Below are 57,278 nucleotides of genomic sequence, written 5' to 3'. Positions count from 1 at the left end.
TTGGAATCTAACAGAGGCGACAAACAGAGGCGATGTTGCCAAACTCATTTCTGCCCCAAAGTTTGCTGCGCCGTTAAACACGACATCAGATAATCGGTCCATTTAGACATACAAAAAGTAATACTTGTCAAAAGATATGGCCTGAACCCATCTACTCATATGAATCTAGGTAAATCAATTGAACGCTAATTAACCAGTTAGTGACAGCTATCTTGAAAGACACCGTAATGAATAGATGTTTTTAAGGTACTGTGTCAAACTATAAGAGTTAAGTGTTATATCAATTTTATTTTAAAGAAGACGTCTTATGGCCAGTTCAGAGCAATTAAAAGCATTGTTGCAGTCGCATCTAGAAAAGGATGACGACCGATTTATGTCTATTGCTTTGCAAGTCGCAGCACATGAAGCTCGTAGTGGTCATGGAAAACTTGCGCAGGAGCTGCGAGATCTTGTTACAGTAGCTAAGAAAAAGTCTTCTGCAGATAAAAATGCCCCAATTTCAATTGCAAAAGGAGTTCAGGATGCTAGTGGACTTCTTTTTGCGTCTCAGCCTAAAAACAGGCTTGTTGACTTGATTGCAAAAGACGATTTGAAAGTTCGGCTTGAGCGATTGGTCAGAGAGCAAAAATTCATGACGAAATTAAAAACTCATGGATTGTCTCCTCGTCGAAAAGTGCTATTGGTTGGTCCTCCAGGAACAGGTAAGACGTTTACTGCATCAATCTTGGCTGGAGAATTGGATTATCCTTTGTTTCAAGTAAGACTTGATGCATTGATAACTAAGTTTATGGGAGAATCTTCTGCTAAGTTAAGACAAGTTTTCGATGCAATTAGCAATGTTCGAGGTGTGTATTTTTTTGATGAATTCGACGCTCTAGGTTCACAGCGGAATTCTCAGAATGATGTGGGTGAAGCTCGCAGAATATTAAATAGCTTTCTTCAAATGATCGAACAGGATGAGTCTAATAGTTTAATCGTATGTGCTACTAATCATATTGAAATATTGGATAATGCGTTATTTAGACGGTTTGACGATGTTATCCGGTACGAATTGCCAGAAGATGACGAAATCATAACTTTGTTTAAAAACAGACTTAAGCCATATGTAGTAAAGAGCTTTCCATGGAAAAAATTGCCAGAGTTAGCTAAAGAGTTGAGTAGTGCAGAGATCAGTCGAGCTGCGGATGAATCAATCAAAGATATGCTGATTAATGGAACGGATCGAATCACGTTGACCACTGTTAAAGATGCTATCTTAGATCGAAAAAACATGAGAAAGGATCTGTTTTAAATTTTGTATTAATGGATAGGAATAATGGAAGGAAAAAAACATTTATTTGTAGGAAAGAACGGGAAAGCACAGAAATATACCTATCCAAGACAAGTCATAATATCGCCTACCATACCAAAGAGAAACCGAGCTTCTCATGGTGCTAATCTTTCATCTCAGTTAACATTAGCGAAAGTTGCCGAAGAAACTATCAGTGAAGAAATTGATAATATTGAACTAGATACTCCTGTGGGAGTTCAACTCTCATTTGAAAGTTTCCCTGGTATTGAAATCGCATTTGAAAAATTAGCGGATGTTCGCAGTGGAATAGAGCTACTGAGCGTAGTTCAAAAGGAAGACATCTATGTGGCAAACGTGTTGGTACCTCTGGGGAAATTTGGGGTTTTAGAGAAAAAAATTTCGGAATACTTAAATTCAAGTAAAGACAATAAATCAGGTCCTAAGCACGCGGTTCTTTTGAACGCAGTTTCCACTATTCGTAATACTGTTATAGAAAACCTTTGGACGGATAATCCAGAGCTATTTCCAACTTCCAATCAGGAAGTTGATTGGTTTGAAATATGGTTACCTGTGGGTGATGATCGGCCCGCCGTAATTAATGATTTTAAAAAGCTTTGTGGTATTCATGAAATAACCGTATCAGATAGTACACTTGAATTTCCGGAAAGGACGGTATTACTCGTTAGGACATCTTTAGACCAGCTAGCAAGTTCAGCTGCACTTCTAAGTAAAATTTCTGAAATACGTAAATCAAAAACAACAGCTGAATTTTTTGATTCTCTGGATATAGAAGATCAGCGCCAATGGGCTGAGGAACTAATTGAAAGAGTTGAATACAATTTTGATGATGACAGCGTCCCATATATTTCTATATTAGATACTGGTATAAATGTTGGTCATCCTCTTTTATCTGCCGTTTCTAATACTAATGATATGTTTGTTGTTGATCCTACTTGGAATGACGCTGATGCTAATGGTCATGGAACCTCAATGGCGGGGCTATCTATTTGGGGCGATTTGACATCTGCTCTGGAAACGTCTGACCGAATAAATATCAATCACAAATTAGAATCCATTAAGCTTTTACGTTATCCTGGTGATAACAGAGATAAACACCTTGGGCAAGTGACAGCGTCTGGTATTTCGTTATCTGAGATAGAAAATTTTGATAGAAAACGAATTTATACGCTTGCTTTATCAGCAAAAGATTCAAAAGACCGAGGTAAACCATCAGCATGGTCCTCAGAATTAGATGCACTGGCAGTTGACTATAGCGGAGAGAATTTATATCCGCGTTTTTTTGTCGTTTGTGCTGGCAATACTGAAGCAAATTTAACCCAATTAAAAGAGTATCCTCAATACAATGAGTTACAAGATATTCATGACCCTGGTCAGTCATGGAATGTTTTGACTGTTGGTGCATGCACTAATAAAACACAGATAACAGATGATGGTGGGGAAAATTATACTCTGCTTGCTCCCAAAGGTGGGTTGAGCCCATATAGTACTACCTCTGTGACCTGGATGAACTCAATGCCTATTAAACCAGAGGTCGTTTTTGAAGGTGGAAATATGGGTGTTGATGATTATTCAGCGGCTTCTATGTCAAGTCTGCAGCTTTTGACTACTCATCATGACTTCCATACACGACTGTTTTCAACATTTAATGCAACTAGTGCAGCAACTGCGTTAGCTGCAAAATTTGCCGCAGAGATAAGTGCATCATATCCCAATCTATGGCCGGAAACGGTAAGAGCTTTAATTGTTCATTCAGCGAACTGGACTGAAAGCATGCTTAGTCAATTCTCCTATCCAGGGAAAACCGCGCGGCAACGAGCACAACATTTAGCCAGATGTGTTGGTTATGGTGTTCCAAATCTCAGCAAAGCGTTGTGGAGTGCAAGTAACTCGTTGGTAATGATTGTTGAGGATGAGCTACAACCGTTTGAAAGGATAAAAGGGAAAGAGCCATCGACTAAAGATATGCATATCCATGATATCCCTTGGCCGAAAACACAGCTTTTCGAATTAGGTGATGTTCCAGTAAAAATGACTATTACTCTGTCTTACTTTATTGAACCTAATCCTTCTAGCCGTAACATATCAAGCAAATATCGTTATCCAAGTCATCAATTGCGTTTTGATGTAAAACGTCCGACAGAGTCGAAATCTGAATTTTTGAAACGGTTAAGTCGAGCCGCTAGAGCTGAAGAAGAAGGTTCGTCAACTCCTCCCCCAGATCCTAACTGGCTATTAGGTGATTTTCGTAATAAAGGGTCCATTCATAAAGACGTTTGGGAAGGTACTGCGGCTGATTTAGCTGAACGAGGTTTGTTAGCTGTTTATCCTGCAATGGGTTGGTGGAGAACCCGTAAAAAATTGGAACGATATGATAAACAAGCTCGTTATTCATTGATTGTGTCGATTGAAACACCATCAACCGATGTAGATTTATATACCCCGGTGGAAACTGAAATCAGGAATAGGGCTGTTATTGAAAATGTGGTAACTGTTGAAAATTAGTTGTCGGAAGACAATATAGTTTGATCGATTCCAATAAAGTCTGACCATTTACAATAAAGTTTGTCACTTTTCTTCTGTCAATTCACTTGGCAGAGGAAAAGTGAAGCGACTACAGCAAACACGCCTTTGCCCCAAAGCGCGTTAACGTAATTACTCAGTGGCGGGTCGTGCCACTGAAATCACCGTACTTTTACTCATGGTTACCAGTTGAGAGGCCGTGACAGAAAACACCCATTTCCTTTAACTTGTTAACATTCATTCTCCGCATAATTCTACATTCACATATTTATGCGAGTGACTACAGTACAGAACCAAGTTAAAGAAGGTATCAATCGTTTCTTTCCTTAATCTCAGACAGTTTAATTGCGTTAACGGACTTAGAAAGTACAAAGAAGTTGTTCATGCTGAGATAAACCCGCTCCATTTGCACCGACAAGGAGAGTACTCTTATCATTAGTCAAAGAAATTATAACCAGAGCTGAATGGTTCACCGTTCTTAGAGACTTTATCACTGTTCACAACATATTTAACTTTGGTCACTTCATCTCTCTCAAAACCTTCAATGATAACAATAGACCCGTTTTTTCTAATGCTTTTTGTACCGCCACAAACATCAAGCCTTTCAGATACAAACTGATAATTCTCTTTAAACCTCATAACAGAGTAGACCTCTGCACAAGCGTTACCAGCAGGATAGCCCTTTACTAACACTGAGTGTAATCCCCCTGTGTATCTGGCAACTCCTAAATCAAAAGTCTTTAGTTCAATGTACTGTTCAGTAGTACCGATGGTTTCATTACCAAAGCTGATTTGGTAATTATGGGTTAAAGACATACTTTGTCCCAGATCCTTTACTTGAAAAGTACCGAGTTCAGTGTCGATTGTTTGTGTCTCATTAGCAAATACACTTAATGAGCATGTTACAGAAAACAACAGAGCTAATTTTGATAAATTCATAACACCTCCTGACAAGAAAAATACACGATATATCATAATGATAGAAAATCAAATGAGTAAGCTCTGCATAATGCTATTTCTGCACCCAAAGAGCACTCTGCACATTCTTGTCCAGTACCGTTCTCGGTTGTCTTATCAAGCGATGCCATTCTGTGTTTTACAATACCAGAAGTTATCTGAAGGGTAGATTCCGGCCACAAAGTCTGAATTGTTTCTGTCCAGAAGTGACATACGGTATCTGCTATCAAACTAATTTTCTTTTTTCGTTAATTTGTCTAAGTATCCCATTGCAAAAGCGGAAAGAACAAAAGTAACGTGAAGTAGTAAGTACCACTTAATCTTTTCATCAGGAATATTCTCTGTGTTCATAAAGACTTTGAGTAAGTGAATGGAAGAAATAGCCACTATAGAAGCAGACACCTTGTTTTTGAGAGAGCCTGTATCTAACTTGCCCAGCCACATTAACTTATCAGCGTTGTTACCAACATCGATTTTAGACACAAAGTTTTCATAACCAGAAAACATAACCATGATAATCAAACCACCCACTAGTGAAATATCTATCAAAGAGAGTGTCACAAGTATCAAGTCAGTTTCTTTAATCGAAAATATGTTCGGTAAAATATGCCACACTTCTTGGAAAAACTTGATACCTAAAGCAAGAAGTACAAAGCTTAAACCCAAGTAAATAGGTGCCATTATCCATCGGGCTGAATACAACAATTTCTCAAACAAACGTTCCATAAAACACAACTATCCTTAACTTATTCAATGAATTGGGAGGTCAGATGATAATGACTTACCGATAGGAAAGAAACATTATTGTAACAGAAAAACCTACTTGATACTGAGGTTCAAGATTCACTTCTGGCTTAGTACTATAAGTAACTCCTTTCCTATCTATTAAAACTGTTTAAAGAACAATTGCAGAAAGTGGCGCTTAGAGCCAATTTGGTTTTCAATTCGCTTGATGACTTGTGAAATAGCTGACTTACTTTTGTTGCTTTCAATTGCAATGCTGGTCAGAGGCTCATGCTTAGCTAGTTCTTCCAAGATTGATTGAGCTTTACGGGGTCACACGACGATTCGGAAAATATTGTACGCTAAGAGCATAACCTTATATTCCTAAAGGAAAAATTTGCTTCGATTAATTCCTTCTTACAAAGTGAAGTCTTTGTCAGAGTTACCCTGCTTTTTGACCTTTGCAATAGTTGATCGGCTACAGCCCAAAAGGTGTTGAATCTGAGACCAACTTTTCCCCTCACTAAGCAAAAGTGCTACATTTTCTCTCAGCTTGAGATCTGGTTTTCTTCCTTGGTACTTACCCAAGGCTTTTGCTTTCTGTATTCCTTGTGCTTGTCTTTTACGTCGAGTCTCATAATCATCCCTGGCCATTGCCGCAGCGAGATCAATCATAAACTCAGTGAGCACTTTTGAAATCATAGAACTTTCGGCGTTACCGCTGAGGGCAGCATGAGTCATTGGCTGGTCAAGAACAACAATATGAAGTCCCGCATCAACTAATTGATGTTTGAGCAGCTTCCATTGTTCATATGGTAATCTTGATAACCTATCAACCTTTTCGATAAGCAAAATATCATTTTGGTGAGAATCACCTATTAAACGTGATAGCTCAGCTCTTTCTAGTCTAGAACCTGATTGGTTTTCAATATAGAAACTGGCAATACGTACACCTTTTTGATTAGCAAACCGCTCTAATTCAGCTTTAGCACGATTAGCATCCTGTTCATCAGTTGATGCTCTTAGGTATCCTCGTATGAACATTTTTGTTACTTCGGTCTGTTTTAAGTATGGTATTCAATATTAGTTCACATAGGGTATAAAACCAATAATAAACGAACCAGTTTTTCAAAGATGCGATATGGTTTGCTTGAGGTGTACCCAATTCAGACTGCCGAGGCATTGCTTAATCATAAAATTTGCGCTTGTTATCTGTAGGGTTGAGTGATTATTAAAGTTGACGTGATTGTATATAGATAAAAATCTATATAGAATATAGTCTATACTAAGAAAGCAAAGATAAAACATGTGGAATGTAGTAACTAGACCACTTTTTGACGAGTGGTTTCTATCACTAGATGAAAGCGATCAAATTAATGTCCGCGCATGCATCCAGGTTCTTCTTGAAAGAGGGCCTCAGCTGAGCAGACCATACGCTGACACTGTGGAAGATTCAAAGCACAGCAACATGAAAGAGTTGCGAGTGCAAATCAATGGGAAACCTATACGAGCTTTCTTTGCTTTTGACCCAGAAAGAACAGGAATTATCTTATGTGGCGGTGAAAAAACTGGCGATAAGAGATTCTACAAAAAGATGATTCCGATTGCTGATGCAGAACTTGATGAGCATTTAGAGGAACTTAAAAATGAAAAGTAACCCATTAAGCGTACTTGACGCAAAAATGTCACCAGAAGCACTTGCTGCCGCTAAAGAAAAAGCAGCGGATATGCTTCTTGATATTCGACTTGCTGAGCTTCGAGAGATCACCCATCTATCTCAAGTAGAAATCGCTAAAGCTATGGGCATTAGCCAGCCATCAGTTGCCAATTTAGAGAAATCTGGCAAAGATTTACGTCTTAGCTCTCTAAAGAAATACATCGAAGCGACCGGTGGTAAGCTTCGCATTGATGTAGAACTGCCAGACGGAAAACATTTTAGCTTCCCGGTGTAAAGCTGGAATGCTTGTCTGAGTTGTATATTAGGTTGCTTGCCCTGCTTGTAGGGACGCAAGTGCGGTAACAAACCATATTAAAATGGCAGCGAAGCATCGGGACGCTGCCATTTCTAACTTAAAAATGCCCCAAAGTAAGTTATGACGGTCAGAAGGTACATTAATAGAGACCTGATTTTGCAATACTTAACCTAATGAAAGAACGCGCAAAATCAGATCCTATTGTTGTTTGTGACATCCTCTTCAGGATGGTTAACCCATCCATATGAACATCTCGGACGCCCAGCTCTATTACATTGATATGGGCTGCTTTTACAAAGCATCTTTCGCCAATAGCTGCATGTTAAGTGAACTTGTCTTTAAGCCCGCTCTGTTGAACCGATAGCGCATGTAAGCAGAGATATCGTCCTCGTGGGATGAGACAATTAGCTGGCAGTGCTTGAGTTCGCAACGGAGTAGATCGGTCAAGGAAGCGATGTTGACTTCATCCAGAGATTGAGACGGGTCATCAATCAGGATGAGAGGCACCTGAGCATAGACCTTATTGAGGGAAAGGAAGAAGGCAAGGCTGAGGGCTGACACCTGACCAGAACTCATAGACATGACTGCGTCGTGTTCAGACTTCTCAGCAGTCAGGAACCTCAACTGCGTACCTTCGCGGCTCTCGATAAACAGGCCCAAGCCACGCTGATAGTTTTGGATTAACCGGCCACTGTAGATGTGGAATATGAGCTCAATAGCCGAAATTGTCTGGTCGGTATAACTCTGTTCTGTCTTCTTCAAAGTGTTTCGGAGCTTTTCGATTTTACCTTGAGCTTTTTGGGCCGCCAGGGTTTCTTTTTCGATAAGATTAAGACCGGAAATACAGGTTTGGAGCCTGGAGTTTTGAGCCTCATTGGCTTTAATCGATATGTACTGTTCTTTGTCTTTTAGGTCTTCAGCCGTGATTATGTAGAAGTCCTGCAGGTCTTTGAAGGCGCTGTTTGTTGTATCTCGCCAGTCCTCCGGCAGCGCTAAAGCATCAGCTTCAACCTGTTTTTTATTCCTTAGAATCGCTTTGAGCTTTTCAAGCCGCTCATTTACTACGTCATCAATTTCCGTAAATGAGTCAGTAAATTGAATATTGTCGCTTTGCAGCTTCTCCATTAGCTGGGTTATTGCCGGGAGCCGAAGCTTAATTTTGGTCAGCTCTGCATGAAGATTTGGTACAAATGTAGGCTTGATAAGTTTCAAACTGTCTTGTATATGGGTGTCAATGAGCTTCAGCTCAGCGTCCATAGCAGTGACAAGGTTAACTAAGTCCTTACCGTCTTTGCTTAGTGATTCAGAGATCCGCTTGGTTCTTGCTTCAATGGCATCCACCATTGATTTGTGATCTTCCCAGTCCGCGCCACAGAGGGGGCACAACTGGTCATTGGGATAGGACTTCTTATGTTCATCAATCAGCTGCCTTTTCAGGCGTTCCAATTCGGCTATGACGTTCGCATTGGCGCTGCTTTTTTCGCGTAGGCTGTTTCGGGATTCAATTTGTAATTCAAACCACTCAAGGCGCCCATCTGCCCAGTTTGGTAGTGCTCGAGCTTCTTCAAAGCTAATTGCCGTAGCACCGCGTTTGATGATGTTTGCTGAACGTTCTAACTCATCAATCCCCTTCTTGATAGCATCAAGCAAATCAAGCTTGCCAAGATCCTTACCAAACTGAGCCAAGCTTCTCAGGGATTCCTCGTTATGATCAATCTCGGCATCAATTGCCTCGTTGTGAACCCTGGTTTTTATCGTGGCTTTGAGTGGCAGAAGGGTGATAATCTTGCGAACAGATTCCTGGTAGGTAGTATGGTCTAACGCAGAATACGTCGAGAAGAGGTCCTCCTTGTCCCATCCTGGCTGGACATCAGTCGTCGAGAGCTTTTTGTACTCAACGATCCCAGCCTCAGCCTGCAATGTGTCTCTTAGGATGGCTATCTCTTCCGTGAGTGTCTCGACTTTTGCCTTACGCTCAGGATCGTTGATGTACTTTGTAAGTTTACTGTATATGGTGCTGCAGCTTTCGATCTCAGCTTCGATATCGCTGATGTTAAAGAGGTTTCCTAGTTTATCCTTACGTTCGTCTACTCGAGTGTGTAACAGCCGGTTTTGTCCCTGCTCCAGATAGTTAAGGAAAGAGAAGTTTTCCCTGAAGTTTTTACCGAAAATTTCGTCAAGGAAGTTGTTGTCGCGCAGATTGATCTTCGTAAAGTCAGATGATTCAAATTCCGGTAGCTCGTAAAGCTTAAAGTTTTCATACTTGTCTGCACGATTGTTCGCTGGTTTTTTGAATATCGCAGTTGGGCAATGTCTTGCTAAAACAAGTTTACGATCACCATTAATGAATTCAATTTTAATGCAGAGGTCATTTTCGCCGGAGCGGTTGTTCCAGAAGAGGTTGTCCGCGTAGTCTCTTTTGTTCTTGGTTAGTAAAGTAGAGAATAGGTTTTGTATTCTATTGATCTGGCCGGTGAGCAGTAGTTCGATGGCGTCGAATATGCTTGTTTTTCCATAACCGTTAGGACCGTCCAGAGTTAGTAAGGACGACTCGCCAAGATCTAAGTAGATATGCTTGAATGCTTTGAAGCTAGAGACTTCAATCTTGGATATTTGCCAGTTCATTGTTAATCATTTCCTTGATAATGTCGTCGGCATTTTTGCCTGTGACTGTCTGGATAGTCGAATACATATCGTTCAGACCGGCTTCTGCAACGGCCTCAGCTGCTTGTAACCTCAAGGACACGAGGTTTCCTTGATGGCTAGGTAACTCTAAGAAAGGAAGTTTGATAAAGGTCTTCGCCGCGAAGCTGTATTGTGTGGCTACAAGAGGTTTTTCTTTGTAACTAAGAAACTCTTTTTTATCAGCAATCAAAGTCTCCAGTTTTCTGTAAGTGAAATTGGTGAGAGCGCTTTCTTCCGCTATGCTGTAGTAGAGAACGTATTTTTTATAAAAATGCGGGTCTTCCTCGATTGCGAAGATTTCTTCTTCGTGATCCTTGAACTCGGCCAGAACGTCAAGGCGATAAATGCAAATCAGATCGCAATTCTTCTTGAAACTTGGGTTTCTAAGAAATTCATCAGGAGCAAGGTGATTGATTCGGTTATTTAGCTCGGCTGGGTCAGGAAGACCGTCTAAAGTATGTACGACTGCGAATCTAATAGCAGACCCAGACTCGCGAACATAAAAGCTTGTTGTGTCCAGTTCTCGCTTACTCACAAAGCCATGGGCAACAAGTGCTTCATCAATGAGTTGTTTTATCATTCAGTTGACCCTCTGCGTCCTCTTTTGTCATTACGCTAATGCATAGCGATTTGATGATGTTGCTTTCCAGCTTTTCAGTAGCTGGCTTGTTATCGAAATCATCTGAGTTTGTGAATTTTGTATTAAAGGTGAATGAGGCTTCCGCTTTGCTGGCGATTAGATGATTGTACTCAAAAAGTAGTCTCAGCAGATCCCCGTTGTTTTTCATTTCTCTGATCATGTCAGACTCACACTCCTCGCTTTCATCCACGTCAAGAGCGGTAGGCACGTAGAACCGATTTTCGCTGTCGAGGTAGTGCGGGAGATGGTTGAATATGGGCTCCACCGAAATAGCTTGGATGAGCTTGGTGTATCGCCTGATGTCGTTCGTCTGAACGTCTTGAAACCGCTCGGATGGCTTCATCATCTGGCATAGCGTTTTTAACTCGTTGATGGGCGTTTCGCGTATGTGCTCGCACAAACGCCTAGCTCTCTCATAAGTGGCGTCACTCATTGTTGGTAGCGCCTGATCTAGCCGTTCTTCTAGGTAGGTTTGAAGCCTGGCCTTCAACTCAACGGTATAGTAGTCGCGATTCTGATAGGGGTTTTCGGTCAGCAATTCCTCTAGGATATCTTTTGCCTCGATACGGCCTTCGTAAGCAGCTTTGTTTTCTGAAAAGCCGTCCTCTTGATTTAGTTTGTGATTGTGTATTGCCTTGGTACTTATTTTTTCTGAGAGTAAGCAATAGTTAAAATTTATGAGATTATCACTGACCGTGATGGACTGTTTCTCACATATATTTTTTATCAGTGCTTTGGTCAGTCCCTCAATTTCACCCAGTCCACAATGAAAGTTGTCTCCATAGCGGTAGAATTTCACTATTTCTTCGCTAGTCCCTTTGTGATCATCGGTATTATCTAGCTGTACGGATACGTGAAAGTAACGGGGCGTCCCTTTTATTTTGTCGTGTTCGATCAACGTGGATTGCTCCAGAGCCTTGGAGTAGCCACTACGATATTTACTAATCTTCGCTTTTACTTGATGGGCGGTTTGTAGCTTTCCATCTTTATAAATAGCGAAGTCGTCACTACTATCAAGCTGAAGCTCGAAGTCCAAATCACCATCATGAATAAGCTTAAGCGAATGATATAGTGCAACTTTTCCTTGATAAACGAACCCGCTCCACGAAGATATCGCGCTGGCTGGGTATTTTTCATCTTCTTGACTCACATGAACTCCTTGCTGCCAATGTGACGGAGTCATATTACTGCATTTATGGGGTTTTCTGTATTTGCTTCGTTTATTTGGCGAACATATTCTGCATTTTCCCACCTTTATCAATAATATTGTCAGAATAGACACATAATCAGTAGACACTTTCGAACTTTTTTTGCCCAAACTCAGCTTATGCGATGCTTGTAGTTTAGATCCCTAACTCTAACTGATAATTGTCCATCAACGTGTCAGCTTGCTCTTAGCTGGCACGAAAATGCCCCTTTTCTTGTTAACGCAATTACTCAGTAGCAAATCGCGCCACTGAAAACACCATACTTTTGCTCATGGTTAGCAGCAGAGAGACCGTGATAGAAAACTCCCAAAAACTCTCAGGTTTACACAATTCATTCATACTCCCTAACTTGCATGAATATTCTGCTTAGCGACAAGCAATAATTTTGCTTATGTTTTTATTGACCTATCTCAAATGAGAAGGGCTAATCAATATTATCCTTTTTCCTTTAGGATTGACTGAACTGTTTCACCAGACGTTGCAGGCTTTCTAGGCGTTCAACCAACAGGTTTGTGCGGTCTACGGAGGTGGATGATAGGGATTTAGTTAAGCGAATGGCTTCTTTCATTCGATGCACATGCTCAGTCATGCCCTGAGTCACCTGAACCTGCTCAGTAATGGCTTGTGAGGTACTGGTGCTTTGTTCGCCAATGGCTCCCAAATCATTCACAATCGCCTCAAAAGCCTCTTTACTTTTCTGGGACTTGGTGACGCTTAGCTCTGATGCGGTTATACCTTCTTCCATCAAGCTACCTGTCTTGTTTACGGTTGCCTGAAGCACTTCTATTTTCGAGCGAATATCATCGACAGAGGTGCTGGTTTTTCCTGATAGAGCGCGAACTTCATCAGCCACAACAGCAAATCCGCGACCGTGCTCTCCCGCTCTGGCGGCTTCTATTGCAGCATTGAGTGCCAGCAGGTTAGTTTGCTCGGCAATGCCTTGTATCATTTCCAGAATGGTTTCAATACCATCAACATCTGCGTAGAGCTGCTCAAGTGCCGTTTTAGAGTTATCAAGCTGCTGGCTAAGCACATGGACCGTTTCGACAGCCTCATCAATCGTCAGGCTTCCTTCCTCAGCTTTTATTTGAGCATTTTGGGCAAACTCAGAGCTTTGCTTAGCCTGATTAGCAACTTCATCAATGGAGGCCAGCATCTCTTCTGCGGAAACGGCCATAGCATCAGTAGCCGTATCTTGCTCACCCAGCTCTCTGTCGATGGCCTGACTGTTCGCTACTTCTTCAGTTGCGGCCTGAAGCAGGCTCTCCGACGTTTCATTGGCCCTTGCGGTAGCCGCCCGAAGCTCGGCCCGTTTCATCATCATTGCCAGTTCAATCCGGGAGATATCATCACAATACCCGGTGTAAGGCTGCTCCATGAGTGGGTTGTCATAGTGTGATTTAGCAAGTTTATTGACAGAAGCAAGGCGCTGCTTGAGCCTGAATGATGTGGCAGCTTGGATGGTGCAAAGTGGAATTAGTATCCACAGTGCCGCTGATAGCGGCAACACACCGAAGGCAAGTAACATAAGCGCTGTTAATTGGGTAATAAGCAGCCAAAAGTTTAGGCTTACCCACTTAATACGCCTTATGGAAACGGTGCCATTTCGAAGTTTTGCATAAAGTGAATAGGCTCTGGATATTTGTTCATCGGTTGGTTGAGTCCGGACAGACTGGTATTCATAGACTTTACCGTCTTTATCCATAATAGGGGTAACAAAGGCGGATACCCAGTAATGACCAGTGCCTTTACATTTGTTTTTTACCAGCCCCATCCAGCTTTTACCCGATTGAATATACTCCCAGAGCTGACCAAATGCGGGTTTTGGCATATCACTGTGCCTAATGACATTATGGGGCTTACCGAGTAACTCCTCTTCTTCGTATCCGGCAATGCGGCAAAAATCCTCGTTACAATATGTAATGTGACTGTCTGCGGTCGTGGTAGATATCAGACTATCACTGTCTGAAAACCGAACTCTTTCATCTGACATAATACTTCTCAACTTCTTTATTGTTTGTTAGTTATTATTGAACAGCATGGCTGTTATATTTGTCTATAAATACTTCAAAATCTTCAATCGGTATGGGCTTGCTGTAAAGGAACCCCTGATAGACTCTACATCCTTCGTTTTCCAGAAACGCTCTCTGTTTTTCAGTCTCAACGCCTTCCGCTATTGCGTATAATCCTAGGGCCTCCGACATTGATATAATCGTTTTGACGATAGACTGGTCATTGACATCTGACTCTAAATCAACCACAAACGAGCGGTCAATCTTTAGCTGGCTTAGGGGGAGTCTTTTGAGATATCGAAGTGATAAGTATCCGGTACCAAAGTCATCCAGAGCAAAGTGCACACCTTTTTTCTGAGGACGTTCATGGATGAAATCGTTTTATCCATATCATCGACCATCATCGTTTCTGTGAGCTCTAAACGTAGCTTGCCTCTTGGCAGGTGATACTTTTCGAGTAACTGACAAACCAGAGGTATGAACTGCGGATCATGAAACTGTCTGGCACTTACATTGACGGAAAGTGTCAGGTGTTGGGTTTCTGCTCTCTCCTGCCATAAACTCAACTGTTTACAGGCTGACTTGAGTACCCAGTTACCAAGGGGAACGATGAGCCCGGTTTTTTCTGCAAGAGAAATAAACCTATCAGGCCCAACCAAGCCTTTGTCAGTGTGTTGCCAGCGAACCAATGTTTCTGCCCCACGCACGTGGTTTTTCTGGTTAACCTGAGGTTGATAGTGGAGAACAAATTCCTGCCCTTGAATCGCTTTTTGCAGGTCATCCTCCAACTGGGCGTGCTCCATGACTTCATTCTGCATTTGTGGGTCAAAGAAACAAACCGCGTTTTTTCCCGATTGTTTTGCCTTATACATAGCCATATCGGCCTGTTTTAAAAGTTCTGATTCGGTTTGCTTGCTATCAGAAAAGAGCGCAATACCAATGCTTACACCACTTTTATACTGGATATTTTGTAGCTGGTAGGTTTCAGCAAGTACGTCCGACAATTTTGTCGCCACAACTTCAGCCTGAGTGGCTGCATCCATAGAGTTGGCATCCAGACCGGGAAGAATGACAACGAATTCATCACCCGACAAACGGGCTAACGTATCACCATCGCGAATACACTGTCTGATGCGTAAGGCGACGTTCTTAAGAAGCGCGTCTCCATACTCATGCCCATGCTGGTCATTTATCTTTTTAAAATTATCAATATCTAAAAATAATAACGCATTGTTCTGGTTGCGGCATTTGCAAGCCGCAATAGTCTGGTGCAGCCTGTCAAATAGTCGCCGTCGGTTTGGTAGCCCCGTTAATGAATCATAATGTGCGAACTCTGTGATTTGCTTTTCGCTGTCCTTACGCTGAGTTATATCCTGAACAAAGCCCGCTATCCTGTCGGGTGTTCCATCGTCATGATAGGTTACTCTACCACGGCACTCTATCCAGCGCTCTTTCCCATCGCTTGGCCGGATTATAGGATATTCAACATAATGCTCTTTTCCGGTCTGGAAACACTCCTGCATAGAGTTAAGGAAAGGGATATGGTAATCCTTATGCATGATGCTACAGAGCGAATCCGGGCTGGGGACAGAGCCTTCTGGCAGGCCAAACAGGTTAAATATCTCGGGAGACCAATCCGCCACTTCACTGTTGTAGCCGAGTGACCAGTAGCCAATCTGGGCATATTCCATCGCCTGTTGTAACCGAAGCTCGCTGTTTGAGAGTTTCGTCTGGGTGAGGTTCCCGTGTTTAAGTTCACGCATCAGGCGTAATGCGCTGGCACTTAAGTTTTTATACGAAGCAATAATGATGTTTATAATGGCTTTTGTTGAGTCCCGCATTTGCTCGTCAGTCCACTGGCGAGCTTCCTCAACAGACATGCCAGACTCGACGGCATTTACAAGCAAAGCCATGTGCTTATCACTTTCCAGAATATGAGCCGCCAGCAAACTGGCTAAAAAAGACAGTAGCTCTTCCAGCCACTGCTCTATTGGTATAATGTCTGACTTCAATTTGAACTCTTGTATGCGTTCAATAAAGCGACTATGGCTATCTCTATGACTGACAGTTTCATGGACATCAGGCAATATCGCTAGCCAATGGTTTTCTTCACTCTGGAAATGGTAGGCCGCGTAATCAACCAGTTCATCAATAATGCTGCGTAAAGGAGGCTCTTCCTGCTGAAAAATAATATGGTTTGCAACTTGATTAAGCAGGAAAACCAACTGTTTGTGCTGCTGGTCAATTTCGTCTATACCTGTGTTGAAACTGTCATTCCAAGGGAACATATCGATATGGTGCTGTCTGGTATGAAGATTTGTCATATCATCACGCCTCTTTTGCTAACACTTATAGGCTCATGATGGGTGATAACCTTCCCCGAAAGCCATTCTATTCCAGCTATCACTGCCTCATTCCTTTGTTTTCTCAGAGGTTGCCAACTTCTCACTACGTTTTTATTCCATTATTGTTTGTATTTCTATGATTAGTTTACCCTAATTATGAATGTAAAAAATCGCGTTAAGCCTTTATTTGAGGATAGACTGCAACAGGTTGACTTCTCTTTCGAGTAACCGATTTTTTTTACTGGTTTGTTCAGGTAATGATAATACCTGATAGTTACGGCGCTAGACCAAATAATTCTAGATTGAGAACAACGTTTGGCCTCTATTGTAAGTCCTTTTTGGCAATGGCTTTTTATTATATTCTTCTAACAGAATCGTCAGCGACAAAGCGAATTGCCTAGTTCTAGGTAAGAAAAAATGCTCCATTTTTATACAGACCGATTCTATCTTAGCTATCTGTATTATCAACTTTCATCGACCGTGAAAACTTCGAGCTATACCCAGTATTCTGGCGAAGAGGCCTTGCACAGCCCCATAACAGTTACACATTAGAAGAAAGTACGGTTTTTATAAGGGTTATTAGATTAAGGCTGTATGGGACAACCCCATTATGGGTGTTCAGGATTCTGCATACTTTGTCGAGAATCCTGAATAAAGTAAATCTGGTAACACAGTTCTCTGGTGCAAGGAATTGTCCATTTCCTGTCACGCCGACCATCGCCGACAACGGTGGTCTTTGACGTTTTAGGATGCCAGAAGTTATCCGAAGGGTAGAAATCAGCCCGTTACCGTAACTCGAAAATGTCCAAAACCTTCTTAAAAATGGTTCAGAAATCTTGTGAACACCAAGCGATTTTGTCATATGTTCGTATTTTATAGGGCTAAGAAAGAAAATATGCCGTAGCCCTCAGCCCTTATAAATAAAAGGCTGAGGGCTCACATTGGACTTTTCGCTGAAATGGGCGCAAAACCCCATGATCAAATCTATAAATAGCATGATGATGGATATGCTAGCTGCTATCGCGAGAAAAGATTACCAAGATCGCCGCCGCCGTCAGGCTGAAGGAATAAAGAAAGCCAAAGAGGAAGGGAAACACAGAGGGCGGCAAGCCGATTCAGAACTACACGAAAAAATCTATCAGCTACGAGTAGTCAACAAGCTGAGTATCAGTGATACCACCAAACTTACCAATGTTTCAGGTCGTACAGTAATACGGGTTGCTAAAAAGTTGGCAAGTGAGCGTTCAGCGGGGTAAGAAGCTTAGCGTATGTTTTCGTTCCATTGGGCTTCAGACCCCTTTGTTAAGTGGGGGGCAGAAGTCCCATTACCACCGAGAACCATTAGCGATGGTCGTGCTGAATTTAACCCTCCTTATATTTTCTTAAGAGATTATCTTGGTATTGATCCAACACAAACGGTCTATACTTTTGCTGAACATATCATCAACCCAGTAATGGTTACTCATATCATTTTTTCTCTGACTTTTGCCATCGGCTACTGTGTGATCGATGAAATTTTTCCAAAAGTAAAAATGTGGCAAGGTGTAATGGCGGGTTTGATCGTCACTGTTTGTACGCATGGTACGGTTTTTGTGTGGCTAGGGCTGACTCCGACTTGGTCTCACCTTCCTGCAAGCGAGTACATTTCAGAGATCTTTGGTCATATTGTATGGTTCTGGTCTATTGAAATGATTCGTGGTTATCTGCGTGAAAAATGACCAAAGAGCCGGATCCAGAAGTCGCGTTAAGCTAAGAATACCGACATAAGGTGAGCTTACGAGAAGATAGTGTATACCGAATCAACTTGAAGATGCAGGCTTGAGAACCTGAAAATTATCATTAATTCGAGATGCCAAAGAGCCTGCGATCTCTGGAAGAGTCACAGTAAAAAATTGGTCTATTGCTGCCTTGAAGTCCCGTTTACTTTTGAAGTAAACGTTGTTCCTCGACTTCTCATTCATTACTTTCCAAAGCCGCTCTATTGGATTGAGGTTTGGGCTGTAAGGTGGAAGATAATGCAGCTCGATATTAAGGACAAATGCCGCATCTCTGACCAAGTCACTACGGTGATATCCCGCACCATCTAAAATGATATGAAGCTTATGAGCTAACGGATAACTCTCTCTTAACTTACAGAAAAAGCGAACTATCGTTTCACTGTTAATGCTCTCATAATCATCAATAATAGTAGCTCCGATATCTGACAGGTTCAGTGCGCCAAGAATGTTCAATCGACTGCGATTTCCCGTTGTTTCAATCACTTTATCTTGACCAGTTCGTATCCAGCCATGAGATATTTTTGTTGATAGGGTTGGGTGAACAGCATCGATAAAGACTATCGATTCATCCTCGTCACAACTTGCCTTTAGCGCTTCGTAAGCATCTATGAAAGCTTGTTGTTTTGCTTCATCAAACTTATGTGGAACGCCTTTCGGTTGCTTGTAGCTAAAACCGTTATGGTGAAGCCATTTGTTCATACCAGAGACAGTGTAATCAAGTCCAAAAGTCTCTTTAACGTAGGCGACAATTTGATGAGTATGAGGATAGGTTCTCTCAGTCAAATGCTCGATTAGGTGCATGGTTTGAGTTGCAGAAAGCTTGCTTTGACTTCCGCCATTTTCAGGCTTAAGTTTTTCAGAAAGAACGTAGTCGCTAAGGTGACGTGCAACGGTGGATTCATGAATCCGAAGAGCTTGTGAAATCATGGTCTGACTCCAGCCTTCAGAAGCCAGCAAAACAGCCTTAATACGGTCGCAAACTCGACTATCACGTTCAATATCGTGCATTTGTTCGAGTTGCAGTTTCTGTTGAGGAGTCAGTGTAATTTTCATGGTTCGTAGCATGATCCTGATTCTAAAAAAAATGGGTATACGGATTTAATGGTTGATGGGTCACCTTCACCCCATCAATCTGATACCACCCTCAGATGGTTGATAGATCGACTCCGTAGTTGAGTTCCTCTGCGAAGTCCGGCAGTCCGTAACCGATGGTTTTCTTGTAGAAAGGAGAGACCTTCGCAGTCGGTGCCTTCTTCTTGTGCTTCGTGGTGTAGAGCATTCGTGCCCGCATCACCTCGAAGGAGTAACCGCGCCCTTCACGGTTCTTGTCCTTGGCCAGTCGGTTGATGGACTCCGTGTAAGCGTTGGTGACGGGCATGTCCGTCTCGAAGTAGGTCATGGTCTCTTCGCGCCAGTTTCCCACTGCCCTGACCAGATCGCTCCAGACTTCCTTTTGGCCCTTCGGGATGGTGGCTATCCACTCGTCCAGGGCGGCTTCTGCCTGGAGCCGTGTGGTGGCGTCCCAGATGCCGTAGAAGCGCTCCTTGTGCTCGTAGGCGGCCAGCAGTTGCGGGAACGCGCCTGTCCAGGTCTCCATGATGAGGCGCTCCCGGTCTGAGACTTCGTGAGCGCGTTTCAGCAGGATTTTCCGGTCTCCCTTGAGAGTCCGGCTCTGGGACGGTTTCAGCTCCTTTCTGAGGCCCTTGCGCACTCTCTCTAGGGCATCGTTGGCCATGCGCACCACATGGAACTTATCGACCACGATACGGGCCTGGGGCAGCACAGCCTTGACCGCTGCCCGGTAGGGGTTCCACATGTCCATGCTGACGATCTCGACCTTCTGCCGGTCTTTCAGCTTCATCAGGTAGTTGGTCACCACGTCCTGGCGGCGGGTGGCCAGCAGGTCGAGCAGGGTTCGCTCCTCAATGTTGGTCAGAATGCAGCGGTAGCGCTTGTTCAGGTATAGCTCGTCAATGCCCAGGATGCGGGGCGTCTCGAAGCGGTGCCAGCGCCCCAGGAACTCGGCGCGGGCGTTGAAGATGTCGCGCACCGTCTTCTCGTCCAGGCCGGTCTGTGCCGCCACAAAGGTGTAGGGGTGGTTGAAGGATTCCTTCTCCACGTACTCATGCAGCCGCAGTGTCATACGGAATCCGTCCACCATCTCCGGTAGCTGGGGCCTGAATGTTGTCTTGCAGGCCCGGCAGGTGTATCGGCGGCGGACCACCCAGAGAGTGACCCGTTTGCCGTGGATGGGCAGATCACGATAGGGAACGTCACGCTTGCCGAACCGTACGAACTCACCCTGCACGCCGCATTCCTCGCAGGCGATGGGATCGGGCACGTCCACCTGGAAGTGCATTTCGTCGTCGGTTGATTTGCAGCCCAGTACTTGGTATTGCGGCAGGTGAAGGATGTTGTCGGGAAGTTCGGTCATGGTGTTGTATAGGCGTAGGTGTCAGTCAGATCCATCCGACTCGGCATTGGTGTTTGCTTTTTTACCCAACAAGCTGCTGGAAACGAAAAGTAAGGCACCGAGGACAATTGCAATATCAGCCAGGTTGAAGGCCGGCCAATGCCAGTCTCGCCAATAGAAATCAAAGGAATCCACAACATAGCCGCGAAAGACCCGGTCAATCAGGTTACCCATGGCGCCACCGAGGATAAGACTGTAAGCGATGGCTTCTCCTTTATGACGATTTTCAAGGATCAGCTTGATCAGAAAAATCGAGACCACTACCGTGATTCCGATAAAAAAGTAGCGCTGCCAGCCTCCACCATTCGCAAAAAGACTGAATGCGGCACCGGTGTTCCATAGGTGCACCCAGTTAAAGAACGGGGTCACCGAAACATACTCGCCATAGGCCATTGATTGCTGCACCAGCCACTTTACAGCCTGATCAGACGCTGCCAGCAGGCCCGATATGGACAATAGGGCATACGGCGAGAGCTTTTTGCCAATAATGAGCATTATTTAACCCTTCAACGCCAAAATGCGTCTGGCACCGTTAAGTACAATGCCCCCCGCGATGGTGCCGATAATCAGATCCGGATAATTGGAACCGGTCCACGCGACCAGGGCGCCGGCGGTGATGACCCCCAGGTTGATCACCACGTCGTTGGCCGAGAATATCCAGCTTGCCTTCATGTGCGCCCCACCTTCCCGATGTTTGGATATGAGCAGCAGACAACTGGTATTGGCAATCAATGCGACGAATGCGATAGCCATCATCACCAGCGATTCAGGCTCACTACCGAATACAAAGCGTCTCACCACCTCTACGAGCACGCCCACAGCCAAGATCAGTTGCAGTACACCAGCAAGATGCGCGGCACGTACCTGCATTTTCACGCTATGTCCAACCGCATAAAGGGCAAGCCCGTACACCGCCGCATCGGCAAAATTGTCCAGGGATTCTCCAATCAGGCCGGTGGACCGGGCGATCAGACCGGCAGTCATTTCCACCACGAACAGAAGTGCATTGATGCCGAGCAACCAGCGCAGGGTCCCGGATTCTTGCTTAGCAGAAGCTGCCGAAAACTCGGCGGCTTTGATGGTCTCCGGATTTGCAGCGACGGTTTCCTGAAGCGAGGCGCCTAGCCCCAAGGTCTTCAGTTTCGAGGTGACGGGCTCGACCTCGCCGTCATGCACGACCTTCAGCCGGCGGTTCGACAAGTCGAAGGACAGCGCCCGAATCTCCTCAAAGCCGTTCAGGGCTAGGCGAATCATTCGTTCTTCTGATGGACAGTCCATCTTCGGCACGGCATAAACACTGACCCATCTCCCTGGCGCCTCGGAGGAGGCCTGTATATCGGTATCCGCTGCGGACGTTGCATCACCGCCACAGGCGCCACCACAGGATTTGCTCATGATACGACTCCACTTGAACAATGTTGTGGTACCATTTTAAACTATAAAGCTACTATAAGGTCAATAGAGTAAAGAATCCGTTGGGGAGGAGGCTGATGCGCATTGGTCAGTTGGCGCAGTTGGTAGGGGTCGAAACACAGACGATCCGCTTCTATGAACAGCAGGGCTTGTTGCCGCCGCCTGATCGGCAGGACAACGGTTACCGTGTCTATACCGAGAAGCATGGTGAGGGGCTGGCCTTCATCCGTCGCTGCAGAATCCTGGGCCTGTCACTGGCTGAGATTCACGAACTACAGAGCTATCAGGACGACCCTCATCAGCCTTGTACCGCCGTCAACACCTTGCTCGATGATCACATCTCTCATGTGCGGTCGCAGATAACCGCTCTGCAAGCGCTTGAGAAACAACTCGTTTCACTGAGAGCGAGTTGCAACGATGACCGGGAAGTTGAGGCGTGTGGGGTTCTTGCTGGAATTAGCGAAGGAAACATGCACCAGCAGTAGGTGAAGCATCAACCAGATAATCCGATGAGATGCCGGTCTGTCTCACTCTCATGCAAAGGTAAGATCAACCATTTAATCCGCTTACCCAAAAAAATCAAGCATCTTCAATGATCACGGGTATAGCTAATAATGGGGCAGAAATGAGTTTGGCAACATCGCCTCTGTTTGTCGCCTCTGTTAGATTCCAATCAGCACAGAAAGCACTACCTCTATAAGAACTATGCTTTAGTTCAGTTCACCCTTACAACCGTAGATATTAACCATTAAGACAGACGTTACACTTTCAAGGATGCATAACAAACTTTATTGTGCGAGCACATTGGCTTGTGGCGACAAAAAAGTCCTCCCTCAGGTTGCATATTTCACCACCAGCCAATCCGGTTGGTTTTCGGCTAAAGTCTTGCGAATTATTCCACTCGGAATAATTGACCTTTGGGTGTATAATCCTACGGGGTTCTTATGGGTGAAACAGCATGTTCTTGTTAAACAATACAAATTTTGACATTAGCACTGCCGAGGAGATCCCTGAACGCATTCAGTTATTGATTGACTCATCATCTCCGCTAGAGGCAAATCTAATGACAATCGTAACTCAACGGGAAATGTATCTTGCCAACTTTTCCCGGATGAATGATCAAGAGAAATCCAATTTTGTCGCTTCGTTGACGCGCATGTTCATGCGTAACTCGTGGACTAGATAATTTTCAAGGTGTTTTGTGAATTTCTATCAGAAAGGAGGAAGTGAATATTTATTTGTCTGTGACCTGTTTAAGGAGCTTCGGAAAAAAAGCAACTTATCTCAGGCTGACGCGGCCAACCATATCGGTGTTAACCAATCTTTCATTTCCAAGTTCGAAAATGGTCATACTGGGATTGACCTATTTGATGCATTAGCTCTCCTTGACTTGTATGGTATCGATCATGTTGATTTTTTCTATATGCTTGATCAGTTTAAAAAAAAGGAGATTAGAAAAGGTGCTCTACTCGACTACTTTTTATCAAGAAGCTAAACCTAATTACTCCAAATCCCTTTCATTAGATTAAACATCGAGTAGTTTAAATTCTTGCGTTCATCGCCTTGCGGGTAAGGATGCTTGTCATGATGTTCTTTAGGCACATCTGAAAGTAAAGTGTCCATAACAAGCCAATCACAACTTATTCCTTTGCTTATAAGTGAGTCCTGGACAAAAGCTTCAAAAGCCCTGGCTAACATCTCGCTTCTTTCTATCCAGTATTTTCGCGCTCCCTTCTGGCCTGCCAGTTTCTGTGATTGATTGAAATACTTAGTACCAGAGCAAAGTTGCTTAGTAATGATATTCCTCATAAGGAGAATGTTTTTCCTGAACTTATCAGGTGCGTTTTCCATGTCTACGCCAGTAATAAACTCACTGATCAATTTACCCTCATATCCTCTAGACCTTGCCAGAAGAGCATCAACTCCGTGGAACCACTCGTGAGAAATTGCACCAGGTCCACTCCGCCGAGTCAAATTGATGATATTTAGGTCTGGCTCATAATGGGCGCTTGCTTTCCCCTGCCCCCTTGCGCCGAAAGCTATGCCAAGTTGTCCTCCAAGCCCTATCCATCCGTCTGGTATCTCTAATATATGAGCTAATACCTTGAATGCATAAAAGCTATTGTTTACAAACAGTTGACGTTCTTTGTCTGGCATAGAGCTCCCAAACTGAACTCCTCTAAAATTGAACGTGTTTATGAATTGTTCTGGTGTAACATCATAGCTGAGCTGTATGTTTCTTATCGTTTCGATTTTCTTTCTGGGGATATAGGGCGATACATCTAAATTCATGTGACAACGTAATGCATTTATAGCATCCGTTTCACTTTTGAATTTGTTAGGGAACTCTTCTGTTTCTTTATATACAAACCGTTTTCCTTGTATCGAGCACAGTCGGTAGAATCCCCCCTCGAAGGCCACCGGAAATAGGTCAACATTGTATGGCTTGATTGTATAAGGCCACCCTAATTTTGGCAGCAAATGAATTAAAGATGATTGTCGTAGCGTCAAGGCAAACGGAGTTTTGTAGGTTCTATTTTCACCTCTACCAACAGCGTACAATGGGTAAACATCTCTAATATGTTGCCTACCAGTTTTCTTAGGGATACCCATCCGACTCCGAAATCGTTCCGGTAGCAACTTTACATCATCATTGTCAGCTACGTTTTCAAACAACTCTTGCAAAACAAGTAGTGATTTTTCGTATGCGTTTGTCCATTGCTCTTGACTGACAGATGGCTGAGCTGGACGGGGGTTATTCCTCCAACCAGAATAGTAAACCGATAAATATGCGCATACTTCAACTGACAGACCATCATCACACAATTCTTGCCAGTTAAATGACCTCCGGCAGAGCCGGAGGCTTATTGGATGACGCCCTCTAAGGGCTTAAGTAAGCGCCCAAGGCGCTAGATCCCAAACTTCAATTGATCACGGTGCTCATCTTCCTGTTCTTGATTTCTTATATATTCAAGCACTGTCTCTTCATCCAAACCGACTGTAGATACAAAATACCCCCTAGCCCAGAAGTGCTCACCATTAAAGTTTCGCTGCCTACCTCAAAACTTCTTAGCTATCGATATAGCGCTCTTGCCTTTGAGATAACCAACAACATTAGATACAGAATACTTTGGCGGAACACTGATGCACATATGAACATGATCTTTCATCAAGTGCCCCTCTTCTATCGTTACGCCTTTACGTTTGGCTAACTCATGAAATGTTGCACCTAAGTGTTTCCTGATGGCACCGTAAATCATCTTTTGTCTTTTCTTCGGGATAAACACCACGTGGTATTTACAATCCCATCGAGTATGAGACAGACTCTTATAGTCTCGCATAGGTTGTTTCCTCTTTACTTTTGGTCGAGCAAAGAAGTTACACATACCGTTGTCACGGTCAAACCTATGCGAGTCACCCCAGCAGAGCTGGGGGTTTATCAATGTTTAATTAGGTTCCGGCCAAATTGATTTAAGGCTAATGTTTGTGTCGCCGTTATCTTTCCCTAATACCAAATGCTTCTTTGCAAAAGGTAAATACTCTCCGGTGTCGTCTAACTTGCCCATATAATAAGACTCTTGGTTCTACTATAGAATTACACTTATACACCAGAGAACACTTAGTTAACTAACGCGGAAATGCCCAATCTCGGCAGATTTATAATGCATGAACAAAGCCTTAAAAATCCAGCCTTCTTACCGATGCTTGTTCGCGTACTTGAGTTGGGTTCAATTGAAGTGCTTGGTTCATATGGTGTACTCCTTTCAAATGGGTACACCAACCCCAAGAGGGTGATGTACCCTCGTGGGTTATAAAAAGTGAATTAATGCTGTTTATTTATGGCGACCAGCTATCGCACATCAGCGCTCAAGGCACTTTCCTAAGAAACCTGTTTAGGATGCTTAGGAAAGCGAGGGGTTTCCCCCTGCGCTTTTGAACTATCCCAGGTTAACGACAGGGATACTTGCAACATTGACATTGAATACCCTGTCTATAACACTTTTTGCGAACTCAGCTACGGCGTATCCAATTGCCGAGTCCTTCTTATTTACACATATTTCAATTCGGGAAAAAGGAGTCAGGGGCAATGTTTCGCCTTCATGCTCAGAGCTATATTCAACAAGACATTCCCCATTTTCATCAGTACAAACATAAAGTTTATTGTTTTTAATCAAAAACCAGTCTGTAGCAAAACTATCGTGGTAAGTAAGACTACTAGTTTTTGTTACAACGACAGCCTGATAAAACCTTTGAACCTCTCCACCAGAAGCAATGTGTTCAACAACATTAATATAGTGGTATTGATATCCATCAATATTGCTATCGGTATCAATAATCACTTCCTGCCTTAATGAAGTGTTAAAAATATGGTTCATCCGGTAAATCGATACCTGAATGGCTTTTCTGATATCATATCGCTAAAAATAGCTAGTTAATGTCAACTTCACTTCTTTACCATCGCTTTGGAATACGCGGCCCTTTCCATTATTGCTCTACAGAGTTTGATGGTAACGTAACCATCTTTCACATAGCACACAATACTCATATTAAATGTCCATCGTGCCGTAGTCGTGATGTCATAAAAAAAAGGAGGTAAGGTTCGCCGTTTCATTGCTACCCCAATTGGCACTAACCCCTGTTACATCCAGATAGCAAACCAGCGGATTAAATGCCGAGCTTGTAATACATTCGGGTATTTGCCGCTTAATTTTGTCCCTCGTCCCAAGGTCCGTTACACAAAGGGCTTTGAACAGTATGTTCTCTCCCTGTCGGCATTGAACGTAACCATCAGTGCCATTGCCAAGCTATGCGGTGTCTGTTGGGATACAGTGAAAGACATTCAGAAGCATTACCTGCAAAAACGATACTCTCAACCTTGTCTTAAAAACGTCACTCACATTGGAATTGATGAGATTTACTGTGGCCCAAAAAGTGGCTTCATGACGGTTGTGATTGATATGAAAACAAGTGCCGTCATTTATACAGAGAAAGGAAAGAAGTCCGAAAGCCTTGACGGTTTTTGGAAACGGAAGCTGCGCTGTAAAAAACCGATTGAAGCTATCGCCACCGATATGGGTCAGGCATACATTTCTTCGGTAAAACAGCACGCTCCGAAGGCTAAGTTAGTCATTGACCGCTTCCATGTGGTGAAGCGATTTAATGAAAAACTGACAGCGTTCAGGCGTGAATTACAAAATTCGATGAGTAGCAAAAATGACGCTCAATATCTTAAGAATACTCGTTGGTTATTGGTGAGTAATCCGGATAGGTTAGATGAGCAGGGCCAAGCGAGGTTGGAGCGAGCACTCGAAGCCAATCAGCCCTTAGCGGTGGTTTATTATTTAAAAGAGAAGTTAAGAATGCTGTGGTCGCAGCCATCAAAGATCGAAGGAGAGAGATGGCTAGAAAGTTGGATAGATGAAGCGAACCACTCAGGCATTGTGATGCTAGAGAAGTTTACTAATACCCTGAAAAAGCATAAGGATGGGATATTGGCATTTTATGATGAAAGGATGAGTAGTGGTCGAGTAGAGGGTGTGAACAACCGAATAAAGACGTTGAACAAAGTCGCCTATGGGTATCGTGATTGGGAATTTTTTGAGTTAAAAATCAAAGCAAGTCATGAGGCGAAGTATCGATTTACCGGATGAACCAAAAATATACTTAATCATTGTTATCTCCTTAGTTTTTAAGGAGAGAGCCCCTAGAGGGCACATCTCCCTCCAGGGTTAAACTGAAAAATTAATATTTATTCATTCAAAGTTAAAAACCATCGCTTCATTGGAACAGTAACTTCAATCATTCCATTACCACAATAAGCTCCCCAAAAGTTATAAGTAGTCTCAAACATATCGAACTCGAATAGTGTTTGAATATGCTTATCAGTAATGGGGTTAAATGGTCCACCGCAGCCAACATGCATCGCTATGCCATAATCTCGCATATCGAAATCATCTAGGTTTTTTCCACCCACAGAAGCTATCAAATTCTCACCTCTGATTTCACCTTCACGTAAAAGCAAGACTGCTTCTTCGTAACTCGCATATTGTGTCGTTAAATTCACAATATGGCCATGCTTAGGTTTGTGTTGTTCCGATAGTGATTTCAGTAGTTGCTTCACACTCTGAAATCTTGCGTAAAGCCCTGGCGTGAATTGTCCTGCGAAAGTTAAGTTCGGACAGATCAACTCAAGCATGTCGTCAGGTATAGAACTAAGCCCCATTTGCTTTGCAAGCGGCTCAGCTTTTTTCATTGCATCTTCAACTACCATTGGGTTTCGAAGATGTTGCGGCATATCCATAGTTATTCTCCTTTGGTGAGACGAACAGACCCATCAGGTTTGGTTCCCCTCAGTAATTAGATGGTCCGGTAGCTAAAATGCTACCGGAGTTTATTAACAATCTGAGCTGCCTGTTCTGCAAACGGCCCAGAGTAATGTATGTCCATTTTTTTTGAACACCAGACAGTTCCAATTATTAATTGGTTGAAGTTTCTGTCTTTGTAACGTTGACGCATCAATTCTAGATAGGCGCTCTCATCACCTTCCCACCCCAAAGGAGGTGAGAAGGGACAAGTAGCTTCGTTACCTGGCTCAGTGTTTACTTCTGCTAGGTTATACACGCCCATAAGCACCTGCCCTACGCGCAATAAACTCGCGGAGTGTACTAATCGGCGGGAATCCCATCTGTCCTTGAGTTACCAGGACATCGTTCCAATCTATACCTTTTGCACGAGGTGGAATGGGCAGCTTAGGTAACAGCACATGAACTGTATATCCTTGCTTTTCAAGCTTAGATTTCAGCACATTTGCGGAGCGTTCCCCTGTTAGCGACTTATCCTTATCTGCAAAGATAACGACAGTGTGGATGTCTAACTCGTCTGGAACTTCAAAGTTTTCCAAAAGAGTAGCATTCACTGTGGACCATGTAGGGATGTGAGTAGCACGGAACCCAGACAATGCTGTTTCCAAGCCTTCTGCCAAACCTAATACTCCTTCTGTTGGCATACCTAAGCGAACTGCACCGCCAGTGACACTCAATCCATCAGGAACAGGCATCATCTTTTTAGCGCATTCTACTTTGGCCTTCTTACCACTTTTGGTCAGATATGTACGATGTAAAGTAACCAAGTTTCCTTTCGCGTCTCGGATGGCTTGTACTGCGGCTGGAAATTTTCCAACCTCATTACCATCTTCATCGTAATAGGACATACTTGGGTGGAATCGCAGGCTGTCTGTCTGTTCTACTACATCATGTGCAAACAAAAGTTTGCGATTGACGAAATAGGCACGTAACGGCTCAGCTGCTGCACAGTTAAAGGGCAAACATTCATTCCAGATCTTCTCAATTTTTTCACAAAGGCGAGCATTGTAAACACGTTCGCGTTGAGCTCTCTTTTGCATTTCCTCTTGAAGTTCCATCAACCAAGGCTTTGACTGCTCAGCAAAGAGCGGAACAACCTTGCTTTCTGAATGTTCTTGTTCAACTACGGCTTCTTGGTGATGCTCAACAGGGCTACATGAAGAATGATTATCCTCATGTTGTTCTGTCGGAACATTTGAATCAGCCCATGACTCTTCGTTATAAGAACCAGGAGCAGAGTGAGAGACATAGCTGCTGTTTGAAACCTTTGCCTGCGCTACAGACTCTGGTTTAGCAGTACGAACACTCTTAGTTTTCACTTCAACCAACCACGTATTGCGATGTGTTTGAACTGGTTTCTCACCAATGATCTCTCCAGTGCCTTCTTCAAATACAGGCTGCATTACGGTAACAGCTTCACGTCCCAAATTTGTGAGAGTGACTTCATCACCATATACAGCACCGCATTCTCCGATTGCTCTTTCTAGATCAACGCCCCAAATCTTACGTTCATTGCCCGTTGATAAACGAATGTAAGCAAAATAGCTTGGTTCATTTATCGGGTCGTCCTGGTAAGGAGCTTGACCGTGAGCAATTAAAGTGCCCTGATACTTAGGGCGACGATTTGGATCGTATTTGGTGTTATTCACTTTTGCCGGAGCAGATTGCTGTGCTCGGCGCGGTGAACTTGTATTATTGGAGCTTTGCTGACGCTTGAAATGCTTTGGAGCCATCAACAAGTCACCAACTTGCTGTAGGCATTCAGCAAAATCCCACCCTCTTGCTTGGTTTAATAGCTCAAAGCCATCATGCCAAGAACCGCAAGAACAAATAGCACCACCTGTTTCGTGAGCATCTTTGAACATACGGAAGTCTTTTTTTCCACCATGAAACGGACATGTAACATGGGACTTTCCCGCTTTTTTGAGTGCTGGTTCCAGTTCAGGCATTAAATGCGCCAAAATGAAAAGCCATTGACCCTTAGCGAGGCTACGAACTTCGTCTGCTTTATAGAAATATGAGTTATCCATAGTGTTTCTCCTTAGCTGAAACCCCGACATCGAGGCTTCCCTAAGTCCCCCCGTATCAGGGGCTTTAGGGAAACCCCGACACCGGGAAAAAATAGCCAAGGAGGCTCCCCTACCGGAGATGCTCTCCCCGGCTGGGGTTTGATTTTGGGCTATTGACCATTAACTCTGCGTATGGCCTTACCCAAGAAGGATTGCATCAGGTGATTACCTGATGATTTGAAGTAAGTTAGCCAGTCGATCCAATTCCACTTAGCGTAATCATCAAGAGATGGAGGATTAAAAGCTCCCCAAATCTTACTGTTTACGCCTTCGCGGAGAACGTAAGCTACTTTCTCGATTACTTCTTCTTTACTCATTAGAGTAGAGATTTTGCAAGGAGGCATCATAATGAGGCTCTCTGCTTGTTCATGAGTAATCTTCTCTATGGTGCCAGCGTTGATATCCACGACAAACGCTTTGGTTTCTGGTCCTTGTTCTGACCAGATCCAATACGTTATATGAACGGGATTAACGCCAAGTCCGACCGGAACGATTTGAGTTCCAGAAGGACGCAGTAACCAAACGAATTTACCGCTTGGGTTGCTTTTGAAACGTTCGAGCTCTTTACCATCAATCTCCAAATTAGATTTGAAATGGAGAGGTAGTTTTTCCGCATTCGAAATTTCAAGCATACGTTGTTGCAGATGTTGCAGAATTGCAATGTTAGACATAGGTGTACTCCTACAGTTTGCAGGTACACCTGGCCCATGTCGGGTTGGTGTACCCGACTGGGTTATGAAGGGTGAAAGAGAACTTTCACTTAAATTGAATGCTGTTTGTTTTTAGCGACCAGCTATCGCGTCTTCACTCTCAATGAGAGTAGAATTCGTCACTTTCCGTTAGGTGCTCTATAACACCTAAGGGAAAGTGGGGGCTTTCGCCCCTCACTGTTAATCATCGTAGAAATATCCTTGCTTGTCACACGACTCTGATGCCGAATAGGCTTCATATCGCGCATTTTCGTTAAACGAAAATTTCAGAGGATAAGCAATTGAAGGCGGAGTTTGCTTTGTTAAACGTCCATTCCATTCATGCTGTTCCATTGTGCCAGATACTCCATCGACGGTGAACATTTCATCATAACCATTTATCTTTACAATCGGGAAGTCAAACAAGCCAAGAGCTTCTATCACCATCACCTTGTCTGAACAAGCATAAACTTGCTTGTTCTTATCTCGGTAAAAATCAAAGCCACAGCTCAGATAAACCCCTATGATCCGCAAAGTTTCGTCATCCATTCCAGATGCAATGTTCTTATCTAAGTTTGCTTTTGCCAGCCAGACATGGGCGTTGACTCCACCAAATATGCCATAGCCCTCGTAAGCATTTTCCTGTAATGGTTTCTGACCATGAGGTTGTAGTAAGTAAACAGTGCGAACTTGACGTCCAGAATATACATTCGAGATGCTTTCTTTTGAATCACACGTTTTCCAGCTAAAAAATCCCATAGTGTTTCTCCTTCAATTATTTAAATCGAAGGGGGTTGCCCCACAAGGGGAGCAAGCCCCCCTCTAGGGTTAAGTAAAAATGTTAGGCCGCTTTACGAACTAACGATTCCTGCATTTGATGATGTTCTGATATAGCATTTTTGAGCTGTATTTTACGAACTTCTGCTATGGCATTACTGACCAATTCGCGGCGGTAACTTCCATAACTTCTGTCATTAACATCTATAACCAGGCCACCTATAGATTCAGATGCTAGTTCCTCTTCCGTCTCTCGGTCGAGGATCTTAGCTTCCAACCTCAGATAGCGCTGCTTACCATCAACAATATCCTGTATTGTTTGTAATGCTAACTCTTCGTCCCAGCATCCAATATCAAAGTCATGCTCGGGATGCTCTTTAAGCTGGACTGTGTAGTCAGCTGTATTAAACTCCCAGGAAACAACTTCTTCGTATGGCGTACCTTCCACCAGCGCATAGCCTTCGGCTTCAAGCTGTTGGGATGTAGATTTGATGTCATGTTCGAGACGACTCACAAAGTCGTTCCAAATGCTTTGCCATCTAGTGATGTGCTCATCAGTCACTTCACCTGTTACCAGACCAGCGGCACGAATCGCTTCAAAATGCTCCTCAGAGAAACTTTCAAAATCGACTTCATGACAAAGATCCATGCAGTTATAGTGGCTGTACCGATGCCCATGAGAGTTTCGCTCAATCGACATTCTGCAACATCCTATATCTGCTTCCCTTAATATTTCCAACATAGATAATGCTTCTTTACGAACCAAAAGGTTTTTTACGCGAAGTACGGCGTTTTCACCTGCTGTATTTTGGTCATAAATTCGCAGCATAAGCTTCTCTACATCATCCTCATCGAGGTTTCCATAGAAACTCATACCATCACCTTGACAGTAACTAAGGCTGTACTCGATTGTCAGACCTTCTGGGTAGCCAAGTTTTTTCAGTTGGTTATTGAAATGAGTTTTAATCATAGCTATCTCCTTGTTTTTTTGAGGAGACACCTCCCCCTAAGGGATTGGTGCCCCCTTAGGGTTTTAATGATTTCGGATTTAATAGTTAAGCACAGATGTCCAAAAGACCTTTCCGAGCGATCAACTGATGCTCTTCAAAGTCTTCCGGTGCAGAAGTGTCATAACCTTCACCATCGCTGTAATCTGGAGTACCCAGCACGATGATGTTGCCTACAACAGGTGAATCTGCACCATGTAATATACAACCGAGCTTGATACCGCTACTGAACAGTCCTTCTTCATCAAGATAAAGACTGACTGTTTTTCCATTCGATAGCTCCCAATCAAAGCTCTGGACCATGCTACAGCCGATTAGCTTATACATAGTTTGTAATCCGTCTTCTTTTGGAATATCGACTGGAGTGCAGCCTTCTGCGGTTATTAAATAGCCTTTGTTAGTGGCCTTAGACATTGCTTCATCACAAATTGACATGGAATCCTCCAAATATGTCATTGAGGGACACCAAGGCCCCAAAGGGGCTTTGATGCCCCGTTAGGGTTTAAAGATTGGTTTACTTATACGGTCACAGCGTCGATATCTAGGTATTGGCGGCAACCTGTTTTAGGGTGACAGCGGTGGCGAAAATTGTGCTTACCACCTTGCGTACCCATGTATTGCCAGCACTCTCCAGTAACTGACTCTTCACAAACCGCGTCGCCATTATTTAATGGATGTTGGGCCAATTCGTTCCACATTTTGTCCCATTCATCTGTATTTCTTTGTACTAGTTTGAAGTCATTATTATTCATACTTCGGTACTCCCAACCCACTGCTTTCCAAGGTATGCCTCAACTCCCATACGGGCCCATTCCGAAGAGATGGTTAACATGGAAAGTGTTTCATGAGTCCAAGGTGCAGTTGGCTTGATTCGTTTGAGCTCTTTGCCTTCGAGATCTGTCAGAATAAGATCTGATTGTTCATTTCCAGCAAGAATATCTGGCTCTCCCGGACGCTGATCAGTAACAAATTTGATGTAGCAACCTTCGTCATCGCTACATGACAGCAATTTATCTACTGACAAGTTAAGTCCAGCACCGAACCATTGATCTATTGCTTCGATCTCAGGGAAATCAGATTTCAACTGAGATACAACGCCAATCATCTTGTCGAGAGCATCTTGGAACTCCAGCGCATTGCCAGCTGCCACTTCAAGTTTGCACTTGATATATGCAGCGTAGGTATCGCAGGCTTTCACCAGTTGCTGTTCATAGCCACCTGGGGCAAATGCTTCCGCGACTGCACCTTGAAGCTCCAAAGGTAGCGTGTGAATTAACTGCTCCTCAGCAGCTTTTTCAAGTCGCTCGAACTCCCTCGCCAAAGTGTCATTAGCCTTTTTTACTGGCGTCACAACATCCTGACAGAGAACTTCGGCTACATCATGTAGTGCTGCGTGGGAAAGCATTTTGGCAAGATCGACCTTGTTCCCCTTTTGGTTTGCGACATGACCAGCGAGAAGAGCAAGCAACGTAACGGTAGCACTATGCTCCAAGACTGATTCAGGCTGTACTGAATGCATCAGTGACCAGCGTTTTATCAATCGTTGACGCAAAGCAAGTGCTAGGAATCCATAGTTTGAATTTGACATAGTATCCTCCAATGAAGTTTGAAGGGTACACAGTTACCACATAGGTCCCGTGTACCCATGTGGGTTAAGTTGTGAGAGTCCTTGTGGACTGTTCTTGAGGTGTATTTTCGGCCTGACACCGAAATATTTAATCAGATTTCTGATGGAATGTATTCCATTCAGAATGTAGTTGCTGCTTGTAGGCCAGCTACCTTTCAACGTCAGCAAAGCCGACATTTTTTTTAGTCTATCGCCAATCCAAATGGTTCACGAAACGTCTATTTGCCCTTTTAGGGCGTTTGGTTCTCATAAGTAAAAAACCCCAGCAAAAATGCCGGGGTTTTTGTTTACTAAGCCACTAATCACATCAGGTTGGAGTTTAATGTACCCCCCCTCGTATATAACTTGGTAAGGGGTATTTAGCATCGGCTCCCGAGCTTAATAAAAAATCCCACACATCAGACATCAGCCAGTGTTTGATCACATACAGCTCTCCACCGTGCTTAGTGATCACTACTTTTGCTGCTGAACCGCCAAATTTGGCAATATTTGCAGCGCGAATGAATAACGGGTGTTTCATCAGCACAAACTGACGCAAGCATGTCAAGTTGATGTTGCATAGTATCCTCCGTAAAAAGTATGGAGGGCGCACGCCCCCACAGGGACATACACCCCCGTGGGTTTGATATTGAAATATTAAGGAATGATCGGCAGCCAATTATAAATGCGATATGCAATGTATAAACAAGGCACTCCAAATACGAGCCCCCAGAACTGCGCTACTGCATATTGTTTTGCATTCTCAAACCATGCGGCCATATCGGTAAGTAACGGGGGCCAGTCAAACGAAATGGCGACCAAAAGCGGCACCAAAACACACAAACTACCCACAACAGTCAAAACCGATACAATAATATTTCGTTTTTTATGATCGTATTGATACATAAGCTTATTTCCTTCTAGAGTGGGCTCAGAAGCACCCTTCTGGAGCTTCTGAGCTTTTGGATAGGCGTTAGCCTAAAATGATGGGAGTGATCCCAGTGAAAAAACCAAGAATGCCGAGTAATGCGCCTACCACTCCAAGACGGATTGATAAGCGAATAGAGAAGTCAGGGTGGAACCAGAACCACTGGTAAATTTCCCACCAGCGAGCTCTCCGCATTTCCAGTGATACCTCTTCTTTAAATTTCACTCCAAGAGCATCAACGGCATCGTAATCAAGACCAACAGCATTTTTGGTAATCGACATTGTTCCTGGGTTGCCCATTACATATCGAATTACTTTTGTGCCGTTATCGGGGTTATAGATCACTACTGGCTCACGTCGAAAGAAACGATTAGGATCTTTTCTCTTTGAGTCTACGTTTCGGTTATTTAACCGGACGATATTGTGACCTAAACCTGAATCTTCCATTGGAAGACGAACTACAGATTCAATTTTCATAATTGTCATCTCCATGTTGAATGGAGATAGCCCCCGGCAGGGACTATCCCCACGCGGGTTACAATAAGTACTGTTTGTTTTTGGCGACCAGCTATCGCACATAAGCGCCAAAGGCACTTTCCGAAGAATCCTGCTCTAGGATGCTTGGGAAAGTGCGGGGATATTCCCACACTTACCGCTCATTGAGCATTACTCCTGACGCATCTCATTCTTTGCTCCTTGTAAGGAGATCACATGCGTCGGATCTTCTTTATTTATATCAGCCCAAACCCGCAATTGGAGATTTCCAGCGTTGTTTTCTATCAACAATGGAAATCCAACGTTATCCTCAGAGTTGCAATCTGAGTAGCCTTTAGCACTTAGCAAAAGCTCACCACCGATATTGCCTATCTCAACCGAGGCCGAGACTTTATCACCTAACCCATCGACCAGATCGGTTATATCAGTTTGCAAGGCTGGTTTGTCAAGCGAGTACATCTTTTCGCATAGCGTGTCGATCTCTTCTCCGCTCAACGGCTTTTCGTCAGTAAAATGAGGAAGTCTTGCAAAGAAATCAGACAATTCCTTTGGGTTCGATTGCTCCATCGTCTCCTGCATCCAACGTAACGCGGCCAAAGCCATATTTAGTTCTTGGCTGGTTAATGCTTTCATTTTCCTTCACCTTTTAGTTGTGGGAAAACAAGTACCCAGAGGGCGCTTGTTCCCCCTGGGGTTAATTTACATGCCAGATCAAAGGTACTTGAGCCCGGCTGTTTTGGGATATGTAATGTCAGCAGCTTTGACGTCCGTCAGCAGAGCTTCCAGAGCTTCACCCTGTAGAGTAAATCCAGCAAACACCGCTACGTCGTCGAGCTCGTCACGCCATTGCATTGTGCTATCGAAGTGCTCGATGACACCATGCTCCACCATGATTGGCCGCAGCTTCTCATCTCGTTTCTCACAGCATTCCTTGTACCGGGCATAGCGTAGCTTGTCCTGGTACGCATCCTCAGGCAGGTCTTCGACCGTTCCGAGACAGCTATAAGGAGCTGGGTAGACGATGGTTTTCACACCATTTGAGACGCCTTTCATATCTTTATGAGTGTGCTTCCAGATCAGTTCAATTTGCTCTGGAGTACGCTCTGTTTTATTCACTTCTGTCATGACACTACTCCCTACTTGCGCGAATCTTTACTGGTGAACTGTTCAAACGTTATAGACTCAATCTTTTGAATCTGTTGGCGTAAGGCTGCTAAGCAATCGTGCTTAGCTCGCTCAAAAGCATCAGTCTTGTTGCGCTCGTGTGGGCGGGGCAGATAGTATCCGTCGATCTTCTCTACCGCGCTTCGTAGTGCATATCGGTTTAATTTAGTCATTTCTCTCTCCAGAGTTAGAGAGGGAGCTGTGCCGCACAGGGCGTCAGTTCCCCCTGTGGGTTTGTGTTAATAGGTATCAGACAATTGACATGCCGACTTGTAGTTCACCTTTATAGTCTTTGGGAAGATCTGCAAGCTCCCAAGACATACAAGGCGTTGATACTGGCGTGGTGATCATACAAACATTGTTGCGAACGATGTAATTATAAACACCCCACTCGGCATACTCAGGTTCTCCTTCTTTTGATAAAGCCCATTCGTTACCGAACTGGTCTTCACACAAGTAAACATCGAATTCTGAGTCATGCTCATCAGCTTGTTTAACAACTGTCAGTTTGTGTACGGTTGCAATTTGATCGAATTTTGACATATCTATATCTCCATAAGTTTTTGGAGATAGCCTCCTGCCGGAGAGCTATCCCCGGTAGGGTTATTAGTAATGCTGTTTGTTTTTGGCGACCAGCTATCGCACATCAGCGCACAAGGCACTTTCCAAAAACGTCTCTAACAAACGCCTTTAGAAAATGTCAAGAATGACACCAAGAGGTAAGGATGCAGAGCTATCAAGCTCCGCATCCACCTTAGAGTAAGTTAATTCATAAAGAACAATGAATTAAAATACCATTTTCACTTTTCGCTGCTTCAACTCGCTTGTTTAAACGAAAATCGAAGCAAGCATCCAGAATTTGTCTTTGAAGATACTTAACAAGCTCTCCTGCACTTCGAACTGTTTCTCGTGAACCATTTAATGGCTCAACAAAACAATCATCGTACCAAGAACACGCATCTGGATTATCATGGACATACTTTTTCAACATGCACCAATCTAATGGAGATATAGTTTCTCCCTGCTTAATATTTCCGACGATGCCTTCTATACGTGAATGAATCACCCCGGCTTCGTTATAGCCACTGGGTTCTTGCATTTCGTCATATGGCCCATCATCAATATCGCCACAACCAGCCGGACAGCAATTTGCATCTATGCCGTGGGAGCAATAATGAACGTCATCATTCCAATGCTCTTCATGGCTTTCAGTTTGCTGCTCCGCTGTAATGACTTCGTAACCGTAATTTTCAGCAAGCTTGATAACCTGTTCTTTAACTCCTTTAGGTAAGTCGAGAACAAGGTTATCAATCGCATCTATATACCGGTTTGCGAAGAGTTCATAAATCAGTCCACATCCTTTGTGAGCATCTTGAGCAAGCTTTTCAACCTTCTCAGGGTAATTCTCACAAGGCCACTGGTTTACCTTTTCAAAGTGGTCAATTAACTCATCCAACTCCCAAAAGATATTGTTTATGACTGTACCGAAGACCAAATCGTCTCGGCCAGCTGCGTTGCAAACTGTTTGTATGACAGAATACATATCACTTAAATATGTCACTCTACCAGCTGGACCATCTACAAATTCAGGTTCAAGCTCATCCCCTGTTGAGTGGTAAACAGCTGCACATTTTAGAGCTTCCGTATACGAACCGTGTTCAGCACGATAAATAGATAATTTACACATAGATTTCTCCTGGTAAGGCTGAGGAACCCCTTCTGGGAATCACCTCAGCTATTGGTAGTGTTAAGCGGCCATAACGCGAATTTCATCTCCAGCCATTTGGATTGGAATTGATTTTGCTGGTTGATGACCGCAACTTGTGTCCGGACCATCCGCCGCAGCGAAATAGACCGAATTGTTCATTACATTGATAGGCATACCCAAGGCTTCACCTGCTGGTGCGAGCTTGAGCATTCCTGATCGTTCGATTAAAGCCGGAGCCCAGTGGAAGTCTTCGCCGCCGATATAAGGCTGCTCGGTATCCACCACTTCGACTAGTACCGGAGTCTTGTCCGCCAGCTGCCAGCAGCTTCGGCCTAATTCGTAGGCCAGAGCTTCAAACGCAGGAAAGACAATAAAAGAATCTTGTGAGGTGTGAATGTCGTGTTAAACCATATCGCTTTTCCACTGAAAGCTGAAAAAATCCAGCCCCCCGCTTTAGCTCGATGATTTATAGCTTCTTTTTGTGAATCAAACTCAATAAATTTAGCGGCCATAGGTGTCTCCTTAGATAAAGAGCACACCTGTACCCTACGGGCACAAGTGCGCCCGTGGGCTAGTGTTTGAAATGAACTACCTCATAGGTTTAGGCAGATTCTTGAAGTTTAAGGTTGTCGAGACAAATTGCATGATATAAGCGATGTCTCTGATCTAGGAGGAAATCCTGATCTGGCCGCCATGTGCTGCGATTGTATTCCTCAGTAAAACCGTTATAAGCGTTTACTTCTGCTGGGGACAATTTCTTACCTGTGTACACACAGGAAAGCCGTCCTACCTCGACAATAGACTGTTTGGGTAGTGGGGTATTAGCCTCTTCAACAGTGTATGAGCGCTTTGTTCGATGGTCGATAATCTTGGACTTTAATTGCTCGTGATTTAGACCTCGTAACGATATATACATGCCTTTCTCCTAAATTAAAGGAGCGGAACTATCCCATAGGACGTTTCCGCCCCTATGGGGTTTATATTTGTTTCTTGATTATGTATTTGTATGGGGGAGAGGTTACTTCGCTTTCCACAAGGTGATGATCCATGTGGCGACAAAAGTCAGGTATATCTCTCGTGGTAGCTGGGTCATCAGCTTTCACTTCGAGTGTTTCTCCTGGCCCCATACGACGAATTGCACGACGAACCACCATTAATGGCTCAGGGCATCGCAATCCCATCACGTCAATAAACTGATCTACATTCATTGGTTATCACCCTTGCCTATAGCAGTCTAATCACGCGACAGAAGACTTACTGTTTTCTTCGTAGCGCATTTTCGCTTGTTCGTTTAAATCAAGTTCACCGTCTTCTAGCTTTAGAATATTTTCTAGAAGATTGGCTTTGTGCATTAAAAGTTCAGCAACAGCCTCATCAATATCCTCGATTATCTGTTTCTGTTTTTTGATGGTGTAGCTATTCAGTTCTTCAACCAGAGGCCACGCTACACTCGAATGAGTATTTAGTGTGGGATATTCTGCTTCAACCTCACAGACAACGCCATTGGCACCTTCTCGACAGTGTGGATAGCCTATACGTAGACCAACGCATCGGTCTAGTTTGGGATAAACACAGAACTCCAAAGGGGTGCGATTAGTAAAAATATCGTTAGTGTTTTTAGACATGATCTTCTCCATGCAATTATTGGTTATTGACGGAGAGCTCCCGACGGGAGGCTCTCCCGTCAGGGTTGATATATTGCTGTTTATTTGCGACGTCCAGCTAACGTACTCAAGCACCAAAGGCACTTTCCAAAAAAGTCTCTATGTACGTACAAACTGCTTTGGAAAGCGAGGGGGCATTTCCCCCTGCGCTTGTTATTTCTACCTTATAGTTTCCTACAAGGCTACATCGTGTGATTCACATTGTTCGATATTCGGCCAATAATAGATTGTACCTTTGCCCATTTGATCTTGACGTGGTGTACCTAGAAATTTGAATAAATTTCCCATGCAACTTGCCACTGCTGAAAGATCTTTTCCTGGGGGGACATCTATCCCAAGACAAGTACGACCATACATAAACCGTCCAGAATATGAACGAACATGGAATTTAGTTTGCTCACTCTCAGGTTCATCTCGATTTACCTTATCTACAGCAAGTACTACCGCTTTGTTTAGAACGATAGTTTGACACGCCTTATCAAGCTCACCGAAGCGTTCAACGTCGATACCACAGAACTTATCAAGTCCCGAGGCAGCATCATGAACAATCAGTTGCTTGGTGTCAGCCAATTCATTTTCCATCGGCTTCCAAATGTTTTCAGCCTCTTTATCAATGAATTGCACTACCTCATGCCATGACCAAAACTCAACATCATCTCTGATGGCACAATGTTCAGGTTCTCGATCTTGCTGCATACATTCCAGCAAAAGCAAATAGCCGTCATACCATGTCCCTTTATATTCATTATTGAATTTAAGGACATGTGCAGCGGCCAATCCAATTGCTTTCTGTTTCAGTGAAGTAGTCATTGTAATCTCCTCGAACTTGGAGGAGTCCACCAGCAGGTGATCCCCCTCCTGGTGGCTACTTATTTCTTTTAGCTAACTGTCTGAGTGTGTATTGGCAAAGGTTACGCACTTCATCAGGGTCGTAACCAGATAACACACAACAGGTAACAAATGAAAATGGATGAACTTCATCAGAGTTCAACCATTCATAAGCTTCATCTTTTGCTTTTTTACCAGAGCGTCCGTCAGCAAGGACATTTAAGCTATACCGCAAAAATGCCTCTCTTAGCTCTTTAATCTGCCCATCAGTCCAAGTTTCGATTTCAGTTTCAAACTCTTGCTCGACTGTACGATCAGAACATGATGCTACGATTGTTAAGGGAGTAACCTTTTCAATCGGCTCTTCATCATTTTCTAATAGCAGATCATCAAAAATGAAGGGGAGTTGTAATTGTGCATCGTAGGTTAATACGCTTGCAGTATTCACGGGTTGCTCCTAAAAATTTAATTGAGAGGCAACCCACTCCCAAAAGGGCATAGGTATGCCCCTTTGGGGTTAAGTTTCATATGTTAAAATCCAACAATCTGAGAGTTAATTTGCTCTTCCAGCCAAAGCTCCAATGATTCGAGCTCTTTTCTTTCCGACGATGAATTTGCTTTTAAAGCATCACATCTAACGGCAAGCTGCATCGAGCGAACTTCCTCTACAGTTTCCACGTTGTTTCCAGCAAACATAACTAGTTGCGAATTTGGCATGGTCATAACTCACCTCCCTGAGTTTATAAGCCAGTATCTAATGCCTAGATTCAAGGTTGGCGTTAAACCAATCTGCGGGACATTCAATCACCGCATGGGTTACGACATCTCGCTCTGAGTAACCTTGAACCAAAGCATCGGTACACTTCTCAGGAGAAGTACCTTGAGGGACCAACAATTCAAGATGAATTCCATCCGAACCAACCAAATCATCCCCGTAAGGGAAGCCATTGATCGTTTGGTTGTGTCGCTTACACCATTTAATGATATTGGCAATACGACCATGCTCATCTTGACTAGCTATTCGTTTATTCAGCTTCATTGGACACCTCCTGACATGCACCTAGTTCTACCATGCTTTGCATACATAGCTGGTTCATATCCATTGTGAGTGTGTCATTTATGGCCGAATAAACGATCCCCTCTTTCGCAAGTTTTAACACCTGTTTCAACAGAGAAAGAATAGATTGAGCCTCATCGTCTATACGATCTGCTATATCTTTCCATTCCCAATGTTCAAATGGTTGCCATGCAGTTAAATCGGGCTCTTCACCTTTCTCAACGCATTCTATTAGGTACTCGTAAGCCATGAACCAATTGTCAGCACTTCCTAATTCTGACAGGTACTGAGCAGTTGCTTGGGCGTATGCGAGTTCTTCTAATTTTGGCTTGGTGGTTAAGGACATTCTTAAACGCTCTAGAGCTTCTTCTGCATCATTACGAGTTAAGAAGAAGTGTTCTACAGACGAACGGCAACGTTTGCCTTCCGCATAGTAAAGAATGCTTTCCTCTGTACAATCTGGAGTGGCTAAACCGTACTCCTCAATTGTTACAGGCTTGATGGTTAATGACTCGTCACACAATTCATAAACAACAACAGGGAAAGTGCTATTGCGGTAAAAATCGTGATGGTATTGATTGGTCATACATATTTCCTCTTTGTAAAGAGGAGCCCAACCCGTAGGTTAAAGCTCCTCAGGGTTGGGGTTAGATATCGACAGTTACATCTGACGTTGCTGTAGCACAGCAAGGCAAAATTTCACCATCATTAAGATATGCTATAGGTTCAGCACGGTAAGAAATGTTCCCTCTTACCAGCTTGCACCGACATGCCCCGCCAGGGTGGTTAATAGATGTGATTTTGCTGTTTATTTGCGACGTCCAGCTAACGTACTCAAGCACCAAAGGCACTTTCCAAAAAAGTCTCTTTGTAAGTTCAAACTGCTTTGGAAAGCGAGGGGGCGTTTCCCCCTGCGCTTATTACCCTGAAACGGTACGTACTCCGATTTCTCAGAGTATTAGAGTATTTCGACATAAATTCGAGAATTTTTCTAATGTGGAACTGCCCTTTCTAGGTGTCAACATTAGCTTTCACTCTGTTAGGGTATAAACCCCAGAATCCACTCGAACAAAATATCGTTCATCTTGCAGCACTTGACGAACCTTGGCTTGCCAGTGTTCGTTTTGTCGGTGTTTCGCGTAAGGTGCAATTTGTTGGTAAATGGCATCTAACGATAAGGTTTTACCCTGTAACACTCGACGCAACACTGCTTTCCATGTAACTCCAACCATATTGGCCGCACGTTTATCTGCTACTGGGATAAGCGAAAGCGATGATGATGCATTTTGCTTTTTGAATACCAGTAACTTTTCATGGGCGATACGAACCAGCTTACTGTTATTGCTGTAGTTGGTCCGGTCAGAGACACAGTTGTGTTGTACCTTGATGATCTCATCAACGAGTTTACCTGGAGCCAAACGCTCAACCAGACTGGACAAGTTATAATACTCGCCTTTACGTCGAAGGTTTCCCATCAAAATACCGTAGTGACCTCCCGGTTCACAGGCATCATGTATATTCATAATGGCTAATTCTAGAGCTTCCACGAACTCTGGCAACGATAGACGGCTCATATCCCATTTATTGGGTTCACCATACATATTGCCAGAAAAAGTGATCATGTCTGCATAAGGGGGGTGCCACCAAATAAGGTGGGCTGGCTCCCCAAGAAATGCAGACAGATCATCTCGCAGCAAATTAAACCCCTGATGCAAGTCTGTACCAATAAAACGAACTTTGAGTTCATTTGCCACCTCAGTACTGGTTCCTCCCCCAATACTAGGGTCAACAACTAAGCCATTAGGTTTCATCATATATGACTCAATAAAGTCTTTAATGATGTGTCCGGTGCAATTACCTCGATACTTGTTGTCGCCATAATGACCACGATTCGGGTAAGAGCAAACAGATGTAGTAAACATGGTGTGTCCTCCTTGTGGTGGGCACACCATGCTCCCTATAGGGGCAATGGGTGCCCCTATAGGGTTAAAGGTTGTCGGTGTACCATGCATCAAGGTTTTCGTAATCCTTACGATATATCTCCTTATTGGGAGCTGTCATAAAGACCACATCACCTTCACAGTAGGTACACAATTTGAGCTCACGCTCGTTATACCAGAACGCACTATATGACGAGTCTTGATGAGCAATTCTCCAAGAGTCGTTCAGGTAGCAATTCCAAAAGGTTAGTGTATCTCCTAGTGGAAAGTGACTACGTTCGATAATCGAACCATGCTCTGTTTGTTCTGGTTTAACTCGTCCTGTTTTAAGTCGCTTCTTAATGATGCGTTTGGCACGGTTCAGCAGTGCAAATAAGCGAGCATTGTCACTGCTATACCACTGTGGATTACGCTTATTCCAGTAGAATTTTGCGTGAATCTCACCAGATAAGCGCTCCATTTCATTACGGTTTAAAGTATCTAAGAAACGGCGCATTGCCATGTCATGATTAAGCGTTGATTCTAAGGATGCGAGTGTAGTCATTGTGATTCTCCAGTTAATAGAGACCACTGCCCATTCAGGGCAAGTGGCCCCGAAAGGGTTATTTAAGGACAAGTGAAATTTGTGTTGGCGCAACGTTTAACTTGAAATAACGCTTATTAGCTTTATACGCTAAGTCAAACCAACCTACCGGAATGGATACGCTGCCATCATCACCACCAAATATCATTCGAGCAGTTTCGTAAAAGTCGTCATCTTTGTCAGGATTACATCCGTGAGCATAGACAACAGCACCTCTTGAGCGAGGACTTTCTTTTACATCTGCGTTGTTCAGAAGATACAAACCTTGATCTTTTACCAATAGCAACTGCGGTTCGACTAAAGACTTGTCTATCTGGCTGGAGTCCGGCCATCCAAAATCTTTGTGTTCCTCATCGTTTCCATTGGAATCAACAGCTTTGCCTGTTTTGTATAGAGCAGGCTTAAAGAGATCATCCATTGTTGGTGAATAACTTTTCGTCTTATTAAGCTCATCCACCAGCAGTTGTACTTCTTTCATGTTAAATTTTACGATTGCCATAATGGCCTCCATTAAAAATTGAGAGGCCAGCAATGCCCTAGAGGCTTTGATGGCCCCTTAGGGTTTAGGATTTAATTTATTCCTACAAATACATTTAGAGCGCGTTTGATATCTAGCTCAAACTCATCCAAGCATGGCATTGATGCATCCATCTCGTCATACCCTTCTCGCTCTATAATTCCCCAAAAACAATCTGAAAGATTATCAACCAAATCAAATAGTTCACTTTCTTTCCACTTATTTGGGGCTCTTTCTATTTCGTCAACACATCACATCTATAGATGAGGTTTGAATATGGATAAAGATCTACAACAAAGTTATCTTCACCATACCCAAAACAATCTCCGATATTGATGTGGTTGTCCTCTGCATGTTTCAGTACAGCGGTCGTGAAATAGAAATGGTATTTTGCTTTATGTGCGTTTTTTGTGCTCATGGCTGTCTCCATAAAATTGAAGAGGCAACCAACGCCTACCAGGGCGTGATTGCCCCGTTAGAGTTAATGTATTAGATCCGGGCTTCCATAATCTGGAATTGCCCTTTTGTCTCTGAGCATAACTCTTTGAGAGAGCTATACAGTTGCTCTGCCGACAACATTGGTTTACCCAAAGCTTTCATTGCCTCAAGTGCATTTTCAGCTCCATGCTCCCCTGTTGCGTCAAAGACGTTGTAGTGGACTTCACCTATTGAAAGAATGTTTCCGCTCGCCTTCACACCAACCTGCATTTTTTCAACAGTTAATGTGAGTCGCTCACTTAAAGAACCTGAATAAAAACTTATTGTCGTATCATCATGGAATACGCCGTTATAGATTTCATCAAAGTTGATCATGATACTTTGGCTGTATTTTTCGCCAAAATAGAGTGTCAAGCAAACCTCCTCTAGTTCCGTATCTGTCACTAATGCACCATTAGCTTTAATCAGATACGGGCCGTCGATTACAGCCTTCATATCGTCATGAATTGAGTCGTATACATCACCTGCCGTCAAAGTACCATTTGGTTCTTTTTGGACAGATTTAGTACGTGTAAACACTTTTTCATCCGACAACTCAGAACTGTAATCAGTGAAGTAGTCAGGTCTCAGATCTTCTTCTTGGATTTGATAGTATCCTTCCGGAACCACCCACTCCTTCCAACCTTCAACCCAATCTGTTTCAGTGTAATCACTCCAATCAGGACTTCTTTCTCGGTTAATAACATCGAGAACCCCATCAATAGTCCAACCATAAACTTTTTGTGTTTCTAGGTCGGTAACGGGGATATGACGCTCCAACGGAGTTTCAATGGACATCAAACTAAGTTTAGTTTCATGGATTCTGAACACATCCCCATCTAATTCAATGAGGCTTTCTGGGTCCGTTAACAAGCTGTGTTTGCCTTGTGCAAGATCCAGAAAATATTCCACCCCTAGACTGATAGTGCTAACCAGATAGTCAACACTATCGACAAGCTCTGCGCAGGTCTTGAGATGAGATGGTAACAGTCGGCCAGAAAGGCTAATTCCCATATCAGAAATTTTCTTCTCTGGATTTTTGATTGCTACGTTTGCGGCCACACGATATGCCTCATAGGCATCTTGTGCAGTAGGATAATCAAAACCCTCTGTCAAAACGCAAAGGAAAGCTGATTGTATTTTCAAGTCAGTATCGGTGTGAGCGATAGTCATGGTTGTTCTCCATAAAAATTGGACACACCTATGCCGTCGAGCAAGATGTGCCCGAGGGCTGTGATAAAAAGTGAATTAATGCTGTTTATTTTTGGCGACCAGCTATCGCACATCAGCGCACAAGGCACTTTCCTTGAATCTCTCGACTTTCACATGTGAAAGTGAAAGGCTCAAGGAAAGCGCCGGGAAACCCGACGCCTATTTCTGGTAGTTGGCCCACCAGGTTCAAAATGTGTGTGAAGTAAAAGCCCAGATAAGAGACTGGGCGTATTAAATGTTATTAAAATATTGGGAACTGGTCATGAACTTGAGCATCAGCATCAATTTCAATCATGCGATACCCAGCTTTAACTGCCGAAACTAAGATATTGTGAAATTCTTCCCCCATACCGTTATATCCAAGATTGTTCTCAGGTTCATCGTACAGTTTGATGAGCCAGCCAGTATTTCGACCCATTATCATATTGCAGTCTGGAGCATAGGATAGCTCATTTAGTGCTTCATGCTCATCTAATGGAATATGACAAATGCTAACACCAAGCGTCTTATACTGATCGTTAGCCGCAGTAAGTGACCATTCAAAAAATGGATACTCAATGTCACCCTCTAATACAGCAATCATTCTAAAGTCGCGTTCAGGTCTGGTTTTTTGCAGTATTTTAAGTTCTTTAATGGCACTTTGCTAACTTAGAACCGTGCAGGGGTTGTCAGCGCGGTCAATGTTGTCATGCCAATTACGACCATGCTTATCTTCAATTTGATACCCAATAATCATGATTAAATACTCCCTAATAATATACAACGCTATCCCCCTATCAGGGAGTTAGACGCCTAAAATGAATAGGCCCCGTCCCTGACGGGATAGGGCCAATACATGGACTGATTAAGCAGCAAAAGCGGTCAACGATCGCTCCATTAACTTAAACAGTGTTTTTTGTAGATCCGCAGCATCCTCGATGACAATGTTCGTATTGAACAGTCGATTAACGGCTGTAGTTTCAATACCAATACCAATCATTTCTATGTCACTGGCTTCGCACAGTCCGATAACTTTGTGACAAGCCAGTGCATTGTTCGGCGCACCATCTGTCACAACAATCATCATTTTACGTTCCTCTCTGGTTTTGGTTAGCTCAAATGCGCTATACCAAATGCCCTCAGCCATCGGTGTACCACCGCGTGAATTGAAGACAAATTTACCAGTTTGGTTTTGTACTTTTTGACCATGCTTTACAACGCTGTACACAGGAACATTGGAGTTGTTACCGAAAAACGTTACTGCTGGATTAACCCCTGGAATGCTTTCTAAAGCTAATGCAATAGCTAAAGAGGCTTCCCTTGCAATATCTTCCCTGCGCTTACCGTTTCCGGCAGGGCTATCCATTGAGGAGCTCATATCGACCAAAATGTGAACCGCTGTATTAGGGCGCTTCTTAGCTTCTGGTCTCTGGAAAATACGAGTATCTCCAATGACAACTTTATGTAGTTGACGAGTGTCTACACGCTTTCCACTTCTTTGGTTCCTATGAGCAGTTCTTTGGCTGGCTTGCACCAATCCATAAAGCTGCTGTCGGATTTTTGAAGTTGTACTTTTCACATCTCCATTGAGACGCTGCCCTGCTTCTTTGTGATCATGGATATCCATTGCTGACCGTACTGTTTGGTAACGATCATCACCTTCTTGCTGGGCTACCAGATTCAGCTCTTGCTTCAAAGCGTCTTGCGCATTTTTAGGCAAATCACTGTTTCCAGCGCTTAGTACTTGTTGTAGCAATTGAGAAGCATTAGGAGGAGAACTGTTACCGCTCGCGTTCTCTTCACTATTATTACCTTGAACTTCGGGGCTATTTTCATTTTGCTCACTTTGCGCTCCACTACTGCCACCCTGTTGTTCTTGGCTATTTTCATCATTGCCATTAGATGACGACTGTTCCTGCCCATTTGGACTTTGAGAGTCGTCACTACTTTTATCCTTCTGCTCAGGTGATTGCTCACGTTGAGATTTCGGATTTTGCTGCTCTTCACTATCTTTCTCTTCTTCGATCATCTTAATGATGTCATCAGCAAGAGATGCAGCGTTTGCAGTTGATTTGGCGTCCACACATTTACGTAGCAAGGCATTAAGCCTTACAACAACACCTTGAGGGAAAACTCTTTCAAACACAGCTTTTGCGCCATCTAAACGCTCTTGCAATGCAGTTTGACCTACACCAACTGTTTGCAACCAATACAAGCAGTATGCAGACAGGATGGATGCCGGGTGGTCTTCATCTCTCACGGGTTCATAATGGCCTGCTTGAAGCATGTATCGAGCCATCTCGTGCAGTGTCAAAGCTGTTCCTGGATAGACCCCAGGCATTGCTCTTTCAATACGACAATCTTCAATGACGTTTGTTAGGTGAGCGTGCAAGGCGCGTCGCCTTTCTACATTGAAGTCCGTAAACCGAACGTGTGCAGCTTCATGTGCCAAGTAGCCCCAAACAGCATCCATATTTGGATAGTCATCTGGAACATTTGGAATAACGATAGTTTGACCATCAGTGCTTGCGGTATCTGACCCCAAGGCAACTTTAACACCAAACTTCTCGCCATAAGCAGCAGCTACGATGGGTAAAGCATTATAAACAGTACGTTTTTTAGACATATTTCTTCTCCAATTTGGACAGAAGAAACAAACCACCCTCGGAAAGGTGGTTGTCCCTTCCGAGGGGGTTAAAAATAACAATCCTGATCATCAAGCTCAGTTGGTTGCTGTTCAGGTTGACTTACAACATGATCATTAGAGTGAGATTGACCAAAGTCCTTGCCAACATAATCTGCTGGGTCTTGGCTATAGTCTTCCACTGGAATGTCATCACAATTTAGGTCTGCATCCCACAGAGTCTGAGAAGAGACATCGCTTTTGTCTTCCAAAGCATCATCTTCCTCGTCATCTTGGTTTGCACTGGATGTGCGGTTGGCTAAAAACGCTTCGAAGTCATCCAAAATAGTTTCAGGTTCTAAGTTATTAACTTGTTCACCATCTTCTTGGTTAACTTCTTGGCTTTGCGTTTGAACGTATGGTTGTTCCAGTGCCTCATCACTCTCAACACCTTCACTTTCATCTTCTTGATCAGAAGCTCCAGACTCTAATGAGCTGAGTTCATCTCTGGTCAAGGTTTTGGCTACATCATCAACACTAAGCGAACCACCAGCGTATTCTTGAATACGTTTGCGATCACACATGATTAATACAGCGGCCATAATTTGAAAGACGAACATACCTTCAATATTACGCTTTCCAGCTCCGTGCTTTTCGTACCCTGCTAGTGTTTGATCGAGCAGGCTAACGAGCGGAGTGAATGCGCTGTTCAAAAATGACAGTCCATCCACTTTATCACGTAGGTTTTTTAGCGTTGCGCCTGTAGCTGTTGCTACATGCATCTTCCCAGCTAAACGTTTGTTGTAAAAATCATTGGCATCATTTACCACCTCAGCAATGAGATCATCGCCCAACTCCTCAACCTTACGATTAAGTCTGTGTGCGCTTTGCTCATCTTGAGTAGGTTGAACCATAAACACCTGATATTCAAAACCAATTCGTTTTTCTACTTCTTCACGAGGAAGAGCTCCAGCACGAATAGCAGTCTCGTATTCAGGGTTTTCTCGACACCATTCATCAACGGCATTGTTGTAGCCAGTAACGAACTCGTGTTTTAACTGTTGAACTTCGACGTCAATCTTGTCCAACTTGGCGCAAATCTCATCAGTTTTTGCTACGGGTACAGCATAGCCATTCATGAATGGCATACCATAGCTAAGCAAAAAACGTCGAGTTTCTGTTTTCAAGCGATGAAAGCCTTTCAGCTTCGCTGGATCACAGATTTTTTTCGACCCTAATTGAGCTACTTTCTCTGGTGGAATTTCACCACCAGCACCCAATTTAAAGTCAGATGCAGACAAACGAGTTTGCCCACTCCAGATATCAAAATCAGCATTAATAACGCATAGATTTTCGAGATGTTTAACTTTTGACATGGTTTATTCTCCAGCAAAGTGAAAGCACACCATGTCCCGAACCGGGCATGATGTGCCCGGTTGGACTATAAAGTTAAAGTGAGTTACGCAGGAATAATCATCCAGGTAAAGGTGGATGGAAATGAATTTCCAACACGTTGAACATTGTCGTACAAGGTGTCATTAAATACTCGGGTCATCCAGTTCGGAGAACCTTTCTTTTTATAACATAGCTTGTAGTTTTTCATGGTTGCCTCCTAGTGCAATAGACAGGAGGCTAACTCCGAACAGGAGAAGCTCCCCTGTTGGGTTAAATTGAAATGAGTTTGATGCTGTTTGTTTTTAGCGACCAGCTATCGCGTCTTCACTCTCGATGAGAGTAGAATTCGTCCTTTTCCGTTGAAGACCGAAAAAGCAATCTTCAATGGAAAAGGGGGGGGAATACATTCCCCCTTTCATGTCTACATTTCACATAGGCTCAATGTACCAGGTAACACTTTTTGGGAAAGAGTTTGCCACTCTTTGTACATTGGCATAAATCGTATCTTTGTAGATACGTTCTAGCCAGCGGCCACCATGTAGGTACATGAGCTTGAAGTTCTGTGTTTTCATTGTAGATGCCCTTTGTTGCTTGTTTCTAAAACACACTGACGCGATATGCTTTAGAAACAAGCCCCAAAGGGCTTGTTATTTATGCCTAAAAATAGGCTGACTCTACTTCTAGAGACACATCGTTTAAAGGGGCTAAAACCTCTTCATCTTGAATGTACCTCGGGTTAACAGAGCCTGTAACCGTTACTCGGTAACGCTCTGAGGTCTCCTCTCTATACGAGTTAAAATCCTCAGGCTTAATATTCGAACCTTTTTCTTCAAGTAGCTTTTGGTAATTTACCCGACCAGCGGCTTTGTACTTAGTGATCATTACACCGCAATAATCCGCATGGAAATATTCACCCATCAAAGATTTCATTTTATCAAGGTGAGGTTGCCGCTTATCTTTCAACGCTTGCAACCTATCTTCCAACTGCTTAATTTCTGCGTCATAAAGTCGGTACTGCTCCGCTTCGTAAATCCACTCGTTCACTTCCTTACCTTGCGGTATAAAAAGATCTCGCTTGGGGTCTTTCTCAGGCTCTTTACGCTCAGTGACTCTTTTCCAGAAGATTGTGCCCTTAGCCACAATTTCTTTTATCATAGGCTCATCTCGGGTGATAACAAACTCCTTGAGTTGCCCATTTCGGTAGAAAACTAGCCACCCTTGCTTTGCACCAGTAACTAACAACTGATGTTGAACTTGAGGGTAATATAACTGATAAGCCTTGCTGTTTTTTAGTTCAGAACAAACATCGTTCCAGACCGTTTCGCTAGGACATTTCAGTTCAGCAGGTTCACCATTGCCTCGTAGACCATCGAGCGATGCTCTAAACAATGGATATTGAACTGACTCGACACAAACAGGTAAGAGAATATCATTGTACTTCTCCTCAAATGCACGTCTTGCTTTATCTTCGTTTTCAACCCCTTGGCGCACCAGAGGGTTTAGACTTAGATCGACTTCACGAGCATAGCCTGTTTTTTCAGCCCAGAGTCGCCATTCCGTTTTATAAGGAGAACGATTTAGTAGGATGCAGGCGTCAGTAGCAGTAATACCACCTTTACGCCATTCCAACCATTGTTCGCTCCTTTGAGATAGATTGACGATTTTCATAGCTCTCTCCTGTATTTAACAGGAGGAGTCCCCATCGCGGGGGAACTCCCCCGCAAGGGGTTAAAAGTAGTTGCCGTCACCACCCTCTTCCAGTTCAGGATCAGGTTCGTGCAAACCTTCTTCTATAGGATCAGGATCATGCTGAATCGGCTCATCTGGTAACTCAGATTGAACATCGTCAACATTTCCCTTTTCCTGGATAGAAGCTTTTTGGGTTACAGCTGGTTCCATGCTATCAATCTCTGCATCACGCAAATATTGAACCGCATACTCCAACTCGGCACCAGAGAACCGACTTTCAACATACTCGTGAGTTGCTGACCACGCATTTTGCGCAATAGCTCTATCTGCAAGTTGTTTTAAAAGTGGGTCCATTTTCTTTTTATGCTCCAAGGCCAATGGACTTGAGGCTTCAATGACAGCTGGTTGTTTTGTGGTTTGTTCTGACGATACAACATGCGCTTCACCTTCAATTATGCGTTCAGCTTCATCTTGATCGTAAATTCCAGAAAACCCCAAACCGATACGCAGACCTTGGATAAAGCCTTTGTGTCGTAACTGTCGTTTCGTGTGAGTCTGCCAAGGGCCAATAACAGTGTAAGGACCGTACTGACCCGTTGCTTCGACTGGTGGACGATAGACTTCATCAAGATATTCTCGAATACGTATAGACCGTGTACGGTCCTTTCTGTAAACGATACACTCCACCCATTCTGGACATTTCACCTTTGCTCCGGGCATTTCAATAAGATTTTCAGAGTATTCAAACTCCACCCCATCAAATTGCTTGTGCTCGTTGGCAATCCGGCTCCAGCCATCAACACCAACAACAGGTACTATGCCGCCGCTTTTATCGGGGAAAGCGTATATTTCTCGCGTAAACGGATTCAGATTGTACTGCTCCGCTACGATGAGTAATGCCATCATCTGCTCATCAGTTGGTGCGCTTCCGTCTCGCTGCTTAAAGGCTGTTAGCTTTAAAGTTTCAAAAAACTTCTTAGCATCAACCCCAAACCGCTGAGCCATTCTTTCAACTAATGATTTCGTTTCTGGTTTTGTAGACATGGTGTTCTCTCCGTTGAGATGGAAGGGACACCATGACCCCTTAGGGCACAGTGCCCCTCTAGGGGTTAAAAATAGGAATCTTCGGTTTCGCAATCAATGTTATCCAATCGAAATAGTTCGGCGACTAAACCAAGACGTTCTGCCGCTTCTCTAACTTCGTTGTAATTCCATCCGAACTCAAAAAATATTCCTTCCAAAGAATCAAATCCGTCATAAATAAACAGATCACCATCTTCTCCACAGATTTTAACCAAGCGTTTTTCATCATCTTTAAAAAACTCCTGCTCAAATCTGCGTTGTAAATAAATGAACATCAGTAAAGGCTCATAGCCATCCGAAGCAGTTAGCGTCCCAGCACCTTCCAACATCGTTGGACAGATGGTGTTTTCGCTAGCGCCGCTTTTTACAGTTAGCTCATACCCTTTATTGGTTCTCATTAAAACATCAGGTAATTGAGATTGAGATCCTTTCTCTCTGGCAACATCGAAGCCAAGCTTTGATGCACCATCAGTAAAGACCCCGACAATAAACCCTCGGAGTAGAGCATGATTTGAAGCATCAACAGGCGATGACAACAACCAGCTCAGTGAGTAACCATCTTTTGATTCTGTTTCGGCTTCAAGAGAAGACACAGCTTTTGTTGTGGCGTTTACCTGCACTTCATCGAGGAAGGAGTACCCCTCTTTAAGCAGATCATCAACATGCTGATTTTCTTTCTCTTTCACGGTGACAGGAATCGTATCTAAGCTGGTGGCTCTGATTATCTGCCCATCGAGCAAGATAGTCTCTTTCCACCCGTTTAACTCAAAGAACTCTACCAATTGGTATTCAGTTGGCCCATCAGGATCGATGGACCATTGAACTGGCTTGTAACCAAGCATTACCTTGTCGATAGTCGTTCCACGTTCACGGATGTAACGTTTGCAAATCATGTTTTGCGTATCCATGAGATCCCCCTATCGCCACTGCTCACCGAAAACGTCTTTCGCTATGCGAATGACAGCTTCTTTCTCCTCACTTGAGGCTCGGATTAGCAATGATTGTTGTAAGGCATACTCAATGGCATTTGGCGCACCACGAAATTGCAACGTTAGTTTTGCCCAGCGCACAAGTGTCCGCGTAGACATTGTGATGCTGATTTGTCCATCATCCCCGTTTTCACCCATAAATAGTTTACGAATTTCATTAGCAATTCGAACCATACCATTACGAATGTTGTCAGGAAGACGAGGAACTACTCGCTCCAGAACGCCGCGTTCATCTTGCTCTGCCATATATGGCACAACAGAGAAACGATAACGATCCATTGCGGCCAAGTTCTGCATCATTACGCCTTGGTATAATCCTGATGGATCACCTGAGCCTGTACTGTTACCAGTGACAATAACGCGGAACATTGGATGTGGTTTGATGATTTCTCCACCATTCTGAGCGATAACCAGTGGACGACCTTCAAGAATGTCGTTTAAACCGGAAAGCTCTGCTGGGTCAACCAAATCAACCTCGTTAATGAGGAGGACATGGCCTTCACGCATAGCGATTGCTAAAGGGCCATACATGAATTGCATGACGGGAGTTTCTCCAGGCTTTGGTGAAATCAAGGCATGATGTCCAACTAAATCTGTGAACTCTAAACGACCATTAGCCGTAATTTGTTGCACAGGCCAGTTGAGACGCCCTGTAATTTCTGTAATGCCAGAAGTTTTACCAGAACCTGTTGGTCCGGTGACATAGTACGCATCACCGCAGGGATCATTCAAAAATGCTAAGCATTCTCTCAAGAACTCCTTTCGGAAAACGTAATCGGCGTGAGTTTGTGGAATAAAAGGATTGCTGCTATCGGCATAGCCTTTAGCGAGAATCTTTTCCGGAATATCCGGCATACCAAAAACATCACGTACTTTGAAGTTTGCATATTGTTGAGACATAGGTGCGCTCCTAATTGGTTGTGGGCACACCTAGACCCGTACCGGGCTAAGTGTGCCCGGTTGGGCTATTTCAATTAACGTTAATTGCTGTTTGTTTTTAGCGACCAGCTATCGCATCTTCACTCTCAGATGAGAGCAAAAATCTTTTTAGGCATAATTGTCGTATGCCTAAAAAGACTTGGTAAGTTCGGCCCTAAACTGGGCCGAATTTGATTATGAATACGCGGATATAGTGTCATTTTGACCAATAATACCTAAACGCTTAGCCCAGTCAGTAATAACCTCTTGAGCTTCAATAACACTACAAAATTGTCGTGGATTGATAGATATCGTTCGGCCACTGGCTAAATACAACACACCCACGCAATCATCATACAAGTGAACTCTCATACTATCTTATCCCCAATGCAATAATTCTCCTGACCCAATTTGCTTTGAATGAACATTTACATAATGGAAAACGAAACACACGCTACTCAGAGACAGTGAACTATTGCTGTATAAAAAGGGACGTAATTTGTATTGGATCTTACTTGGCATGAACTGTCCTCCTTAGCCTGTGTCCTTCATTGTGTAACAAAGAGCCAGGTTATGGAGGCTTTGAATTTGAAACGCCAAATACCTGAGTACCGCTAAAAGCAATACCTGATACTGGCATGTTTTTTACCATACATGACTCCTATGACGCTTGTTTTCAAAACACGTACCACTACATGCTTTGAAAACAAGCCCCATTGGAGCTTGTTTATCATGGCTATAAAGCTAAATCAACACATTCACAACAGGAACAGATACATACCCCGTGGGTAATTGCTGACCTGTGCGTTTAACAATTTTTGCTTCTTCAAGTACATCCAGAATACCAGCCAACTCAGAGTAATCTCTGAGATCGCTGACTGGTGTGGCTTGAACTTGAAATCAGGCAAACAAACCGTTGCAACACAAACTGGCTCTCCAGGAATAATACCTTGCTGACTATTATTCTTTGTGTCCGAGGCCACCAGCTCTAGAGCTAATTGTTGATTTGGATATTGGATCTTTCTTACATCACAATCATATCCACAAAAGTGTACAGTATTCATATAAGTTACCTTGCTTGTTAAGCAGAGATACCCTATCCCTTCTGGGGTAGGTCCCCCGCCAGGGTTAAATTACTGATCACGATTATCGTGCTTTTTGTTTAACTTTTTTTCTACAATCTTCTTGGTTATCAACCCAATAACAATGATAGCTATCAGGCCCCCCAAGATGAGCGAAAAATATAACAGGCTTCCTGTTGTCATTGTTCTGTCCTCAAAGTGTCATTCAGATCCTAACGAAAATTAAGCTCAAAATTGAGCCTATTTATCCACTGTCACTAAATGCTACCAGAATGATAGAACCAACAACGTAAGCTGCCATGAAAACTAATCCCATAACAACAGCAGCGACATTAGCTCCGAGCACAGCTGCGGGATGTACACCACCAGTCATAAGACCAATACCACCAGTAATAACA

General features: G+C 43.5%; 59 protein-coding genes and 5 pseudogenes (1 of these 64 only partly in view). 9 read left to right on the top strand and 55 right to left on the bottom strand.

Annotation, left to right across the window (positions count from 1 at the left end):
* Positions 1–307 precede the first annotated feature (307 nt).
* A complete protein-coding gene (locus tag DI392_RS13430; protein WP_041156846.1) occupies positions 308–1,291 on the top strand; it encodes an AAA family ATPase in 984 nt (327 codons plus the stop codon).
* 24 nt (positions 1,292–1,315) lie between these two features.
* On the top strand, positions 1,316–3,814 hold the full coding sequence (locus tag DI392_RS13425) for a S8 family peptidase (RefSeq protein ID WP_041156847.1): 2,499 nt from the start codon (positions 1,316–1,318) through the stop codon (positions 3,812–3,814).
* A 453-nt stretch (positions 3,815–4,267) separates the two neighbouring features.
* Here DI392_RS13425 and DI392_RS13420 read toward each other — a convergent pair whose 3' ends face one another.
* From DI392_RS13420 to DI392_RS13410, 3 genes are all read right to left on the bottom strand, one after another.
* Positions 4,268–4,771: a hypothetical protein gene (locus DI392_RS13420; protein ID WP_041156862.1), complete on the bottom strand. Its 504-nt coding sequence runs from the start codon at positions 4,769–4,771 to the stop codon at positions 4,268–4,270.
* 249 nt (positions 4,772–5,020) lie between these two features.
* The gene (locus DI392_RS13415; RefSeq protein ID WP_041156863.1) at positions 5,021–5,515 is read right to left on the bottom strand and encodes a TIGR00645 family protein; all 495 of its coding nucleotides are present in this window, start codon (positions 5,513–5,515) and stop codon (positions 5,021–5,023) included.
* 414 nt (positions 5,516–5,929) lie between these two features.
* Complete coding sequence (locus tag DI392_RS13410; protein ID WP_041156864.1) at positions 5,930–6,556, bottom strand: recombinase family protein; 627 nt, start codon at positions 6,554–6,556, stop codon at positions 5,930–5,932.
* Positions 6,557–6,818: 262 nt separating this feature from the next.
* Between DI392_RS13410 and DI392_RS13405 the strand changes: the two genes are divergently transcribed.
* Entirely contained in the window at positions 6,819–7,169 is a 351-nt protein-coding gene (locus tag DI392_RS13405; RefSeq protein ID WP_041156865.1) for a type II toxin-antitoxin system RelE/ParE family toxin, read from the top strand.
* Positions 7,159–7,464 (top strand): helix-turn-helix domain-containing protein, encoded by a 306-nt coding sequence (locus DI392_RS13400; RefSeq protein ID WP_041156866.1) that lies wholly within the window; start codon positions 7,159–7,161, stop codon positions 7,462–7,464. The genes DI392_RS13405 and DI392_RS13400 overlap by 11 nt, the downstream gene beginning before the upstream one ends.
* Before the next feature lie 312 nt (positions 7,465–7,776).
* Here the strand turns inward: DI392_RS13400 and DI392_RS13395 are convergent, their stop codons facing one another.
* From DI392_RS13395 to DI392_RS19690, 5 genes and pseudogenes are all read right to left on the bottom strand, one after another.
* On the bottom strand, positions 7,777–10,110 hold the full coding sequence (locus tag DI392_RS13395) for an AAA family ATPase (RefSeq protein WP_041156867.1): 2,334 nt from the start codon (positions 10,108–10,110) through the stop codon (positions 7,777–7,779).
* The gene (locus DI392_RS13390; RefSeq protein WP_041156868.1) at positions 10,085–10,750 is read right to left on the bottom strand and encodes an ABC-three component system middle component 1; all 666 of its coding nucleotides are present in this window, start codon (positions 10,748–10,750) and stop codon (positions 10,085–10,087) included. Before DI392_RS13390 ends, DI392_RS13395 begins: the two co-directional genes overlap by 26 nt.
* A complete protein-coding gene (locus DI392_RS13385) occupies positions 10,731–11,960 on the bottom strand; it encodes an ABC-three component system protein (protein WP_041156869.1) in 1,230 nt (409 codons plus the stop codon). The genes DI392_RS13390 and DI392_RS13385 overlap by 20 nt, the downstream gene beginning before the upstream one ends.
* A 506-nt stretch (positions 11,961–12,466) precedes the next feature.
* Positions 12,467–14,011, bottom strand: coding sequence for a methyl-accepting chemotaxis protein (locus DI392_RS13380; protein ID WP_109320308.1), 1,545 nt, complete (start codon positions 14,009–14,011; stop codon positions 12,467–12,469).
* A 34-nt stretch (positions 14,012–14,045) separates the two neighbouring features.
* Positions 14,046–16,318 (bottom strand): annotated as a pseudogene (locus DI392_RS19690) (EAL domain-containing protein).
* A 1,031-nt stretch (positions 16,319–17,349) separates the two neighbouring features.
* Between DI392_RS19690 and DI392_RS13360 the strand changes: the two are divergent.
* Both DI392_RS13360 and DI392_RS13355 read left to right on the top strand, forming a co-directional pair.
* A pseudogene (locus DI392_RS13360) lies at positions 17,350–17,631 on the top strand (recombinase family protein); the annotation flags it as partial.
* A 12-nt stretch (positions 17,632–17,643) separates the two neighbouring features.
* The gene (locus DI392_RS13355; RefSeq protein ID WP_245228366.1) at positions 17,644–18,093 is read left to right on the top strand and encodes a DUF1440 domain-containing protein; all 450 of its coding nucleotides are present in this window, start codon (positions 17,644–17,646) and stop codon (positions 18,091–18,093) included.
* A gap of 81 nt (positions 18,094–18,174) precedes the next feature.
* Here the strand turns inward: DI392_RS13355 and DI392_RS13350 are convergent, their stop codons facing one another.
* The 4 genes from DI392_RS13350 to DI392_RS13330 form a co-directional block, all read right to left on the bottom strand.
* Complete coding sequence (locus DI392_RS13350; RefSeq protein WP_102595949.1) at positions 18,175–19,206, bottom strand: IS630 family transposase; 1,032 nt, start codon at positions 19,204–19,206, stop codon at positions 18,175–18,177.
* A gap of 91 nt (positions 19,207–19,297) precedes the next feature.
* Positions 19,298–20,587 carry an ISL3-like element ISPpu12 family transposase gene (locus DI392_RS13340; protein ID WP_004574636.1) on the bottom strand — a complete coding sequence of 430 codons (1,290 nt, stop codon included), beginning with the start codon at positions 20,585–20,587 and terminating at the stop codon, positions 19,298–19,300.
* Positions 20,588–20,608: 21 nt separating this feature from the next.
* Complete coding sequence (lspA, locus tag DI392_RS13335) at positions 20,609–21,121, bottom strand: signal peptidase II (RefSeq protein WP_027013448.1); 513 nt, start codon at positions 21,119–21,121, stop codon at positions 20,609–20,611.
* A 3-nt stretch (positions 21,122–21,124) separates the two neighbouring features.
* Positions 21,125–22,021 (bottom strand): cation efflux transmembrane domain-containing protein, encoded by an 897-nt coding sequence (locus DI392_RS13330; RefSeq protein WP_004364974.1) that lies wholly within the window; start codon positions 22,019–22,021, stop codon positions 21,125–21,127.
* A gap of 95 nt (positions 22,022–22,116) precedes the next feature.
* Here DI392_RS13330 and cadR point away from each other — a divergent pair, with 95 nt between their 5' ends.
* Both cadR and DI392_RS13315 read left to right on the top strand, forming a co-directional pair.
* Positions 22,117–22,524: a Cd(II)/Pb(II)-responsive transcriptional regulator gene (gene cadR, locus DI392_RS13325; protein WP_007148576.1), complete on the top strand. Its 408-nt coding sequence runs from the start codon at positions 22,117–22,119 to the stop codon at positions 22,522–22,524.
* A 716-nt stretch (positions 22,525–23,240) separates the two neighbouring features.
* Positions 23,241–23,534 (top strand): helix-turn-helix domain-containing protein, encoded by a 294-nt coding sequence (locus tag DI392_RS13315; RefSeq protein ID WP_014386779.1) that lies wholly within the window; start codon positions 23,241–23,243, stop codon positions 23,532–23,534.
* 2 nt (positions 23,535–23,536) lie between these two features.
* On the opposite strand, the gene DI392_RS13310 is transcribed toward DI392_RS13315, so the two are convergent.
* The 3 genes and pseudogenes from DI392_RS13310 to DI392_RS13300 form a co-directional block, all read right to left on the bottom strand.
* On the bottom strand, positions 23,537–24,652 hold the full coding sequence (locus DI392_RS13310) for an LPD1 domain-containing protein (protein WP_041154736.1): 1,116 nt from the start codon (positions 24,650–24,652) through the stop codon (positions 23,537–23,539).
* Positions 24,653–24,948: 296 nt separating this feature from the next.
* Positions 24,949–25,380: pseudogene (gene tnpA / locus DI392_RS13305) on the bottom strand (IS200/IS605 family transposase).
* A gap of 597 nt (positions 25,381–25,977) precedes the next feature.
* On the bottom strand, positions 25,978–26,415 hold the full coding sequence (locus DI392_RS13300) for a hypothetical protein (RefSeq protein ID WP_041154737.1): 438 nt from the start codon (positions 26,413–26,415) through the stop codon (positions 25,978–25,980).
* Positions 26,416–26,646: 231 nt separating this feature from the next.
* Between DI392_RS13300 and DI392_RS13295 the strand changes: the two are divergent.
* Positions 26,647–27,690, top strand: a pseudogene (locus DI392_RS13295) (ISL3 family transposase); the annotation flags it as partial.
* A gap of 98 nt (positions 27,691–27,788) precedes the next feature.
* On the opposite strand, the gene DI392_RS13290 reads toward DI392_RS13295, so the two are convergent.
* From DI392_RS13290 to DI392_RS13090, 40 genes and pseudogenes are all read right to left on the bottom strand, one after another.
* Positions 27,789–28,340, bottom strand: a complete 552-nt coding sequence (locus DI392_RS13290) for a hypothetical protein (RefSeq protein ID WP_032073025.1) — start codon at positions 28,338–28,340, stop codon at positions 27,789–27,791.
* Positions 28,341–28,652: 312 nt separating this feature from the next.
* A complete protein-coding gene (locus DI392_RS13280; protein WP_041154738.1) occupies positions 28,653–30,431 on the bottom strand; it encodes a DUF7146 domain-containing protein in 1,779 nt (592 codons plus the stop codon).
* A gap of 149 nt (positions 30,432–30,580) precedes the next feature.
* Positions 30,581–31,141, bottom strand: coding sequence for a hypothetical protein (locus tag DI392_RS13275; protein WP_014386773.1), 561 nt, complete (start codon positions 31,139–31,141; stop codon positions 30,581–30,583).
* A gap of 219 nt (positions 31,142–31,360) precedes the next feature.
* Positions 31,361–31,918: a hypothetical protein gene (locus DI392_RS13270; RefSeq protein WP_014386772.1), complete on the bottom strand. Its 558-nt coding sequence runs from the start codon at positions 31,916–31,918 to the stop codon at positions 31,361–31,363.
* A gap of 82 nt (positions 31,919–32,000) precedes the next feature.
* Positions 32,001–32,906, bottom strand: coding sequence for a hypothetical protein (locus DI392_RS13265; protein ID WP_052481497.1), 906 nt, complete (start codon positions 32,904–32,906; stop codon positions 32,001–32,003).
* An 85-nt stretch (positions 32,907–32,991) separates the two neighbouring features.
* Positions 32,992–33,378: a DUF3846 domain-containing protein gene (locus DI392_RS13260; RefSeq protein WP_014386770.1), complete on the bottom strand. Its 387-nt coding sequence runs from the start codon at positions 33,376–33,378 to the stop codon at positions 32,992–32,994.
* Between the two features lie 83 nt (positions 33,379–33,461).
* Positions 33,462–33,695 (bottom strand): hypothetical protein, encoded by a 234-nt coding sequence (locus DI392_RS13255; protein WP_014386769.1) that lies wholly within the window; start codon positions 33,693–33,695, stop codon positions 33,462–33,464.
* Positions 33,692–34,531, bottom strand: coding sequence for a 5'-deoxynucleotidase (yfbR, locus tag DI392_RS13250; protein WP_014386768.1), 840 nt, complete (start codon positions 34,529–34,531; stop codon positions 33,692–33,694). Before yfbR ends, DI392_RS13255 begins: the two co-directional genes overlap by 4 nt.
* A gap of 358 nt (positions 34,532–34,889) precedes the next feature.
* The gene (locus DI392_RS13245; protein WP_014386767.1) at positions 34,890–35,090 is read right to left on the bottom strand and encodes a hypothetical protein; all 201 of its coding nucleotides are present in this window, start codon (positions 35,088–35,090) and stop codon (positions 34,890–34,892) included.
* A gap of 116 nt (positions 35,091–35,206) precedes the next feature.
* Positions 35,207–35,455, bottom strand: coding sequence for a hypothetical protein (locus DI392_RS13240; protein WP_014386766.1), 249 nt, complete (start codon positions 35,453–35,455; stop codon positions 35,207–35,209).
* A gap of 67 nt (positions 35,456–35,522) precedes the next feature.
* On the bottom strand, positions 35,523–35,954 hold the full coding sequence (locus DI392_RS13235; RefSeq protein ID WP_014386765.1) for a hypothetical protein: 432 nt from the start codon (positions 35,952–35,954) through the stop codon (positions 35,523–35,525).
* Positions 35,955–36,143: 189 nt separating this feature from the next.
* Positions 36,144–36,605, bottom strand: coding sequence for a hypothetical protein (locus tag DI392_RS13230; protein ID WP_014386764.1), 462 nt, complete (start codon positions 36,603–36,605; stop codon positions 36,144–36,146).
* A gap of 78 nt (positions 36,606–36,683) precedes the next feature.
* A complete protein-coding gene (locus DI392_RS13225) occupies positions 36,684–37,097 on the bottom strand; it encodes a hypothetical protein (protein WP_014386763.1) in 414 nt (137 codons plus the stop codon).
* Positions 37,098–37,385: 288 nt separating this feature from the next.
* On the bottom strand, positions 37,386–37,679 hold the full coding sequence (locus DI392_RS13215) for a hypothetical protein (protein ID WP_014386761.1): 294 nt from the start codon (positions 37,677–37,679) through the stop codon (positions 37,386–37,388).
* A gap of 226 nt (positions 37,680–37,905) precedes the next feature.
* Positions 37,906–38,823, bottom strand: coding sequence for a hypothetical protein (locus tag DI392_RS19635; protein WP_014386760.1), 918 nt, complete (start codon positions 38,821–38,823; stop codon positions 37,906–37,908).
* A 60-nt stretch (positions 38,824–38,883) separates the two neighbouring features.
* On the bottom strand, positions 38,884–39,129 hold the full coding sequence (locus DI392_RS13205; RefSeq protein ID WP_041154740.1) for a hypothetical protein: 246 nt from the start codon (positions 39,127–39,129) through the stop codon (positions 38,884–38,886).
* Positions 39,130–39,176: 47 nt separating this feature from the next.
* Positions 39,177–39,356, bottom strand: a complete 180-nt coding sequence (locus DI392_RS13200; RefSeq protein WP_014386758.1) for a hypothetical protein — start codon at positions 39,354–39,356, stop codon at positions 39,177–39,179.
* A 465-nt stretch (positions 39,357–39,821) separates the two neighbouring features.
* Positions 39,822–40,052, bottom strand: a complete 231-nt coding sequence (gene tusA, locus DI392_RS13190) for a sulfurtransferase TusA (protein ID WP_041154741.1) — start codon at positions 40,050–40,052, stop codon at positions 39,822–39,824.
* A gap of 30 nt (positions 40,053–40,082) precedes the next feature.
* Positions 40,083–40,469 (bottom strand): hypothetical protein, encoded by a 387-nt coding sequence (locus DI392_RS13185; RefSeq protein WP_014386755.1) that lies wholly within the window; start codon positions 40,467–40,469, stop codon positions 40,083–40,085.
* 213 nt (positions 40,470–40,682) lie between these two features.
* Complete coding sequence (locus DI392_RS13180) at positions 40,683–41,318, bottom strand: hypothetical protein (protein WP_041154742.1); 636 nt, start codon at positions 41,316–41,318, stop codon at positions 40,683–40,685.
* Positions 41,319–41,373: 55 nt separating this feature from the next.
* On the bottom strand, positions 41,374–41,784 hold the full coding sequence (locus DI392_RS13175) for a hypothetical protein (RefSeq protein ID WP_014386753.1): 411 nt from the start codon (positions 41,782–41,784) through the stop codon (positions 41,374–41,376).
* A gap of 83 nt (positions 41,785–41,867) precedes the next feature.
* Positions 41,868–42,059 carry a hypothetical protein gene (locus tag DI392_RS13170; protein ID WP_014386752.1) on the bottom strand — a complete coding sequence of 64 codons (192 nt, stop codon included), beginning with the start codon at positions 42,057–42,059 and terminating at the stop codon, positions 41,868–41,870.
* A gap of 31 nt (positions 42,060–42,090) precedes the next feature.
* The gene (locus tag DI392_RS13165) at positions 42,091–42,375 is read right to left on the bottom strand and encodes a hypothetical protein (RefSeq protein ID WP_014386751.1); all 285 of its coding nucleotides are present in this window, start codon (positions 42,373–42,375) and stop codon (positions 42,091–42,093) included.
* Positions 42,362–42,979 (bottom strand): hypothetical protein, encoded by a 618-nt coding sequence (locus DI392_RS19775; protein ID WP_014386750.1) that lies wholly within the window; start codon positions 42,977–42,979, stop codon positions 42,362–42,364. Before DI392_RS19775 ends, DI392_RS13165 begins: the two co-directional genes overlap by 14 nt.
* A 445-nt stretch (positions 42,980–43,424) precedes the next feature.
* Positions 43,425–44,315, bottom strand: a complete 891-nt coding sequence (locus tag DI392_RS13155) for a class I SAM-dependent methyltransferase (RefSeq protein WP_041154743.1) — start codon at positions 44,313–44,315, stop codon at positions 43,425–43,427.
* Between the two features lie 64 nt (positions 44,316–44,379).
* Positions 44,380–44,877 (bottom strand): hypothetical protein, encoded by a 498-nt coding sequence (locus DI392_RS13150; protein ID WP_014386747.1) that lies wholly within the window; start codon positions 44,875–44,877, stop codon positions 44,380–44,382.
* A 58-nt stretch (positions 44,878–44,935) separates the two neighbouring features.
* Entirely contained in the window at positions 44,936–45,415 is a 480-nt protein-coding gene (locus DI392_RS13145) for a DUF3085 domain-containing protein (protein WP_041154744.1), read from the bottom strand.
* 253 nt (positions 45,416–45,668) lie between these two features.
* Positions 45,669–45,851, bottom strand: coding sequence for a hypothetical protein (locus tag DI392_RS13140; RefSeq protein ID WP_014386745.1), 183 nt, complete (start codon positions 45,849–45,851; stop codon positions 45,669–45,671).
* A gap of 71 nt (positions 45,852–45,922) precedes the next feature.
* Positions 45,923–47,083, bottom strand: coding sequence for a ligand-gated ion channel (locus DI392_RS13135; protein WP_041154745.1), 1,161 nt, complete (start codon positions 47,081–47,083; stop codon positions 45,923–45,925).
* Positions 47,084–47,363: 280 nt separating this feature from the next.
* Positions 47,364–47,705: a DUF5983 family protein gene (locus DI392_RS13130; RefSeq protein WP_041154746.1), complete on the bottom strand. Its 342-nt coding sequence runs from the start codon at positions 47,703–47,705 to the stop codon at positions 47,364–47,366.
* Positions 47,706–47,966: 261 nt separating this feature from the next.
* On the bottom strand, positions 47,967–49,727 hold the full coding sequence (locus DI392_RS13125; RefSeq protein WP_014386742.1) for a VWA domain-containing protein: 1,761 nt from the start codon (positions 49,725–49,727) through the stop codon (positions 47,967–47,969).
* A gap of 68 nt (positions 49,728–49,795) precedes the next feature.
* Positions 49,796–51,100, bottom strand: coding sequence for a DUF3150 domain-containing protein (locus tag DI392_RS13120; RefSeq protein WP_014386741.1), 1,305 nt, complete (start codon positions 51,098–51,100; stop codon positions 49,796–49,798).
* A gap of 83 nt (positions 51,101–51,183) precedes the next feature.
* A complete protein-coding gene (locus DI392_RS19630) occupies positions 51,184–51,327 on the bottom strand; it encodes a hypothetical protein (RefSeq protein ID WP_014386740.1) in 144 nt (47 codons plus the stop codon).
* Positions 51,328–51,547: 220 nt separating this feature from the next.
* Positions 51,548–51,691: a hypothetical protein gene (locus tag DI392_RS19625; RefSeq protein ID WP_164496844.1), complete on the bottom strand. Its 144-nt coding sequence runs from the start codon at positions 51,689–51,691 to the stop codon at positions 51,548–51,550.
* An 85-nt stretch (positions 51,692–51,776) separates the two neighbouring features.
* Positions 51,777–52,787 (bottom strand): YqaJ viral recombinase family nuclease, encoded by a 1,011-nt coding sequence (locus tag DI392_RS13115; RefSeq protein ID WP_041154747.1) that lies wholly within the window; start codon positions 52,785–52,787, stop codon positions 51,777–51,779.
* Positions 52,788–53,027: 240 nt separating this feature from the next.
* Positions 53,028–53,852, bottom strand: a pseudogene (gene bet / locus DI392_RS13110) (phage recombination protein Bet); the annotation flags it as partial.
* A 65-nt stretch (positions 53,853–53,917) separates the two neighbouring features.
* Positions 53,918–54,799 carry a hypothetical protein gene (locus DI392_RS13105; RefSeq protein WP_014386737.1) on the bottom strand — a complete coding sequence of 294 codons (882 nt, stop codon included), beginning with the start codon at positions 54,797–54,799 and terminating at the stop codon, positions 53,918–53,920.
* 9 nt (positions 54,800–54,808) lie between these two features.
* Complete coding sequence (locus DI392_RS13100; RefSeq protein WP_014386736.1) at positions 54,809–55,780, bottom strand: AAA family ATPase; 972 nt, start codon at positions 55,778–55,780, stop codon at positions 54,809–54,811.
* Positions 55,781–56,556: 776 nt separating this feature from the next.
* Entirely contained in the window at positions 56,557–56,862 is a 306-nt protein-coding gene (locus tag DI392_RS13095) for a hypothetical protein (protein WP_052481498.1), read from the bottom strand.
* Between the two features lie 262 nt (positions 56,863–57,124).
* Positions 57,125–57,278: the 3' portion of a hypothetical protein gene (locus DI392_RS13090; RefSeq protein ID WP_014386733.1), read on the bottom strand. 68 nt of this gene lie beyond the right edge of the window; only the last 154 of its 222 coding nucleotides appear in the window; its start codon lies off the right edge, out of view — the gene reads right to left on this strand; the stop codon is at positions 57,125–57,127.

Origin of the sequence: Vibrio albus (genome assembly GCF_003144035.1) — a bacterium.
Classification (GTDB): Bacteria; Pseudomonadota; Gammaproteobacteria; order Enterobacterales; family Vibrionaceae; genus Vibrio; species Vibrio albus.
This window is presented reverse-complemented; position numbering and strand designations above follow the sequence as displayed.

What these genes read in the sequence shown, in the direction of transcription:
- DI392_RS13430 (WP_041156846.1), top strand. Translation starts at nt 308, where the DNA reads ATGGCCAGTTCAGAGCAATTAAAAGCATTGTTGCAGTCGCATCTAGAA.
- DI392_RS13425 (WP_041156847.1), top strand. Translation starts at nt 1,316, where the DNA reads ATGGAAGGAAAAAAACATTTATTTGTAGGAAAGAACGGGAAAGCACAG.
- DI392_RS13420 (WP_041156862.1), bottom strand. Translation starts at nt 4,771, where the DNA reads ATGAATTTATCAAAATTAGCTCTGTTGTTTTCTGTAACATGCTCATTA.
- DI392_RS13415 (WP_041156863.1), bottom strand. Translation starts at nt 5,515, where the DNA reads ATGGAACGTTTGTTTGAGAAATTGTTGTATTCAGCCCGATGGATAATG.
- DI392_RS13410 (WP_041156864.1), bottom strand. Translation starts at nt 6,556, where the DNA reads ATGTTCATACGAGGATACCTAAGAGCATCAACTGATGAACAGGATGCT.
- DI392_RS13405 (WP_041156865.1), top strand. Translation starts at nt 6,819, where the DNA reads ATGTGGAATGTAGTAACTAGACCACTTTTTGACGAGTGGTTTCTATCA.
- DI392_RS13400 (WP_041156866.1), top strand. Translation starts at nt 7,159, where the DNA reads ATGAAAAGTAACCCATTAAGCGTACTTGACGCAAAAATGTCACCAGAA.
- DI392_RS13395 (WP_041156867.1), bottom strand. Translation starts at nt 10,110, where the DNA reads ATGAACTGGCAAATATCCAAGATTGAAGTCTCTAGCTTCAAAGCATTC.
- DI392_RS13390 (WP_041156868.1), bottom strand. Translation starts at nt 10,750, where the DNA reads ATGATAAAACAACTCATTGATGAAGCACTTGTTGCCCATGGCTTTGTG.
- DI392_RS13380 (WP_109320308.1), bottom strand. Translation starts at nt 14,011, where the DNA reads ATGTCAGATGAAAGAGTTCGGTTTTCAGACAGTGATAGTCTGATATCT.
- DI392_RS13355 (WP_245228366.1), top strand. Translation starts at nt 17,644, where the DNA reads ATGTTTTCGTTCCATTGGGCTTCAGACCCCTTTGTTAAGTGGGGGGCA.
- DI392_RS13350 (WP_102595949.1), bottom strand. Translation starts at nt 19,206, where the DNA reads ATGAAAATTACACTGACTCCTCAACAGAAACTGCAACTCGAACAAATG.
- DI392_RS13340 (WP_004574636.1), bottom strand. Translation starts at nt 20,587, where the DNA reads ATGACCGAACTTCCCGACAACATCCTTCACCTGCCGCAATACCAAGTA.
- lspA (WP_027013448.1), bottom strand. Translation starts at nt 21,121, where the DNA reads ATGCTCATTATTGGCAAAAAGCTCTCGCCGTATGCCCTATTGTCCATA.
- DI392_RS13330 (WP_004364974.1), bottom strand. Translation starts at nt 22,021, where the DNA reads ATGAGCAAATCCTGTGGTGGCGCCTGTGGCGGTGATGCAACGTCCGCA.
- cadR (WP_007148576.1), top strand. Translation starts at nt 22,117, where the DNA reads ATGCGCATTGGTCAGTTGGCGCAGTTGGTAGGGGTCGAAACACAGACG.
- DI392_RS13310 (WP_041154736.1), bottom strand. Translation starts at nt 24,652, where the DNA reads ATGGGTATCCCTAAGAAAACTGGTAGGCAACATATTAGAGATGTTTAC.
- DI392_RS13300 (WP_041154737.1), bottom strand. Translation starts at nt 26,415, where the DNA reads ATGAACCATATTTTTAACACTTCATTAAGGCAGGAAGTGATTATTGAT.
- DI392_RS13290 (WP_032073025.1), bottom strand. Translation starts at nt 28,340, where the DNA reads ATGGATATGCCGCAACATCTTCGAAACCCAATGGTAGTTGAAGATGCA.
- DI392_RS13280 (WP_041154738.1), bottom strand. Translation starts at nt 30,431, where the DNA reads ATGGATAACTCATATTTCTATAAAGCAGACGAAGTTCGTAGCCTCGCT.
- DI392_RS13275 (WP_014386773.1), bottom strand. Translation starts at nt 31,141, where the DNA reads ATGTCTAACATTGCAATTCTGCAACATCTGCAACAACGTATGCTTGAA.
- DI392_RS13270 (WP_014386772.1), bottom strand. Translation starts at nt 31,918, where the DNA reads ATGGGATTTTTTAGCTGGAAAACGTGTGATTCAAAAGAAAGCATCTCG.
- DI392_RS13265 (WP_052481497.1), bottom strand. Translation starts at nt 32,906, where the DNA reads ATGATTAAAACTCATTTCAATAACCAACTGAAAAAACTTGGCTACCCA.
- DI392_RS13260 (WP_014386770.1), bottom strand. Translation starts at nt 33,378, where the DNA reads ATGTCAATTTGTGATGAAGCAATGTCTAAGGCCACTAACAAAGGCTAT.
- DI392_RS13255 (WP_014386769.1), bottom strand. Translation starts at nt 33,695, where the DNA reads ATGAATAATAATGACTTCAAACTAGTACAAAGAAATACAGATGAATGG.
- yfbR (WP_014386768.1), bottom strand. Translation starts at nt 34,531, where the DNA reads ATGTCAAATTCAAACTATGGATTCCTAGCACTTGCTTTGCGTCAACGA.
- DI392_RS13245 (WP_014386767.1), bottom strand. Translation starts at nt 35,090, where the DNA reads ATGAAACACCCGTTATTCATTCGCGCTGCAAATATTGCCAAATTTGGC.
- DI392_RS13240 (WP_014386766.1), bottom strand. Translation starts at nt 35,455, where the DNA reads ATGTATCAATACGATCATAAAAAACGAAATATTATTGTATCGGTTTTG.
- DI392_RS13235 (WP_014386765.1), bottom strand. Translation starts at nt 35,954, where the DNA reads ATGAAAATTGAATCTGTAGTTCGTCTTCCAATGGAAGATTCAGGTTTA.
- DI392_RS13230 (WP_014386764.1), bottom strand. Translation starts at nt 36,605, where the DNA reads ATGAAAGCATTAACCAGCCAAGAACTAAATATGGCTTTGGCCGCGTTA.
- DI392_RS13225 (WP_014386763.1), bottom strand. Translation starts at nt 37,097, where the DNA reads ATGACAGAAGTGAATAAAACAGAGCGTACTCCAGAGCAAATTGAACTG.
- DI392_RS13215 (WP_014386761.1), bottom strand. Translation starts at nt 37,679, where the DNA reads ATGTCAAAATTCGATCAAATTGCAACCGTACACAAACTGACAGTTGTT.
- DI392_RS19635 (WP_014386760.1), bottom strand. Translation starts at nt 38,823, where the DNA reads ATGTGTAAATTATCTATTTATCGTGCTGAACACGGTTCGTATACGGAA.
- DI392_RS13200 (WP_014386758.1), bottom strand. Translation starts at nt 39,356, where the DNA reads ATGGCCGCTAAATTTATTGAGTTTGATTCACAAAAAGAAGCTATAAAT.
- tusA (WP_041154741.1), bottom strand. Translation starts at nt 40,052, where the DNA reads ATGAATGTAGATCAGTTTATTGACGTGATGGGATTGCGATGCCCTGAG.
- DI392_RS13185 (WP_014386755.1), bottom strand. Translation starts at nt 40,469, where the DNA reads ATGTCTAAAAACACTAACGATATTTTTACTAATCGCACCCCTTTGGAG.
- DI392_RS13180 (WP_041154742.1), bottom strand. Translation starts at nt 41,318, where the DNA reads ATGACTACTTCACTGAAACAGAAAGCAATTGGATTGGCCGCTGCACAT.
- DI392_RS13170 (WP_014386752.1), bottom strand. Translation starts at nt 42,059, where the DNA reads ATGACCATGCCAAATTCGCAACTAGTTATGTTTGCTGGAAACAACGTG.
- DI392_RS13165 (WP_014386751.1), bottom strand. Translation starts at nt 42,375, where the DNA reads ATGAAGCTGAATAAACGAATAGCTAGTCAAGATGAGCATGGTCGTATT.
- DI392_RS19775 (WP_014386750.1), bottom strand. Translation starts at nt 42,979, where the DNA reads ATGACCAATCAATACCATCACGATTTTTACCGCAATAGCACTTTCCCT.
- DI392_RS13155 (WP_041154743.1), bottom strand. Translation starts at nt 44,315, where the DNA reads ATGTTTACTACATCTGTTTGCTCTTACCCGAATCGTGGTCATTATGGC.
- DI392_RS13150 (WP_014386747.1), bottom strand. Translation starts at nt 44,877, where the DNA reads ATGACTACACTCGCATCCTTAGAATCAACGCTTAATCATGACATGGCA.
- DI392_RS13145 (WP_041154744.1), bottom strand. Translation starts at nt 45,415, where the DNA reads ATGGCAATCGTAAAATTTAACATGAAAGAAGTACAACTGCTGGTGGAT.
- DI392_RS13140 (WP_014386745.1), bottom strand. Translation starts at nt 45,851, where the DNA reads ATGAGCACAAAAAACGCACATAAAGCAAAATACCATTTCTATTTCACG.
- DI392_RS13135 (WP_041154745.1), bottom strand. Translation starts at nt 47,083, where the DNA reads ATGACTATCGCTCACACCGATACTGACTTGAAAATACAATCAGCTTTC.
- DI392_RS13130 (WP_041154746.1), bottom strand. Translation starts at nt 47,705, where the DNA reads ATGATTGCTGTATTAGAGGGTGACATTGAGTATCCATTTTTTGAATGG.
- DI392_RS13125 (WP_014386742.1), bottom strand. Translation starts at nt 49,727, where the DNA reads ATGTCTAAAAAACGTACTGTTTATAATGCTTTACCCATCGTAGCTGCT.
- DI392_RS13120 (WP_014386741.1), bottom strand. Translation starts at nt 51,100, where the DNA reads ATGTCAAAAGTTAAACATCTCGAAAATCTATGCGTTATTAATGCTGAT.
- DI392_RS19630 (WP_014386740.1), bottom strand. Translation starts at nt 51,327, where the DNA reads ATGAAAAACTACAAGCTATGTTATAAAAAGAAAGGTTCTCCGAACTGG.
- DI392_RS19625 (WP_164496844.1), bottom strand. Translation starts at nt 51,691, where the DNA reads ATGAAAACACAGAACTTCAAGCTCATGTACCTACATGGTGGCCGCTGG.
- DI392_RS13115 (WP_041154747.1), bottom strand. Translation starts at nt 52,787, where the DNA reads ATGAAAATCGTCAATCTATCTCAAAGGAGCGAACAATGGTTGGAATGG.
- DI392_RS13105 (WP_014386737.1), bottom strand. Translation starts at nt 54,799, where the DNA reads ATGGATACGCAAAACATGATTTGCAAACGTTACATCCGTGAACGTGGA.
- DI392_RS13100 (WP_014386736.1), bottom strand. Translation starts at nt 55,780, where the DNA reads ATGTCTCAACAATATGCAAACTTCAAAGTACGTGATGTTTTTGGTATG.
- DI392_RS13095 (WP_052481498.1), bottom strand. Translation starts at nt 56,862, where the DNA reads ATGAATACTGTACACTTTTGTGGATATGATTGTGATGTAAGAAAGATC.